This window comes from Sagittula sp. NFXS13, assembly GCF_040148795.1.
In the GTDB taxonomy this organism is placed as follows: domain Bacteria; phylum Pseudomonadota; class Alphaproteobacteria; order Rhodobacterales; family Rhodobacteraceae; genus Sagittula; species Sagittula marina.
In genome coordinates, this window is sequence record NZ_JAGEMH010000016.1 from 1 (window position 1) to 55,789 (window position 55,789).

The window sequence follows — 55,789 nt, forward strand, 5'->3', positions numbered from 1 at the left end:
CGGCAGTGCGGTGAGCCGAACACTTGGCAGGCTCCAGCGGTCGTCACTCCCGGCCCAGAGCCGACCTTGGCTGAGTACGGCCATGCCGCGAAGCAGCTTAACCGAACCGGCCATTCGTCCCTCGCGCGGCATTCTTAATGCTTGAGTGCCGCCGAACGGGAGGAATCTGCCTTTGTTTTCAAGATGCTATTCGCATTCGAATAAGCAGGGCTAGACTAGTCGGCAAGACCAAAAGGGCGGCAGCTAAATGAGGGTCTGGGACACCGAAGGCTGTATAGAATATCTCCGCACAGTCCAGAGAAGCCAGAAGCAAAGCACCTACTGCGACAATAGTGGAAACGCCGAGAACTCCAATCTCAAATTTAGATACACCTTTGGAGAAACGGAGCAGTCGGATCAACAGCGGTAGGCTGAAAAAAATAAAGGCAAATCCAATCACGGCCGTATCGTCACTACCCGAGCTTTGGAGCTCATTGCAGAAATAAGGTCCATCAAGGGTTCGAGCTGCAGCTCCATCTGTGTATCGCCCATACGTGAAGCCGACGAAACACATCAAAGTGAGGAAAAACAGATAGGCGGTTTGTAGCAACATCTCTGTCTTCCGGTTGGTTCACTGAAGGGGTAGCTCTTTCTGATCCATTGCGCCAGTATCTATGGGCTCTTACCGGACCTTCGCCGCGCGGCAGGGCCAAGCGCCTGGTCGCCCTTAGCGGGGCATCGCTCCCGGCCTAAACCTGCCGTTCAGTCCCTCGCCAATCGCCGCGGTGCAACTTCACCAAACCGGCCATTCGTCCCTCGCGCAGCATTTTCGGTGGATGAAGGTCGGCAGGGCGGACAAACCGCTCTTTCGCTACGGCTGCGCCAATGGCCGCTATCGACTTTTCAATGATCTCTTTCACAAAGCTCATGATCGGCCAAAGACGCCAGCACGTAACAGTCTTCGGATATGCCGTGCCCATCACAGCCCTTTGAAATTCGCGTAAGTTCCTTTTCCAATAGCTTGAGCCGTTTGATCTTCTCGCGCACGTCAACCAGCTGCGAAAAGGCGATGGCTGTCGCAGCCTCACAGGATCGGTCTGGGTGTTCTTGCAACTCGATCAGCGAAGAGATCGCCCCAATCGAAAAGCCAAGATCACGCGCGTGGCGAATGAAACTCAGCCGTTCCAGTCCTGTCTTGTCATAGCGCCGTTGGTTGCCGCTTGTGCGCTCGGCCTCTGCCAACAGCCCCATTTCCTCATAGTAGCGGATGGTTGGAACCTTGACCTTGGTGCGCTTTGAAAGCTCGCCGATAGAAAACATGAAGAAACCTCTTGTACCTCTAGTCACTAGAGATTGTAGATAGAGTGGGACACAGACTCAAGAGGCCACCATGACTGACCAATACCTGTCCCCGACACCCCTGCTGGACTTCGAAGCGTCCCCCATTCAGTGCCTAGTAACTGACCGTGGCTGGCTGTCCCTTTCGCAAACCGATCGGATCGGCGCAGCGTATGACTTTGTCCGCAACGAAATTCTGTTCGGCTACAATTCTGATGATGCGTTGCCAGCTTCTAGGGTGCTGGCTGATGGCTATGGGCAGTGCAACACGAAGGGCACTCTGCTTATGGCGCTCTTGCGCGCTCTTGGTGTGCCTTGCCGCTTTCATGGCTTCACCATCGACAAGCGATTGCAGCGGGGGGTCGTGCCAGAGCTGGTCTATCCGGTTGCCCCCCGAAACATTATCCACTCATGGATCGAAATCCATCATGACGGAAAGTGGTTGAACCTTGAGGGCTTCATTCTGGATGCAGCCGTGCTTGCAGCCCTGCAAGGTGCGTTTCCAGGGCGTCAATCATTGTGCGCCTATGGTGCAGGCACAGATTGTCTGCAAAGCCCAAACGTCGAATGGCGTGGGGCCAGCACCTACATCCAAAAGACCGGTATCAACCACGACTTCGGCACCTTCGACGATCCCGATACATTCTATGCATCGCACCGCCAGTTGACCGGCATCAAGGGTCTTCTCTATCGCCTGCTCATTCGGCACTGGATGAATCACCGCGTCAGGAAGATGCGGAGCGGTCATGTGCCGAGCATTCCCGGTGGCGAGGCAAGCCTCGTGTCAACTCAATCAGACCTTGAAACGCAGGAGGTAATCTAATGGCCGGTTGCTGCGGACACGACGCCAAGTTTGACGGCGTATCAGACGACTACAAACGACGACTCTGGATCGTCATTGCCCTCAACGCGACGATGTTCGCGGTTGAAATGACTGCGGGCCACTTGGCTAAGTCACAGGCTTTGCAAGCCGATGCTCTCGACTTTGCGGGCGATGCAATGACCTATGGTATCTCTCTGGCCGTCATCGGGGCATCACTTCGCGCCCGCACCAATGCCGCGCTGTTCAAGGGGTTCAGCCTTTTGTTAATGGGACTTTGGGTCTTCGGATCGACTGTTTACCGCGTCTTCTATGTCGGGGTTCCCACGGCTGAGATCATGGGCGCTGTTGGCTTTCTGGCTTTGCTCACGAACCTTGCCAGTGTGTTCTTACTGGTGCGCTACAAGGATGGTGACGCCAACGTGCGTTCAGTCTGGCTCTGTTCGCGTAATGACGCCATCGGCAACGTCGCCGTCATATTCGCGGCCTTGGGCGTCTGGGGTACAGCAACAGGCTGGCCTGATTTGATCGTCGCAACAATCATGGCTGGGCTGTTCCTGTCGTCCGCTTTTCAGATTGTGCGGCAAGCCCTCGCAGAGCGGCGGGACATAATCGACCACAAACACGCAGAGGCATGATGCAGGGCTTTCTGATTATTCTGGGTCTAGGCGTCGCCGCCATGACGCTAGCGGCAATCCTCTGGTCGATTGCCTTTCCTGATCGGCGCATATGGCCGCCAAAACGCTACACGACATTCACGCTTTTCTTTGTCTGGCTGCCAACATTCACGCTGTTCGGGGTTCTCATCCTGCTTGGTGTCTGGGGTTGGGCTGATTTGGACGTACCGGGTTGGTTGCGGTTTGGCGTCGGCCTGCCTCTCATCCTGATCGGCAACATCGTAGTTTGGATGGAAGTCTCACATTTCGGTGTCCCGCAAACGGGTGGAGCCAAAGGCACCCTGCGCACCAAGGGTATGTACCGCTATTCGCAGAACCCGCAGTATATGGCTGATATTGGCATCGTCGGTGGTTGGATGATCCTGTCAGCAGCGCCTTGGGCAATGGCAGTCGGATTGGCTGGAATAGCAGTGCTTATTGCCGCATCGTTTTCCGAGGAACCTTGGCTCAAAGACCAATACGGCACCGCATTCGAGAACTACTCGGCACGCGTGCGGCGGTCCTCTGAGGTGGGGCCAAAATCTGCAAAGCTGACGCTCGTGCATCGTGCAGCATCGGTGATTATGGGCTCTTTCCGGACCTTCGCCGCGCACTGTGTTAAGGTCTGATGAGCGGACGGAGTGAGCTTTCGCCGCGCGATGCATGAAGGTCCGCTTCAGCACGCCATGTATCAGTCAGATATCAGAGGCCGTTTGATCGATGCATAACTATCAATGCACCGTAGTCCGCTGAGCAGCGAGACCGCGAACGACGCGCCAAAAGAAATCGTGGCGAGCATGAGCGCGGTCTTTGGCCCGCCAATCCCCGCAACCATTCCACCCAATAGCGCGCCGAGAGGCCGGACACCGTAGATCGCGGTCTGTATCACAGCGTTGACGCGGCCGAGCATCACCGGAGGCGAAACGAGCTGGCGCACTGAATTCTGCGCAATTAGCCACATCGACGGTCCGAACCCGAGTATGAAGAAGCATACATAGAGCGCAACGGGCGGCGTGCCCGCGCCAATCAACAGCAGGCAGGCGGAGGCTACAGCCGAACTCCCGGGGCCGAACAATAGCACGACTTTGGGCGCGATTTTGTCGGCAACGCGCCGAGCCAGCGACGTACCAATAAAGGCTCCGGCTCCGAACGCGGCCAGGGCAATCCCGAAGGTTCCTGGGTCGAAGCGGTAAACGTCCTGGATCACGGGAACCAGCGCGACGAGCAGCGCGGCGAAAGCGAGGTTCCAGAAGATAGCACACAGAAAGATCGGCAGGAGCAAATCGTGCCCCACAACGTAGCGCCCGCCTTCGATGATGCGTGCCAAGATAGGCCCTGTGGGCTTGGGTGCCGTCTCGAACTCCGGCATAGTTGTCGTACAGATTAGGGACAACCCCGCCCCTAGACCAGCCGTCGCGAATATCACCCAAGCTGATACGTCGCTGATTGCGAGGCCCACGGTAAGCGGCACCGCGAAAGAGCAGAGCGCACGGGGAACCTCAATGGCTGCGTTCGCACCTGCAAGCGATGTGGAATCTGAAACGCGCGGCACGATGGACAGAGCCGTTAGGCTGAATAGGACAGTGCCGAAACCCGCCAACGTGATCGACACACCGAAGCCCGTAGCTGTGCCGAAAAGGATGCTGGTCGTCGCGCCTGTGGCCCCGGTAAAGAGGAGCAGCGCGGACGCAATCAGCAAAATGCGCAGCCGAGCCTGGTCTACCAGAATGCCGAAGGGTATGGACCCGAGAAGGTGGGCAGAGGACTGGCAGGCCACGAGCACGCCGATCAGCTGTGGCGAGGCATCAAACGCGAGTGCAGCCACGAGCGGCACGGCAACGAGCGCGACCTGATCGGCAAGGTGAGTACCGTAGGCGGCTCCGGTGAGGCGGGAGAGCGTATTCATTCGGTGAGCCTCGAAGGTGCCGTCAAGCACGGGTGACACGGGCGGCGAAGCAGCCCGGCTTGGCATTATGGAGATGGATGTAGGACGTGCGCGCGTTGGCAAATGCAGTATCGATCGCCGCGCTGAGGCTTTCCCCATCGACGACGTCAGCCCCGATCATCATCCCCTCTTCGTCAAACTGACGCGACGAGATGAGCCGAGAGCGCAACACCTCCGGCACTTCATCCACGGCAAGGCGGGCTTGCGCTACTCCCTCTCGGACGAAGATCGCGTGTCCCGCCCTGTAGGGCGATGCGGCCGGCTGATGTTCGTAGTGTACGAGGATCACCGTTTCGCCCACTTCGGCATCCGCAAGGCTGACCCGACAGGGCGAGCCGGGCTTGGCCCCTACCGTCATACGACGCGCATTAAGGGCTCGAAGTTTTTCGTCGCTCATTGCGAAGAGTTGGTGGAACGGCTCGGCGGGCAGTGCGTGGATTTGAAAGGACATGTCGATGGGTCTCCGTTGTCGTTGTCGGAGACATTGCAGATCACGGCCTTACAGCTCGACCCGAAACATGCGGAAAATCTAGATGTGCTTGGGCACCTGTCCGGAAGCGGACATCCGTTCGCGCCGCAGCATTCGTTACTAATGGGATGTACCGGCTGCTTCACCCAGCAGGTTAGGCTTGGCCTATACTGCACATAGGAGAAGTAGCATGGCGACGAATGATTTTGATGAACTGATGTCGATTGGCGTCGATATCGGCAAAGACGTCTTTCACTTGATTGGCTTCAACAAAGTGGGCCAGCTGGTGTTGCGCAGGAAGATCAAGCGCATGGCGTTGGTCGCGACGTTTGAGGAACTGCCGCGGTGCATCGTTGGCTTAGAAGCCTGCATGAGCGCGCATTTTGTCAGCCGAACGTTGCGTAAGCTGGGGTTCGAGCCCCGAATTATTCCAGCGGTCTACGTTCAACCATTCAACAAAGGCCAGAAGAACGACTACAACGATGCTGAGGCCATCGCAGAGGCCGCGTTGCGCCCCAATCTCAAGACGGTTGCCGAGAAGACGCAGGAACAGCTCGATCTGCAGGCATTGCATCGCGTGCGCTCCCGTCTCGTGTCGCGCCGAACGGCGACAATGAATCAGATCCGCGCATTCTTGATTGAACAAGGGATCACCGTTCGCAAAAGCGTGGCCGCACTTCGCACGTCGCTCCAGGCGATTTTGGACAACCGCGATGATGAGATGTCGTTGCGGATGCGCAAGTTGATCCTCGGCCTTCAGCAGGACTGGATCTGGATCGACAAGCGGATCGAGATGACCACGTCTGAGATCGAATCCGTTAGCAAAAGCGAGGCCAGCTGTCAGCGTCTGATGACTATTCCGGGCATTGGCCCCATCATCTCAACGGCGGTGGGGTCCGCTGTCGGGAACGGCGAGGCTTATGACCGTGGGCGCGACTTTGCGGCCTGGCTGGGGCTTGTGCCACGCCAACATAGCACGGGTGGACGGACGATTTTGGGGCGAATCACGAAGCGGGGCAGTCGGTATCTGCGCATGCTGTTTGTGCAGGCCGCACAGGTCATCTTGATGCGACCCAAGAACTGGTCAAAGTTCAGTTTTGGCCCTTGGCTGGAAGCGGCGGCGACGCGCATGCAGCACAATAAGCTGGGTGTTGCACTGGCCAACAAGCTGGCGCGCATTGCGTGGAGCGTTTTGAACTCAGGCAAAGACTTCGATTGGAAAGAAAAGGAATTGGCGACTGCGATCTGATCACAGCCGCAAACGATGTTCGTAAACCTCAACTGCATGGAACGGAATAAGGCGCACCCAAAGTCTGAGAGCCCAGATGGTCATAATAGATCAGGTTAGTAATGAGACAGCGGCGCGTGCGTACTCCCAACAGGGCCACGGCAAAATACTCAAGCCGATCCAAAGGCCGGATACATATCAGCGACCTCCTGAAGACATGCAATTGAACACTTGCGAACAGCAGCCGGTACATACATCTGGGCTCGTTCCCGACCTTCGCCGCGCAATGCACCGAGGTCGGCAGTGCGGGACCTTTCCGCCGTTCGCTGCGCCTGCGACATCTTCAAGAGTGGATGTCGGCGATGCGCAGATAGCGGATAGCGATATCAGCACGCCACTTCCCACATAGTCGTGAGCTTCCAGCAACTGGAGGGCTTCTTCAGACTTGACGACTGACCGCTGAGAAGTGTTTATCCTCGATGGACGAAAGGAAACTGTGTGCTCGGTAGGGTCTTCATCATTCTTGTTGCATTGCAGCTCGTTGTGACGAGTGCATTTGCGCATGTGATGCCGATGGCCGAACATTGTGCAGAGCCTGCTGCGGCTCAGCATGTGCATAGTGACGAAATATCCGTTCTTCAGGATCAGATGGTCGACACTGCCTTCGAGACTGAGCAGCAGCCCAAGCCAATGGGACTGCTTCATTGTGCCAGCGTTGCTTGCACAGATCAGTCTGGAAATACGTCTGCTATCGACCTGCACAAAGACTTCCGGATCGCGGACCTGAATCCAGCCGAACCGAGCATGGCTCTGCAGTCCGTTCTTCTCTCCTTCCTTCGGCCTCCTCTGGCCTGAGCGCGCCTGTACGGCGTTGATTGCGGCGTGCCCGAGCGGCGACGTCCGGCAATCCGATCATTTGCGGTCTTCTTCAGTTTCGAACCTCTGGCCCAGCTGATCCTTCTCCCTCCCTTCACTGCTCGGCAGTGATCTCCTCTTTGCGAGGCCATGTTTTTGGTCCGCGCTCACGGAAAACACATGAAACACACGAACTTCCTGCGGCCTCTCGCCGTAGTGCTGGGGCTTGCCCTCGGACTGCCCGCGCAGGCTGGCACCTATGACATCACCGTCGACAAGGTCCGGATCGACACCGGAACCTTCAAGAAGAACGGGATCGGCTACAATGGTAGCCAGACTCCTACCATCCTGCACTTCCAGGAAGGCGAAGACGTCGTCATCCGCGTGAAGAACAATCTGCGCGAAAGCACGTCCATCCACTGGCATGGCCTGATCCTGCCGTTCCAGCAGGACGGCGTGCCGGGCATCAGCTTTAACGGCATCAAGCCGGGCGAAACCTTCACCTACCGCTTTCCGATCGAACAGGCAGGCACCTACTGGTTCCACAGTCATTCGGGTTTCCAGGAGCCCGACGGCGCCTACGGCGCCATCGTGATCGCCCCAAAAGGCGGCGAGGCCGTGCCGACGGACCGCGACTACGTGGTGCAGTTCACGGACAAGCATCCGCACAGCGGATCGCGGATCTTCCGCAACCTAAAAGCATCGGCAGACTACTACAACCGGGCGCAACGTACGGCGCAGGACCTGATCGAGGACGCGGGCGCGGAGGGTCTGAAAGCCGCCCTTCAGGATCGGAAGATGTGGGGCGCCATGCGCATGATGCCCACGGATATCGAGGATGTTCAGGGCTTCACGGCGCTGATCAACGGGGCCAGCACCCAGCAGAACTGGACCGGCATCTTCAAGCCCGGCGAGAAGGTGCGCCTGCGCCTGATCAACTCCTCGGCGACGACCTATTTCGACGTGCGCGTGCCCGGTCTGAAAATGACGGTGGTGCAGGCCGACGGCAATGACGTGAAGCCGGTCGTGGTGGATGAGCTGCGCATCGCCGTGGCGGAAACCTATGACGTGATCGTCCAGCCGCGCGAGGCCAAGGCCTATTCGATCATTGGCGAAAGTGCGGGCCGCACCGCGATGGTGCGGGGCACGCTGGCACCGTCCGCAGGCATGGTCGGCCCCTACTACAAGATGCGGCCACAGCCTCTGCTTACGATGGCCGACATGGGGGGCATGATGTCCGGGATGGATCATTCTGGAATGGGCATGGGCGGAATGGACATGTCTGGGATGGACCACTCTGGCATGGACATGAGCGGGTTCGACATGTCCGGGATGGATCACTCCGGCCATGATATGAGCAGCATGGATATGTCTGGCATGGACATGTCCGCTGGCATGCCCGTCGTTCCTGCTGAAGGCGCACCGGGCGCTGCCTTCTATGCACCGGGTAGCGGGTTGATCCCGACGGCGGCAAATGGCGGCAAGTTCCTTGGCTACGAAGACCTCACGGCGCGCAAGCCGCTCTACCGTGATCGCCCCGCCACCCGCGAGATCGAGATCCGCCTCACCGGCAACATGGAACGCTACATCTGGTCCATCGACGGCGTGAAATACGAGGACGCCGACCCGATCCGCCTGAAGTACGGCGAACGCGTCCGGTTCAAGTTCGTCAACGAAACCATGATGGCGCACCCGATGCACCTGCACGGGATGTGGTCGATCCTCGACACCGGCAAAGGGGCCTATGACCCCGTGAAGCATACGGTCAGCGTGGCCCCTGGAACAACGCTTTACACCGAGACCGAAGTCGATGCCCCCGGCCAGTGGGCGTTCCATTGCCACCTCTCCTACCACATGGCGGGCGGCATGTTCCGCAAGGTTATCGTCGAAGGTGGGCCGTCCTGATGCGCGCGTATTCCAAGGAAAACAATCACATGAAAAAACGACTTCTTGGAACGGCCCTCGGGCTTCCACTTGCGTTGGCTTTTGCACCTGCTGCGATGGCTGACCCAGGAATGTCGCCAACCGTCTGGAGCGTCCGGACCGACAAGCTCGAATACCGGATGGGCGATGAAGAGAACTCCTTTGCCTGGGAATTCGACGCATGGGTCGGAAACGACGAACTGCGGCTCGTCTGGAAGAGCGAAGGCGCGAAGATCGAAGGCGGCGATTTCGAAGAGATGGACAACCAAATCCGCCTCCAGAAACCGATCACCGACTTCTTCGATGGCTTCATCGGGATCGCCGCCTCCACGCCGGACGGCGCGCCCGAGCGCTACTACGGCGCTTTCGGCGTGACAGGCCTCGCACCGCAATGGTTCGAGGTCGAAGCGGCGCTCTACGTTTCCGAATACCCCTACCTCGGGGCGGAGGTGGAGTATGAGGCTCTGCTGACCAATCGGCTGATCCTGACCCCCTCCATAGAGGCGACATTGCCGCTGGCGGATGATCCCGAGCGCGAAATCGCGGCAGGCGGCGGATCTGTCGAGGTGGGACTGCGACTGAGCTACGACCTGATCGGCCGCAGCGTGTCGCCCTATGTCGGCGTGAACTACGAACGCGCCTTCGGCGGAACAGCCGACATTCTGCGCGATCATGGCCATGAGGTCGACGAGCTGACCGGCGTCGTCGGCATTAACTTCATGTTCTGATTTTTCTGCGCCCTCTCAGCTACTTCGAAGCCGCGGAGAGGGCGCAGCCTTTTTCAACCTGAACCAACCAAGGGAGCATCCCAATGAAACTTCGTACTATCCTGACGTCCGCCGCACTGTCGGTCGGTCTGGCCCTGAGCGCAGGCGCTGCATTGGCCCACGGCAAGGGCATGATGACGATGCCGAGCAATGGCCAGACGGTCGGCGCGGACACCAAGGTCATCCACCTGATGTTCCAAGACCCCATGCAGATCACCACCGTCACGATGAAAGCGCCGGACGGTAAGACCTACAAGATCAACGGTCCGGCCGCGAACCAGGCCGTGAAGACCTGGGAAGGCAAGCTGCCCAAGCTCGCACCGGGCAATTATAAGGTCGATTGGCGTGGCATGTCGCCGGACGGTCACCCGATGAACGGTAGCTTTGCGTTCAAAGTCGGGAAGTAAATCATGGGCGGAGTTCTTGCCGCACTGGAACCGGTGCAGATCGCCTCGATCCTCGTCAAGGCGGGGATGTATGTCAGTGTCCTGCTTGCGGCGGGCTCCGTGATAAATCTCTGGCTCCTGACCGAGCTGGATGCCGCTGCAAGCCGTCGCCTCAGGCGGCTTGCAGCATGGTCGGCCATAGTTGGCATCGTGTTCAGCGCACTCAACATCCCGCTGCGGGCGGCCTTCTTCTACGGGGGCTTCGGTGGCGCGCTTGATCCGATGATGCTCCAGATTGCCCTATCCAGTCCACTTGGGCTGTCGGTAGAGGCCGACATTCTTGGTCTTCTCGCCATCGCGACCATCGCGCTCAATCGCAGTTGGACACGCCCTGTGGCGGTCCTTGGTGTTGTTCTTGTCGCCATCAGTTTCGCGCTGCGGGGTCACGCGACCGGAGATCCGAGGTTGGCGCTTTCGACACTTTTCGTCATCCACATCCTCGCCGCGAGCTTCTGGATCGGGGGCTTCTATCCGCTCTATGACATGGCAGAGCGTGGCAACGAGGCAGCCGTGCGCACTGTCGAACGGTTCGGTCAGGCGGCGCTTGTCATGGTCGGGCTACTTGTCGTGGCGGGCGTCGTCATCCTGGTGATCCTGGCGGGCGATCCCATCGCGGTCCTGACCCAACCCTGGGGGCAGTTCCTGATGCTGAAACTGGCAGTCGTGGCCCTGCTTCTCGGCCTCGCCGGGCTGAACAAGCTTCGGCTGACCCCTGCCCTGGCCGAGACCGGAAACGCCGGCCCGCTGAGGGCGTCGATCCGATGGGAGGTCGCGGCCTTCCTCGTGATCCTGCTGGTCACTGCCACCTTCACGTCCACGGTCGCGCCGGAGCACGTCGGCTAAGCCAGAAAGACACCGGGGGCGTCAAGACGCCGCCCCCGTTTCTCACCTCAGACCCCGAGGGCACGCAGGCCCATCCAGAGGCCCATCACGATCATCATCAAATTTTCGGTCAGAGAAATGAAGCCGAGCGGCACATTGGAGGCGCCGCCCACGCAGGCACATTTCAACTCGCGCTTGTCGATGTAGACTGCCTTGAACACGCTGATCGCCCCAATGGTCCCGATGAACAGCGCAACGGGTACGGAGATCCAGGTCAGGACGCCCGCAGTCATCAGGATGCCAGCCAGCGCCTCGCCGTAGGGGTAGATCTTGCCGTAGGGCACCCAACGTTTCGCCAGCAGGTCGTAGTTCAGGAACATTGTCGAGAACTGCTCAACGTCTTGAAGCTTCTGGATCGCAAGCACGGTCATGGACAACGAGATGAACCACTGGAAGCTCTGCCAAGTCAGGATCGTCCCGTATTGGTGCCACGCCAGCCCAAGCGCCAGCAGGGCACAGACTGAAAAGATCGCGATGACAGGTCGATATGTCGTGTCGCTCTGTTCTTCCTTGGGCGGGTCGATCCCGAGGAAAATGCGCAGGTCGTCATGACCCCCGATCCGTTTCCCGTCAATGAAGGTCTGCGGCGTCGTCTTGACGTCATGCTCGCGCTTGAAGGCCTCGGTCTCGTCCTTGGTCTTCAGGTGGTGATCTTCGACGGTGTAGCCTTTGCGCTCAAGCAGATCTTTGGATTTCAGACCAAAGGGGCATGTGTGCTCAGGCATGACCATGCGATAGAGAACGGCGGTTTTCGTGGTATCTTTTGGCATGATCATATTCCTCAATTCGTGCAGGTGTACTGACCGCGGAAACCGGCCTCGTAGTCAGGGCCCGCGCTGATGACGAAATCCTGAAGATTGGCATCGTCCGTATCGCGCACCTGAATCGTGATCGGGTCAGCGGCGAAGCTGTCTTCCCCGCCATCGAATTGCACAAGATCACCGCTGATCTTGACCAAGGCAGTGCCGTTTCCGGACACGAACACGGGCGGGCTCGTTTCAGTGTAGGTGAAGCTGCACGCGGCCCCATCCGGGAAGACCTGGGCGATATCTGCCTGCGTCAGGAACTCCGGATCGACCTTGGAAACAACCTCGCTGGACAGGGCGTCCTGAGCGGGTTTCAACTCGGCTGCCGGTTCATCCCCGGCGGGCGTCGCCTCTCCATTCGCCGAAGTGTCGGCGATCAGATAGCGCATTTCGGCGATTTCCTTGTCCTGGGCGTAAATGATGTCATCCGCCAAGGTGCGCACCCTTGGATCGGTGATTTCTGCGCGGGTGGACGTCATGATGGCGATCGAATGGTGTGGGATCATCGCCCGCATGTAGGCGCGGTCTTGCACCGTCACCTGGCTGCGAACCAGCCAGAGTGCTGCTGCGAAGACGATGATGGAGCCTGCAAAGATCGCGATGTTGAGCGCGCGGTTCTTGTACATGCCGAGCATGAAAGACAGCATGACGAAGGCCATGATCGCCCCCATGACGATTGCCATATAGGCGCGTGTTTCCGACCAGAAGATATGGCTGACCAGATACGTGTTCAGGTACATCAACCCGAACATCAGGACCGTAGATACGGCAATCATCAGGAAAAAGCGGGAATAGGCCATCGTCACCTCCGAGTGTGTTTAGGGGAATAACAACCTTCCAGTGGGTGAATGTTCCCTAAAAGTTGGCTTTTCTCGGCCTATTCCTGCCGGGTTCTATCACGTTGATAGGCGCGTTCGCGCTCGGGCCATATGGATTTAATGTAGTCGAGGATCGCGCGAATTTGCGCATCGCTCAGGCTGTCGCCGAAGCCCGGCATGTTGCCCTGATAGCCCCCGCCCACCACTGCGGCGGTCCCGTCCCGCGTGATGCGGAACAGGATGTCGTCGCTATGATGCCAGGTGTGGCCCGTTGCATCATGGGGTGGCGCAGGCAGGCGGCCGTCGGGGCCGGGGCTGCGCCAGTCCGGTTGTCCCTGAAGGTCCACGCCGTGACAGGAGGCGCAATTCTGCTGATAAAGCGCTGCGCCTTCCATGCCTTCCTCTGCTCCGGCTGAGTAGGCCACGCCCGAAAGAGCAACTGCGATCAGGGAAAGCAACTTCATGAGACCATGATCCAGTTTGTCATGCCCGAGGCCGCGTGCCCCAGCATGTGACAATGCAGCAACCACTTTCCCGGATTGTCCGCAACGAAGGCAATTTCCGTCGTCTCGTTCGGCATGACCAGCACCGTGTCGCGCAGCGGACCAAGTGCTCCGTCTTCCTTGCGCACCCGGAAATGCATCCCGTGCAGATGCATCGCGTGCGGGAAGATCGTGTCGTTTGTCATGCGGATGCGGGCTGTCTCCCCACGTGACAGGGTGGCAAAGGGCGTCTTTCCCATCCCGACCTGTCCGGCCAAGGCCCAGAACTGGCCATTCTGGACCAGCTCCTGCCAGCCCATCTTTTGTCCGTCGAAGGTCGCACCCTCCAGGCCGCGCATCGCACCGCCTTGCAACGGCATGTCGAGGACAGGCGCCTCATCGACGCCGACGATCTCCATACGCGGATTTCGCGGCAAGGGCTGAGGCGTGCCGCGAGTGACTGACGCGGCACGTCCTTTGACAGAGACTTCCGCCAGCGCGCGCCAAGTATCATCCGCCGCAGCAAAAAGAAGCCCTGCGGTTTCCCCTTCCTCGGCCGAGACATCGACGATCAGGTCCATGCGCTGCGCGGGGGCAAGCACAAGCGTGTCCGTCACCGGCTCTGGTGCCGCAAGCGGCATTCCGTCAAGAGCCACCGTCCAGCCGGTCAGGCCCTCCAGTTTCAAACCAAAGATCTGGGCATTGGCCGCGTTGATCAGCCGCAGCCTCAGCCGCTCGTTCTGCCGGGCCGACACGCTGTAGTCGTAGCGCCCGTTCACACCCACGAGGTTGCCGATCTGGCCTCCGTGGCTGCGCGTCATCGGCGCTGCGAAATCATCGACAAACAGGCCCGTATCGGGGTCCAGCAACCAGTCGTCGATCATCAGAACCTCGTCCCGATCCACATCCGGCGGCGTTGCCTCTTCGATAATCAGGGCTCCGGAAAGACCCCGCGCAACCTGTTCCATCGAATTGGTGTGGGCGTGATACCAGTAGGTTCCGGCATCAGGAAGATCGAAGGCATAGTCGAAACTCTCGTCGGGCGGCACCGCGTCCTGGGTCAGCCCCGCGACACCATCCATGGCGTTGTCGATACGGATGCCATGCCAATGGATCGAGGTCGGAACCTTTAGCGCATTCACCAGCCGCCGTTCCAACCGGCTGCCTTGCGCGGCGCGGATCACGGGGCCGGGGATTGTGCCATCATAGCTCCAGACCGGCGTGGCCGGATAGCTGGCAGGGGCAAGCTGGACCGTGGTGTCCATGGCTGTCAGGAGGGGTATTTCCTGAGCAAAGGCAGGTCGTGCGAATGGAGCAGAAGCAAGACCTGCGCAGAATAGCCGTCGTGTCATCTTCATGTCAGTTGATCCCATTGGCGCGCTGTACTTCGCGGATATAGGCGATGATCGAACTCACGTCCGCACGCGTCACCTCGGGCTGCGGCGGCATGTCTCCGAATTTCCAATGATGTGCGCGCACGCCATTCGCAGCCGCCATCTGGAAGGCCATGTCGCCATGGTGGGACGGCTCGTAGATCTTGTGGATCAGCGGCGGAGCAAACCCGATTTTCCCGGCGGCATTCTCGCCGTGGCAATCGGCGCAGACGACATCGAAGGCCCGCTTGCCCATGCTCGCCTCGGGCGACAGCGTATCGGGCAGCGTAACGGCAACCATGGGCGCGCCCTCCGCTGGTGCTGCTTCCTCTACAGAGGCAGTTTGAGGGGTAAAGCGGGTGAAAGCATAGACACCAAGCGCCACGGTAAGAACCGCGGCCCCGGCGAGGGTGATTTTGTTCATGGGAGTATCCTGACATGCACGGTTTTGCGGGCCGCGCGCTCTGATGATGGGTCGACCGAAATCGACCCAGATTCAACTGGAGCTGGCTCAGGCGCGCGGAGGCGGGAGGTCCAGAGACAGACTGATCGTCGTGCCACTAAGAGGCTCAGGCCACGCATGACGGAGGCGTGGCAGATCAGTGTCACGGAGAGGCAGGCTGGTATCGAGAAGAGCATAGGATGCGCAGGTCGCCATGACTGCGCAAGGCGCGTCAGCTTGGTGCTGGTTCGCCGGGGCCTGCCGATCTGCATGGATCGTCGTTTCTGGACAGGCCGCGCAGTCATGCATCGCAGACCCTGCCGCAGACATTTGCGGGAAGGCAGCCAGCATCATGAGGCTGGTCAGGAAGATGACGGCGATTAGGCGCATAAAGACCCTCGATTGCAGCATCAAAAATGGGTTCGGACGACGGCATGGTCAATCCCAAAACGGCGCCAATTCTGGTGCTCTCAGCCTCAATCGCTTGCGCAGCCGATAGCCACAGTCCCACCTTAGTGTCGGAATTCGGTGCCATGCAACGCGGGCAAGCATGTCGCGGAGCGGACGTATGCAGCCGCAGCGAAGCTTCGGCATGGTCACGGGTAGTTTGGGCTCTAAGCGGACATGCGGCGGTGCGGCAGCAAGGTCGCAGCGATTCCGCACCAGGTTCCAGCCGTCAGATGACGGCTGTAAGCCCGAAGCGGACACAACGGTCTTGGCTCGTACCTGCGATAGCTGACATTCGCTGCGCGTGTCTCGAACTGGTAGTCTGCGGGACAGAGCGCCAATTCGCTGCAGTTGCGCCAATGGCGGCTTTGTGTTTCCTAGCGGACTATGCTTTTTTGCACCGAAGAGAGGGGCATCGTCAAGTTATCGGCGTTCGTGGCGACGAAAGCCCGGCACCGGGTCTCAAACAGCCTTCAGCTCACGCGTGATATCGTCCCAGATCCAATGGGCGTCGGCTCGAGTCTGACGGTAGGCTGCGGCTGAAAGTGTATGGCGGCGCGGACGGAAGATGGTTTGGACCTGATCATGAACGGAAAGAAATCGCTGGGCTTGTCTCGGTGACTTAAACCTCCCCATAATCTTTTCTCGCCGTCGGGTGGGGCGATGTGACCCTTCGGATCGATTGTTAAGGCCTTTGTGGCTGCGGTGCTCTATTCCCGGAGCAAGCTCCTTCAGAGCGGCGCCATAGCTTCGGAGTTTATCGGTGACGATCACCCGTGGCGCGCCAAATGCCTTGAATAGCTTGCGGAAAAATCGACTTGCAGCCCGTTTATTGCGCCGGGATTGGACGAGGATGTCCAGCACGTCGCCTTTGCTGTCGACGGCGCGCCATAGCCAATATTTCTTGCCGTTTATCGGAAGGACGACTTCGTCCAAGTGCCATTTGTCCGCCACTCTGGGGCGATCTCGGCGGATCTGCTTGGCATAATGCGACCCGAATTTCGCAAGCCAAGCTCGGATGGTCTCATAGCTAACCACAATGCCACGCGCGGCCAACAAGTCCTCGACATCGCGCAAACTCATGGGAAATCGGTGATAGGCCCAGACGGCGTATCCGATGATTTCAGGAGGAAAACGATGGCCTGAAAAGGCACCAGATTGCTTAGGTTTGGTCATGCGCCCACGTACACGGCTTTTGAGATGTCTCGCAACTTGACGATGCCATTCGGCCTCGTAAAGCTCTGCTTGGCGCATCCCAAAATTTTCGATCGTCCATCTGGCGATTTCAGTGAGGCTGGCTTCCGCACGACTTGTCAGCCGGAGGGATCGGCTCATGTACGCGCGCGTGCAGTCGCAAAGGCCCGTTTGATCGCATCTTTGCCGGTGACCGACGCAAAATCACCCGCCTTGGCCTGCGCCAGACCTTCAAGTAGGCCTTTCCGTATTTCTGCCAGCTCTGCTTCTTCCTGCTCGAGCAGCCTCAGACCCGCGCGCATCGCTTCGCTCACATTCTGGTAGCGCCCGGACGCCACCAATGCCTGGACCAGATGGTCTTGGGTTTCGGTCAGGACAACGTTGCGTGTCACCATGGGTCAGATCTCCTTGATTGGCAGTATATGCCAATGGACGATTTTGGTCAATGTTACCTGTTGTTGGTCCACGAAGAGCCACTGATCGGTTGTGCCTGCGTATCTACCGAAGTTCAGCCCCCTGCCCTGCGGCATTTACTTTTGCGGCGGGCTGAGCAACCGTTCCAGTTCGCGCATCGCCGCCTCGACCAGCTCGCGGTCGACCTGCTTGCCGCTCATGCGAATGTACCAGCCCCGGCTATCCTCTTCCGCGAGGATCGAGATTCCAGTGGGTGTCTTTCGCGCGGCGGGGGCCTTCGCGGGACGGCCGCCCCTCTTTGGGTCATGTTTAGGCTCCACACCATCCAGAACGCGTCGAATCGCAAGGGTCTCGTCCTCCGCCGTTTCTGCCCGCACCTCAGCCAGTTCGCTGCGCAGCCGCGCCTCGGCCCCGTCCCGCAGCGCTGCCGCCATACGCAGCCCGTCCTTTTCCCGCAGCATGTCGGGGAATTCCAGCATATCGCCCAGCTCTTCAAAGATCAGCGCAAAGGAACGGATCTTCGACCGCTTCGCCTTCGAGGCCTGCGGGAACAGCGCGTTCACCGCCTCCTCGGTATTCACGAAAGCCCCCTGCTGCGCCGCCAGAACCGCAATCCGCCCGCGTTCGAAATGGCTCAGAGAGGCGCGGATTTCGTTCTCTTCAATCATCGCGGCAAAGGTGCCGCCCATGGTCTCCGGGTCTCGCACCACGGTCCGAATGGTGGTGTATTTCTCGCCCTGGAAATACTCGGCCAGTTCCTGCATCGCCATCATCCGGCGGTAGCCCGACAACAGCCCGTAAGCAAAATCGGGATCATCCGGCGTGGCAAACACCTCCACCGGCAGCCGAAGGCCGTTGCGCATGATCGAATGCTTCAGCTCGTCCAGGGCCTCCCGGTCGATCACGACCCGATCCCGCTGAATGGCATCGCGGCGGATCTGGTCCAGCGGCACCTCCCGCATGACCAGCCCCTCGGCCTCCGCCGCCCGCAGTCGCGTCACATCAGCCCGGTCCTTGGCAGCCGCCTCACGCTCCGCTTGCGACCGCACGTCGTGGGCGCTGGCCGTTTCCGCCGCCACCTGAGCGATCGGTGCGTTCATCATTCCTTTGGAGGTTTCGCGGCGAAACTCCTCCTCCAGCCTACTCAGATCCTCGGCCGACGGGGCCTCCAGCTTACGACGTTTGGCCATCACTCAGTCTCCTCTTGCGCGCCTGCCTCCGCGCTTTTTGCCAACTGCGCATCCCGCCACCAGGTGCCCAGAATGACCTCCTTCACCTCTGCCCATGTCCGGTCAAAGGTCTCCCGCCCGCGCACATAGGTATCGCGGTTGAACTCCCGGTAATCGGTCTCGTAGATGCCACTCACCTGTTCACCCGCCTGCCCCACCATGGCCGTCATCTCCTGGCGATAAGTCGTCATGAAATCTCCGAAATAAGCCTGGATCACGTTTGCCAGATCCGCCTGCTGGTTGGCATCGAACCGCGTCACCAGCGCCCGCACCGCGTCCCATTCAAACTTCATCTCGGGCAAGCCCCCTGCCCTGCGCGCGCGGTTCTCCCCCTCCTCGATGGAGGCAAAGGTCGAATAGATCATGTCGAAAAACCGCCCCGTGCTGTCGAATTCCAGAAACGACGCGCCCAAGGGCACCAGCAGGATATCCGCCGCCGACAGCGCGTTGATTGTCAGGTAGCCAAGCGCTGGCGGCGTATCGAGCAGAATGATGTCGTACTCATCCAGCATCCCGCCTTCTTCCAGCGCGTTCAGCAGCGCATCCCACAGCGCCCAACCCCGGAGTTGCATGCGCCAGACCGGCACCTGGAATTCGGACCAATAAAGGTTCAGCTGCGCCCCGATCAGATCGATATTCGGCCAATGGGTTTTCTGAACGAGGTTTCGTGGCGAAACCTCTAACGCAGCGGTCAGTGTCTCATCGAATGGGAAAGGTGTTTGGCCGGCGGCCTCCCGGACACGATTCTCTTCCTGCAATTTCAAAGCATAATCACGCGCCAGCATTGGAAAGACGGTCTGCCATTCATCCTCGACCTTGCCGCCCATGATCGAGGTCATGGACCCTTGGCTGTCGAGGTCGATCACCAACACTTTGTAGCCGTCGAGCGCCGCACTCATCGCCAGATGGGCGCAGGTGGATGTCTTGCCCACCCCGCCCTTGAAATTTGCCACGGCGACAACCTTCGCCGGCAACCCCTCCGGACGCCATGCGCGGTATTCCTTGTCCTTCGCCCCCTCCTCGGCAAAGAAATCCCGCAGCGTCAGGATCTCTTCGAGCGTGAACCATTTCGAGCCGCCCTCGCCTTCGCCTTGGGGCAGCTCCGGGTTCTGGCGCAGCACACGCCGCAGATGCGCGGGGTTCACCGGGATCAGGTAACGGCAGACCTCCCAGGTCGAAAACTTGCGCAGTCGTTTGGCCCCGTCCGGCGCATAGCCGCGCTTCGCCAGATCGTCGCGCCCCCGCATGGCAAAAGCCGCCGCCTTGGCAAAGCGCGCCGTATCGATCGGCTCCGCCAGTTTCTTCGCTGCCGTCTCCGGGTCGATGTTGAAATAAGGGGGAAGGTCAGGTTTCGCTGTCGGTTTCTGGCCGGGTTTCTGTGCCATCAGTGTGCTGCCTCGCCTCGTCATGTTCGCTGTTTGCCGCGATATCGTGGAAACTATGGCACATGCTGAGGTCAGAGTGAATCAGCTTCGTCACTGTTCTCCTATATTCTTCGATATACTTACAGAAAACGACAACGATGTTTGAGAGTCTTTTGGATATTTAAGAATCTTTACGGCGTGATTTCTGTAAATTAATCAGTATGGTAGCCAACAATAGGTGCCCACTTACGGGAACTCGGGCACCCGCTTGCGGGCGTTGGGGCACCCGTTTGCAGGATCAAAAGAACCGATTCGCGGTCTTCCTGTGGATAACCGCCTTCTCGCCCCCTGTTTTGGCCTGATTAGAGCCTGTGGAGCACGAATCGATTCGCAACCGGAGGGGCTCCAACCTGCGTAATCCTGTAAACGGGTCCCTTAAAGACGGGGGGGCTTTTCAAAGGGACCCGTTTACGGTGTCCGTCCAAGGTGCCCGATCTTCTCTTGCCTATGGATACCTTTTAACCGACACTCAACGCAACCGGAGCCGGGCTGTGCTCGTGATTCCGGACAGAGGCACATAGGTCGTGGCATCGCGCGGCCCCGTCTGGCAAGAGGCACGAGACCCATGGACGATATCCCCCGCGATCAGCTCAGCGGCTCCTTGCGCCGCGGTGCGGTCAAAAAGCACGTTGCGGCGATCCACGTTTCCGGCAAGTTGACGCTCTTGCAGCGCAAGCTTTCGAACGTGCTGCTGCTCAACGCCTATGACACGATCACTTCGCAAAGCCGCCACCAGATTGATGCGCGCACGCTGTGCCTGATGATCGGCTACAACTCCAACGATATGGACACGCTGAAAGCCTCCCTGCGCGGACTGGCAGAAACGGTTGCCGAATGGGACATGCTGGACGAAAAGGGCCAGCAGGAGTGGGGCGTGTCCTCGCTGCTGTCCTACGCCAAATTGTCTGGCGGGGTCTGCGAATACGCCTATTCCCCGGCGCTGGCGGAAAAGCTGCACGATCCAAAGGTCTTTGCGCTCATCAACCTCAATATCCAGAGGCGCTTCACGTCTGGCCATGCGCTCGCTCTGTACGAAAACTGTTATCGTTTCGTGCGCACGGGATCGACAGGCTGGTGGTCGCTGGAGCTGTTCCGCCGACTGATGGGCGTCGCGGACAGCCCGTATTACGAGGTCTACAAGCACCTCAACGCCAAGATCATCAAGCCTGCGGTGACAGAGGTGAACAAGACTTCCAACATCGTGGTCACGCCTGAAACCCGTAAAATGGGCCGTACCGTGACCGACATCCGGTTCAAGATTGCGGAGAACCCGCAGCTTGGGATCCTGGACATCGACGACGGCGAAGGGCTGCGCAAATCCGACGTCTATGCACGTCTGCGGGCCTTGGGCGTCTCAGACCGTCTGGCGCGCCAATGGATGTCCGAGCACGGCGAAAGCACGGTACGTACCAAGCTCGATTACGTGGCGGGGCAGGGTGGTGTGAAAAACCCGGTGGGCTATCTCACAGCGGCGTTGAAAGAAGATTACCGGCCCGAACGGGTGGAGGGTTTCGCCGCGAAACCTGCGAAACCGTCCAGCCCGCGCGCCCTGCGCCTCGCACGCGTTCAGGAGCTGGCCTCGGCCCGCAAACCCACACAGCGCGACGCGGATAAGCGGCTGTTTTCGGCACGGCTCAACGGTGACCTCCGAGAGGATTTCGAGCGCCACGGTTGGATGTCGGCGCTGAACGCCGAGGCAATCCGGGCTTTTTGGGAGGAGCTTTCTCCGGGCGCCTTCGACGACTTGGCCGATGATTGACGACAAGAGTCACACACGAAACAGAACGCGATCCATCTCAATGCTATAGGTTCATATGGCACTGCCAAGTTGATGCCACGCCTGACGGGTTATAGTTGGGACGAGGCCGTGATTTCCTCGGGTGGAGGGGCAGGGCGCGGATCGGTGCGCTCTCGACAGGCGAAGCGATCGGGCGAGGTGTGGTTCCGACGCTTGCCGCCGTGCGGAGAGTTGCGGCGACGGCAAGCGCGCAGGTGGTACGGATGGCCGAGAGGGCGAATAGGCAAGCCGGCCAAGAAGCGCAGCGACCGACCTAAAACAATAAGTTGGTAGCAATTGCCAGCGTGTCATTCAAACGGTTGCCCGAAAGCCCTTGATGGCGTGTGTAATCGAGTTCGAGCCGTACGGATGGCGATACCTGATACCCGCCGCCGACGGTGAATGTGGCGTAGGTATCCTCGTCCACAAGCGCGTCGAGATCGTTTGCGAACTCGTATTCCAACCCGATGGACGCATTCGGACTGAACGTACCAGGACGTGGATCAAAACTTGCCAGGCGCAGTCTCGCCCAGACCAGACCATATTCTTCGCGGTCGCCCGCAATGCCCGATACCGTGGCCCCTAGGGAATTCCGCACCGTTTCTATCGAATTGCGCTGATACGCGAAACCGACCGCAGGGTGTAGCAGCCAGTTGTCTGCCAAGCTTGGATAATCGGCCTTTCCGTAGGTTCCGACCAATTCCCCCTGGGCATAGAAACGGTCATCGCCCTGATCTTGTTCCAACAATACGCCGGGTGCAATCGGAACGTCCAGAGATAGATCGCCCCAAGAGTATTCCATCCGTCCAACAAAACCCCAGCGGTCCGACAACTTTGCCATCAGATCGCCACGAATCCCTGCACCGTGACGTTTGGCGGTGCTGTTGCCAAGCGTCTCCGAAAAGTCGGATTCCTCGTAGAACACACCGAAACCGAACATCAGGTCGGGGTTCGGCGCGCGCAAATACTGGATGTCCAACCGCCGTGAATCCCCTGGCACATTCTGGAGATTGTTGTTCGGATCGATATGCGCAAAGCTGGCCGAGAACCGAAGAAAAGCAGCACCGCTTGACGAAGGCAGCTCTTTGAGCACCAGAAACGGCAGCGCGTATGTCAGCGATCCGTCCTTAAACCCGGTTTGCGGGCCCCCAGGTGCCGCTGCCGCGGAAAGGGCAGAGCGCGATTCGCCGAACCGAGTCTGGATCGTACCGTAAATGTCGTTGCTGAACGCAGGGTACAGCAACCCGGCATTGTTCAGATTGCCCAGTGTCAGCATTCCTGGCGACAAGTCTGGCGGTGGGCCGTCCTGGGCCTGCGCGGATGTAGCAAAGCATCCCGTCATCAGGGCAGCCTTTATCGTTCTGCCAAAGCAGTTCATCATTATTCGTCCTCCGTTGGGTATTGAAACAGACGGTACCGGTCACCGGCCCGTTCTTGGTTTTATCCGGTCATGAAAGGCTCAGATTGACAAAGCTGTCCATCAGCCGGGATTCGAATATGCACATGAAGGTCATGGGACTAAGCTAAGGGCTTTGCTCCGGCCCAGCTTTCAACACCGGTACGTTTCGGTTCCTAAATGTCTGGCGGTCCTGCTCATGCATCAAAGCGACAGCGGTACGATGTCGGCGTCGGTCGCACCGAAATTCGGCTCCACTCCCCACAATGAACCGGCATAGCCGATCTTGATCTTTTTACGGGCAGCCGTGGCCAGCGCCGGAGCGCACGGCGTAGTCCCGGCAATGGCCACCGAACGTGTCAGAAATGTCCTTCGCGTGGCGTCACCGTATCCTGCAACCATGGTTCGTCTCCCGTTGTATTCAGCGGCCTTATGTGACCATTGGAAACAATGTGACCGCTGTTATTTTTTCTGTCAACAAATTTGTAAGTCACTCATAAAGTGGGCGGCAGCACGGTATGGCGGGACGGAAGAAGCAACGAAATCAGCGATGCCCACCGCACAGCGACTTGCGAAAAAGACTTGGAAAAGAGGGTCGTACCATAACGCTGTTGAATTCAGCGCAGACGTGAAGATACGTACTGCCACATCGAGTGGGCAATGATCTAATGCGGAAGCCAGTGGCGCTTAGCTGATTGGGGCTGTGTGCCACGGCTCGTGTTACTTGGTCTTTACCCGAATGGCGGGTTTGTCCGGATGCAATCTACACGCCATTGGCGGGCAGTTTCGGTGAAGTACTCATGTGTATTTCAACACGTATTTCGCGAACGCAAAACGGATCGCCCACGCTGACGATAAAGCCATGCGCGAGTCAGTCGATCATGAACAGCTCCAGCTCAACAAAAGCGTCGGCCATGCGTGACGTGAAAATGCAAAGGAAAGTGCCGGTGTTCAGCCAGTCATATTCGGGGCTGCCGGTTTCGAACGTTGGAATGCTACGTCCCGCGAAGGTGTCCGTCTGCCACGACACAGGCTCGCACTGGCCTCGGTTGACGACGGTCGCGTAAGCGCCGTCGCCCAAGTTAAGGACGTAGCGCGCCTCCACTTCTGCAATGCCGCCCTCGGACAGCCAGGCCCAGTCGTAGCCTCCGGGCAGGATGGTCGCGTTCAGGTCCGGACCGCGAAGGGTGCCGCCCGTGATCGGCACGCAGGCGCGTATCCGGCCATGAAGGGTGCCGACGATCAAGGGTTCTGCGATGGTGACGTGCAGCTTTCCCACAGATCGGTACATCGATGCAGCGGTCATGCTTCACCTTTGATCGAACGAAAAGCGGGGGCCAAGGGGGCGGTGCCCCAAAGGCGGTCGCAGAGTTCCGCGAAGGCAAGAGTTGTACGGTCGGCGTAAAGGTCGCCGATGATCTGGATCCCTGCGGGCAGTCCGTTGGGTGTCCGAGGCAGGGGGCGCACGGTCGCGGGAAGATGCGAAACGGTGGCGACGCCGGGCCATAACAGGTTCTCGATATACGGTAGCGCTGTATCGCCCACTTGCAATGTGCGGCGCATTTGAGGTGTTACGCCGTAGCCGTCGCCGGTCTGATGCGCAAATGCTTGTCCCATCGCGACAGGAGCAAGTAGCACATCGTAATCGGCAAAAAAGCTATGCCATTTGCAGATCTGGCGGGCTTGGCCTTCCAAAAGCGGGCCCATATCGGCAAAAGAGGTGCGCAGCGCGCGCCCGATTGTGGCAGCGTGGGGGTGGTCGGTCAGGTCGCGGGTCGCGTCACGAAATGCCGCGACGTCTTCGTCAGACATGCCGGAACCGATCACTGCGAAAAGCAGCCTGAAATAGAGGTCACTGTCTGGATCGACGGGTGCCGGCGGGCCGTCCAGCCGATCGACATTTGCCCCGGCGTGTTCCAGATCCTCAACGAATTCCGACAACGCGGCGCGGTACGCGGGGTCGAGCGGAAAGCCGTCCAGCCATACTGCGACACGCGTTGCGTCGATCCGGTCCGGGGCGGCGTGCGGAAGGTGCAGACGCCAGCCGCGCACAGTAGGGTCATCGGCTCCCGAAAGCACATCCATCGCCAGCGATAAATCAGCGGCACTGCGCGCCAATGGGCCACAGACCGACAGGGGCGGGGGCGTCAACGCACCGGGCCCGGGCGGCACGTGCCCGCGCGCCGACACGATGCCGTAACTGGGTTTGTGCCCGTAGACACCGCAATAATGTGCCGGCACGCGGATTGACCCGCCAATGTCGCTGCCGATTTCCAACGGGGTCAGGCCCGCCGCCAAGGCAGCGGCCGACCCACCCGAGGATCCCCCGGCAGAGCGATCGGTGTCCCAAGGATTGCGCGTCAGGCCGAAGATCGGATTGTCGGTCTGATGGTCCGAGGCCGCAAGTGGCACGTTCGTCTTGCCAAAGATCACGGCACCTGCCGCCTTTAGCCTTGCTATGGCGTCGGCGTCTCGGTCAGGGCGGTTATGCTCCAGATCGGGGATGCCTGCGGTCGTCGTAAAACCCGTTGCGTCAAAGCAGTCCTTGACGGTCATCGGCAGGCCTGTCAGCGGCCCGGTAATCTGGCCGTTATCCGCCGCGCGGGCGGTATCGCGCGCCGTCTGGGTGTCCAACTGTACGACTGCGTTGACCGTACCACCGACGTCGGCGATCCGTTTCAGTTGGGCGTCCAGCAACTCCTCGCTGCCGATGTCGCGCGCGCGCAACGCAGCGAGAGTCTGTGTCGCGGTCCAGCCGTGGATCGGTCCTTGGGGTGTTTTGGTCATGGTTTGGCCTTTCGTTTGAAAGCGGCGGTCAGGTCGAGCATCGCGGGCCACAGGCCTCGGGGGGCCACAAGCAGCACGACAACTGCCAGACTGCCGATTACGATCCAGTAGGTGCCTCCCGAAAGGCCCGCGTTTGTCATAGCCTCACGGATTGCGATGAACAGAATTGTTCCAAGAATAGGGCCGGTGAGCGTGCCTATTCCGCCGATCACGGTGACGAACATCATCGCAATCAGCCAGTTCATCTGAAATGCATCAGCAGGTGCGATATAGAGCGCATTGATATAATATGCGGCCCCGGCGGCTGCGCAGCCCATGGCGCTGAGGGCGAAGACGAACAGGTGCATCCGGCGCACGTTTACCCCTGAAGCCTCCGCTGCATCGGGGTTGTCGCGCATCCCCAGCAGGGCCAGGCCACGGTCGGAGGTGAGAAACATCCGCAGGCTCACAACAATCGCCACCAGTCCGAATGCCAGCAAAAAGAACACGATGCGTTCGGGATTGCTGGTCATGCTTTGCCCGCCGGGCCGCAGGATCACCCCAGCCGAGCCGCCGGTCCAGGACCATTTCAGCACGAGCGCCGCGACGATCTCTGCAGCAACCCACATTCCCACGGCGAAATAGGCGTGTTTGAGGTGGAAAACGACCATTCCAAGCGGGATCGCTGCGGCCCCGGCGACAAGGGGGACAACAGAGAGCCAGACCCAGATCGATACGTCGGAATTATTCGAGGCGAGGAACAGAGCGTATCCCCCCAGCCCGACGAACACTTGATGGCCAAGCGAAATCTGCCCGGCGTAGCCTGCCAGCAGGTTCCACATCTGCGCGAGGATCATGATCACGATCACTTCGCTCAGCAAATAAAGCATCCCTGCATCGAAGGTCAGAGCCGCAACAGCCGCCGCAGCAGCGCCTATGCTCATGAGCAAGAAAGACACCAAACGCGGGCTCATGAAAGCCGTCCTGACATTGCGCGCATCACTAGGATCGCAAAGAAAACCAGGTGTACGTAAAGCAGGCCCGCATTGCTGTCCCACCATGCGCTGGCGACTTGCGTGACGCCGAGCAGAACCCCAGCCGCGAAAGCCCCACGCGTCGAGCCAAGCCCACCCAGAACGACCACTTCGAACGCAATCAGCAGATAGGATACGCCCGAGTAGGGCGACACGCTGGCGCGCATGGCCAACAGGATCCCGGCAAGCGCTGCCAAACCGGCAGCAAGGGCTGCGACCTTGATATGTACGCGTGCGACGCGGATCCCCATCAATGCGGCAATGTCGGGGCGGTCCGACAGGGCGCGGACCTCCCTCCCGAACTGGGTGTGGCGGATCACCGAAGCCAAACCGCCAAAGACGATGACAGCGATGCCCAACGTCACCACAGGCAGCGCGCCGATCGTGACGGGACCGAGTTGCAGGCTGACCTGCGCCAAACCTCCGACGTTCAGCCCGCGCAGGTCCGCACCTGCGCTTTCGACCAGCAGGTTGCGTAGGATCACGGCGATGCCGAATGTTACCAGCATCGGTACCATTGGATCGCGAAATGCCATCGCGCGTTCGACGAAAGCGACCTGAAGCAACCCGCCTAGGGCCGCACAGGCCGTGCAGGCCAGCACGACAACCGCGACCAGCGGCAAGGACGGTGCAAGGGCAGTAGCGCCTACGGCGATGAAGGCACCGATCGTTATCAATTCTCCGTGGGACAGGTTTACGACGCGCAGCACCCCGAAGGTAAGCGCCAGGCCCGCGCCGATGACGCCGTAAAGGCCGCCCAGCGTAATGCCTTGCAGGATCAGTTCAAACATTGCGGTCATGCGGTCTCTCCGAAAAATGCGGCGCTGATGGAGGCGGCGTCGACCGCGGCGGCGGGGCGGTCCAGCGTCACACGGCCCTGGAACATACAGGCGACACGGTTCGAGATCGCCTGTGCGCGGGCCACATCCTGATCCACGACAACAAGCGCGATCCCTTCGGCCTGAACGAGCTTCAGGGCATTATAGACTTCCCCGGTGACCAGTGGTGACAATCCAAGGGAGATTTCATCGCACAAAAGAATGCGCGGGTTCGCGGCCAAGGCGCGCCCGATGGCCACCATTTGCTGCTGGCCGCCAGACAACGATCCGGGAGATTGCTGGCGTTTGTCGCGCAGGATCGGGAACAGATCGTAAAGCGCGGAGAGGGACCATCTGCCCTGTCGTGCGCCGGCTCCGATCATCAGGTTCTCCTCGACTGTCAGGCTGTCGAACAGCAGGCGACCCTCCGGGACCAGCGCCAGACCGGCGGCCGCCGCTGCGCGCGGATTGCCATGGGGCAGGGTGCGGCCGTCTATCCGCACCGCGCCACGTGACGGTATCATCAGCCCGCATAGCAAACGCATCAACGTGGTCTTGCCCGCGCCGTTCGCGCCGGCAAGCGCCAGAGTTTCGCCAGCGCTCAGGGTCAGATCGACGCCGTGAAGGGCGGCCATCTGGCCGTAGGATGCGTTGATGTCGGTCAGGTCAAGCAGCGGCATGGTCGTTGACACCCATGTAGATGGATTGCAGGCGTTCGTCCTTCCACACGGTCGCAAAGTCGCCATCGAGGATCTTTTCGCCCTTGTCGAGCACGACCAGACGGTCGCAGGTTTCACGCAACGCGAATGGAATGTGTTCCACCCACAGCACCGCGCGGTCGCGGCGCAACGATTTTACGAGTGTCACCATCGTCTCTATCTCTGGTTGGGTCAGGCCTGCCGCGATTTCATCCAGCAGCAACAGACGCGGACGCGCGGCCAGAGCTTTGGCCAGTTCCAACCGCTTGCGGCTTAGAAGGCCGAGTTGACCTGCCAGTGCGTCCGCTTGATCGTCAAGGCCGCAGAGGTTCAGGACTTCGTCTACCCAGACCGACGCGTGCTTGCGGCGCAGTCCGGCACCGAAGACGGCGGGAAGGCGCAAATTTTCGCGCACCGTCAGCCGCGCGAAGGTCTGCGGGATTTGCGCTGCCCGAGCGATGCCGCAGCGAACGCGGTCGGGTAGCGGCATCCGTGTGATGTCTCGACTCTCCAGATTCATCGCGCCCTCGGAGACGGGGAGGGAGCCTACGATCATCGCCAGCAGCGTGCTTTTGCCTGCGCCGTTGGGGCCGATGACGCCGACGCTTTCCCCAAGGTTCAGAGTCAGATCGACCCCAGACACGGCGGAGAAGGAACCGAACCGTTTGCTGACCCTGCGGGCCTGAAAGAGCGGCGCGTCCATCACAGGGACAAAGGCACAATGTCGGCGTCAGTGGGGATTTGCGGCATTGTCGCGTTGTTAACGACCTTCAGATCATAGGCGTACGGCCCGTCGCTCCGCCGCCACTGGCCGCCGACGAGACCGGTGATCGCGACACTTTTGACAGGGCTGGTCGCAAAGTCCACCGGGCCCACGATCGTATCGACCGACAGGCTGCCGATCGCCTGCGCCAGACTGTCTGGATCCAGCGGATCATCTGCGCGCGCCAGTGCCGCAAGACCCACTTCCCAAAGCGCATGACCATAGCCCAGCGGTTGCGTCCATTGCGCGCCTGTGTCGTCTTCCCATGCGGACGCCAGCGCACGCGCGTTTTGTGTGGTGATCGAGCTTTCGAACGGGAAGTCCGGCGTCCACCAGACCTCTGTCAGCAGGCCGTCGCCCCTGTCCCCCAGTGCCTCGACCGCGCTGGAGAACAGGAATGCCGCGGCCATGCCGCAGGCCTTGGGAGAGAGGCCGGCCTGGGCGACCTGGTTCCAGAAGGGGACAAAGTGGCTGTCGTACATGAAGCCTGACAGCACTTCGGCCTCTGCGGCGCGAAATTGCGCGACCTGGTTGGAGAAGTCGTTGGTGGTGATCTGGAAAGGGCCGGCTGGTACTTCTGCATAACCACGCGATTGCAACATGACAGGCAACCCCATTTCGGGATGCATCAGCCCCTGACCAGCGGGATTGTCCAGAAACAGCGTGCCTGCCGTCTTGTTGGTCTGCACCATGTCGAACATGTTGACAAAGTTCGTCAGCACCGCGTCAGACCCGGCAAAAAAGTGGAACGTGTAGGGAAAGCCCGTGTCGGGGCGTCCGCCGCGCGGGAAGAAGATGCCTTGCCACGGGACCATCGTCGAAATGGTCGGTACGCGGCGGGTGTCAGCCAGTTCCCCCACGGCCATCGCCGCGTCACCGTCCTGCACGAGGATCAGGTTGCAGCGTTCGCGCAGCACCAGATCGCTGGCCACACTGGCCGATACGGAGGCCTGGGACTGGTTGTCGCGGATCACCAGGTCGACGTCGTAGGTCGTACCGTTCAGGGTCAGCCCGTTCTCAAGATGCTTTTGCATCCGTTCGATTGTCCAGCTTTCGGTGGCCCCGAAATTTGCGCGCACGCCGGACAAGGATCCAGCATAGCCGATCTTGATCGTTTTGCTGGCTGCGCTTGCAAGGCGGGGCGCGCACAAAGCTGCGCTCGTGGCGGCGGTGCCAGCCAGAAACCGGCGGCGCGTGGGGGTGCTGAACGTATTCGTCATGATGTTTCTCCCTGATCCGGTTTATGTGACCGGTGGAAACAATGTGACCAATGTTATTTTTCTGTCAAGAATCTTTTCCAAACCCTCGTCAAACGTCTCGGGGAGCGATATGTCGAAAGATATGCAAAAGGGATTAGATCACGTGCCAGCCTCGCAGGGGTCATCGAAAAAGACCGAAAATAGAAAGACTTACCACTATGCGCAGCTAAAGGAGGCGCTGATCGAAACCGCGTTGCGCCTGACCTCAGAGCGTGATGGCCCGGTCTTTTCCTTGCGCGAACTTGCGACGGCGCTCGGCGTTAGCCATACTGCGGTGTATCGTCACTTCGCCGACAAGGACGCCCTTTTGGAGGAAATGACGCAGATGGGATTCGCGGAAATGGCCGCAGCACAGGTCACCGCCCAATCAAAGGCCGGTCCCGCGCCGTTGATGCAGTTGCGGGCACTTTGTGCGGCCTACATTCGGTTTGCCGTCGATTATCCCGGATATTTCACGCTGATGTTCAATTCGCGTTTGGGATCGCCCGTTGCTTCTTCGGCGCGGGATTCACACAACAGTGGCGCGCTTAAGGTGCTGATTGATGCGATCCGCGCCTGTCAGGTGTCGAAAGACATTGTCGATGGTGACCCCGAGCGTCTGGCCGCCTATCTCGTCCTCGCGCCGCACGGCATGTGCAGTTACATTGCATCGGGCCACATTCCGGGTTTTATTGCGCGCCAGCAAGAAGGGCTGAACGATGCCGCTGACTGGATGGCGCAAGTCGGGATCGAGCCGTTTTTGATTCAGCGGAGAAGCCCGGATGCCTTTGCGCGGCTGTTTTTTTCTAAGGACTGAGGTTTCAGTCGTTCAGATCGTCTAACAGGGCGTTAAGCTGATCCAGCATGGGGCTTTGGAAGACAACTTGAAGAAACTTGATGGATACCTTGCCCGCTTTCGCGAACATGCTATTCGAAATCGTACTGCGGGTCAGGACACAGACGGCGGCGGGGTACGGTTCCAGAAGATATCGCCGTTCTACAGGTCGATAATTTGCGATGTGGCGCGCGGCACAGAAGACGATATCGACGTCGCGCTTTTCGCGCGCAACATGCGTGGCGCGGCGCGATCAGCGTCCGAACGGCTCAGACGCTGATTTTCGATAGTCTTGTTTAATCTTGTACCCTTCGCTGTGGGTTGCGATCTGGTTAAATTCCAAGAAGGTCTGCCGCGCCATTGCAAAACCGGCATTGGGGGGCGGCCGCCTAGGTGGCGGCCAGACCAGCGTCGATGGCGGACAGTATCGTATCGATATGGGAATCCTCGACAATCAGCGAGGGTGATAAGATTACGTTATTTCCCGACACGCGCAGCATGACACCTTTGGCATAAGCCGTTTCGTAGATCACCTTGATCGCCTTTTTATCAAGCGGTGTCTTGGCGGCGCGGTCGGAAACCAGTTCCAGCGCGCACATCAGCCCGTACCCGCCGCGCACATCGCCGACGATTTCGTGGCGATCCATCAAGCCGAGCAGGCCGTCGTGCAGCTGTGTGCCGCGTGCGGAGGCATTTCCGATCACGTTCAGGCGTTCCGTTTCGGCCAGACAGGCGATGGACGCCGCAGCTCCGATCGGATGACCGGAATATGTATACCCCGATCCGATCGACGCCTTGCCGCTCTTGTCGGACTCGAACGTCTCGGCGATCTGGTCCGACAGCATCACCGCACCGATCGGAAAGAACCCGTTGCTCAGTGCCTTGGCGATACACATCATGTCGGGTTTCACACCCCACAGGCGCGATCCGGACCAGGCCCCGGTCCGTCCAAAGGCCGTCACCACCTCGTCGGCGATCAGCAAAATGCCATGCTTGTCGCAGATTTGGCGTACGCCTGGCATGAAGCTTGGGTGCGGCGGGATGACACCGCCCGCGCCCAATATCGGTTCCATGATAAAGGCGGCAATTGTATCGACCCCTTGGAACGCGATCTCGTCCTCGATGGCGGCTAGACATAGCTGTGCCAGCCGGGCAGGGTCGGTTTCATCGAAGGGGTTTCTGTAAGTGTACGGTGCCGGCGTGTGAAAACAACCTGGCATCAGTGGTTCATAGGCGGATCGGAAATTGGCGTTCCCGTTTACGGATGCTCCCAATGTATGGGTACCATGATATCCTTTCTTGAGGCTGAGAAACTTGGCGCGCCCCGCCTCTCCGCGCAGCTTGTGATACTGTCTTGCAAGCCGCAATGCGACTTCCACGCTGTCTGAGCCACCGGAAGTATAGAAGGCACGGGTAAGACCGTCGGGGGCGAAGAACTTCTGTAGCAGATAAGACAGCTCAATCGCCACGTCGGTCGTCGTGCCGCGAAAGATCGTGTAGTAGGGCAGGCTGTCAAGCTGATCTTTCATCGCTTGTTTTACAGGGTCACAGGAATATCCCAAGTTTACATTCCACAGCCCGCCCGCACTGTCGAGCATGCGGTGTCCGTCGACGTCGGTGATATGAACGCCCTCTGCCGAGGTGATGATTGCCGGCGCGTTGGCCTGCATGTCTCCGGGATGTGCCATGGGATGCCACAGGTGACGTGCGTTTTGTGCGTGCAGAAAATTTGAATCTTTCATCTCAGGCTTTCTTGGTCTCTTGGGTGGGGATCTCGTTGGCCCAAATGGCCGCAAGGTCGGGCGGCACAGTGCCGCCAAGTGATATCGTGACCCGCGTGGCTGCCGCGCACAGCCGGTCACGAAACGACCCGAGCTGCTTTTCGGTGCCGCGAACCCCGGGCACAGCGACGGACAGCGCCCCGATGACAGAGCCCGACGGGCCGAACAACGGGGCAGCCTGGCTTGCCACCTCTGTGTCAAAGCCACCCGCAGCGCGCGCAAAGCCCGCGGCGCGGATCAGGCTTAGTCTGTCGCGCAGGGCCTGCGGGTCAGTGATCGTAAGTGCGGTGTGCGCTTTCAATGGGCCGGACAGAATTCGCTTGCTGAATGCCTCGTCAGAATAGGCAAGTACGGCCAGACCCGACGCAGTTGCATGAAGCGGCTGCAATTCGGCCTCGTCAAAGGAAACCTGCGTGCCGTGTTTTGCGGGATCAGCGTGAAAGACAGGGGAAAGGATGTTGCCCTGCAGCATGGAGGCATGCACCAATTCACCCAGATCATCGGCCAGTTGTGTCACCAGCGGTCGTAGTACCGCGCGGGTCGGGAACGTCGTTTCGCGCACGCTTGTCAGGCGCAGGATTGCGGGGCCCAGACTGTAAGCGCGGGTCACCGGGTTCTGCTCAAGAAAACCGTTTTGCTCCAGCTCGACAAGATGGCGGTGAAGCGTGGCCTTGTCGCGCGCTGTCAGACGCACGAATTCACCTAATCCGATGGACGGGCGGCTACGTGAGAAAAAGCTCAGTAATTGCAACGCTTTTGTGATCGTTCCCATCGCGGTCTCTGCTGTTGGTGTCAGTTTATCGGCCGTGGCCATACCAAACTATTGACAGACTCCCTTGGGCAGTACAACATAATTTGCAACCAAAGGTTCGAATAATGAACCAGCCAGCAGTGGAGAGACCATGACCTACCTGACCCTACCGTTCGCGGCCTTGATGGCCGTTCTTCCAGTTGCGGCATTTGCCGAATACCCCGAACAGCCCGTCGAATTCGTCGTTCCGTTTCCTCCGGGTGACCTCGAGGACGTATTGACACGAATGATCGCGGACGAATTTCAATCCGAGTACGGTGTCGCTGCAGCAGTGGTGAACAAGCCCGGCGGCGGCGGCGGTCCGTTCCCCGGCGCGGCGCAAGTCGCATCTGCACCGGCAGACGGCTACACGATCGGGTCCTTCGTTATCGACATCCCGTTGGTCGGCCCAGACATCGGCATCCCAGCACTTTCCCCCAATCCGTTCGAACCCATTGGGGTCTTTCTGACCTACCCTTTCGTGATCGCCACTGCGGGCGATGCGCCCTATTCAACGATGGAGGAACTGGCCGCGTATGCCGCCGAGAACGATGTCTTCCTTGGTCATTTCGGCACTTTCGCCGTGCCGACACAGGTGACTTTTGCGCTGGCGGCAGAGATGGGATTTGAATTCGGCGCAGAGGCCGCGTTCGACGCGCTTGACTGTAATTCCCTGGCATCCGGGGACGTGGACGTGATGAACACGACCCTTCAACAGATCCGGCCCTGTCTTGACGACCTGAAAATCCTTGCCTCGGTCGGCAGTGAACGCACCGCGCTGACGCCCAACACCCCCACGGTGGCCGAGATCGCGCCGGATCTGGACATTGCCTTGTGGAACGGATTGTTCGTCCACACCGATACACCTCAGGACGTCCGCGACAAGATTGCCGTGGTGGCAGAAAGGGTGATGGCCTCCGGCGAGGCCAGGCAGCTGTCCGAGGAAACAGGTGCCTTGATTTATTGGCAGGATGCCGAAACCGCGACCAAACAGATCCAACGGGATAGTGAAACGCTGGTCCGTGTGCTGGAAGCCCTTCCCGCAGAATGATCGTATAACCCCCGGCCTGTTTGGTCGGGGGAATTTCGTGGGGAAACGCAAAGACCATGACCCAGACGCTTCAGGATCTTTTCAAGCGCTATCGGCGACCGGGCGATCTGCTCTTCGCGGTGGTATTCTTTTTATTCAGTCTTTTTCTGCTGGTGAACCTACCGTGGCAGACGACCTGGGTCACGCGGACCGGACTGGTGGCGCAACCTGCCTTTTGGCCTGCGACATCTATCGGTGTCATGGTTCTGTTCAGCGGCCTGCACCTATTGGGTGCGCTGGTATCAGTCCGGATTCCCGGCCGGCTAGCTGAGGTACTTTATTGGGTGAAGTCAACAGAATATGCGCTGTGGTTCATTGGGTATGTCCTGATCTTTCCGTTCGTAGGCTACCTGCCGACAACACTGATCCTGTGCGTCATCCTGACCCTACGGCTGGGCTACCGTGGCTGGCGGTGGGTCGGCGCGTCGGCGCTTTTCGGGGGGGCTGTTGTCTTCGTGTTCAAAGGATTGCTTGGCGTGCATATTCCTGGCGCGGCGCTTTACCGTCTGATCGAAAACGATAGCTTGCGCAGCTTCGCGCTGACCTACCTCTAAAGGACCAGACCGCGTGGATACCTATATTTCAGGGCTGCAAATGCTGGCCCATTTCGACATCATGATCGCGCTTCTGGTGGGGTCTGTCGGCGGGGTCATCATCGGCGCGATCCCCGGCGTCGGTCCGCCTGTTGCCATTGCGATCTTGTTGCCCGCAACCTTTGCCATGCCGCCGTTGGTCGGGCTGACGCTGCTGTTGGGGATCTACGGGTCTTCGATGTTTGGCGGCGCGTTGCCTGCGATCCTGATCAACACTCCGGGCACCGCGGTCAACGCGCTGACCACTTACGACGGCTATCCGATGGCGCGCGACGGCAATCCCCTGCGCGCATTGGGGCTGGCGTATGGTGCGTCGTTCGTGTCGGCGATCCTGTCGATTGTTGCGCTCATCCTCCTCTCACCGCTGCTGGCGCGCATTGCACCAATGTTCGGCAGCCGAGAAATCTTCCTCGCGGCATTGCTGGGCATCGTGCTTGTGGTGCTTGCCCATCGTGGACAAACCTTTTCCGCAGCGATGCTGGCGGGCCTTGGCGTTTTTCTGGGGACCGTAGGTTTGGAGCCGGTGAAGTACACCCAGCGGTTCACCTTCGGGACCGACATTCTGTCTTCCGGCTTCGATTTAATCGTTGTGGTGATGGGTCTTTTCGCGCTCAGCCAGGCGTTTACTCTGATGGCCGACCCTGAAACGGCGCCCGACACCAAACCGCTGAACGGCAGCATGTTCCGCGCCATGCTTGAAGTCTTTCGTTTCAAGCGCCTGGCGGCGGCTGGATCCGGCTTTGGCGTGTTGATGGGGATGATACCGGGTGTCGGGGAATTCACCGCACAGTTTCTATCTTACACCTATGCGCAAAAGACGTCGAAGGCGCCTGAAATGTTCGGCAATGGCAGCCCCGAAGGCCTGGTCGCATCCGAATCGGCCAACAACGCGGTACCCGCAGCCGCGATGATCCCACTACTGGCGCTTGGCATCCCCGGAGAAGCGCTTACAGCGATGATGCTGTCGGTATTCTATGTCCACAATGTCGTGCCGGGGCCGGGGCTGTTCCAGAACCAGCTTGATCTGGTGTATGCGCTTTATACCGCACTGATCATACTTAACGTCATCGTGGTGATCTTCATGATCTTCGCCTCGAACTGGCTGTTGCAGATCATCCGCGTGCCGACGCGGTTTCTGGGCCTTGCGATCCTGATCCTGTCTTTCGTGGGCGTCTACACCCTGCGCAATTCAGTTGGTGACTGCGTCATCGCGGCAGGGTTCGGGCTTTTGGGTGTGGTGCTTAAACGACAGAACCTGCCGGTGGTTCCGATCATCCTTGGTATGGTGCTGGGCGGAATCATGGAGACAAAACTGCGCTCGGCCATGGGGCGCGTACGCACGCCGCTTGATTTCGTGGACCGGCCGATCGCCGCGATCATCGCCATAGCCATCTTCTTGCTGGTCGTGACCCACATCTGGGGCGTCTTACGTGAACGCCGCAAGGGTCTGAGCGAAGACCAGCACGATCATGACATGCACGATACGCAACAAAGGTAATAACATGCTTGACCAGACAACTCTTGACCGTTTGCGGTCGGCCTCGGTAGCGGAAGGCCACCACTTGGTGGACGGTGCATGGATTGCGGCCTCCGACGGGGGCCGGATGGAGGTCATCTCTCCGCTTGACGGTACAATACTGACCACGATTGCAGCTGGCACGACACAAGACGCCAATTCCGCCTGCGCCGCCGCACGCCGCGCCTTTGACGACGGGCGCTGGTCGGGGTTGGCACCATCTGCCCGCAAGGCGGTCCTGCTCAAGTGGGCCGCCCTGATCGAGGCGCACGCCGAGGAGCTGTCCGTGTTGGGCGTGCGCGACAACGGCACAGAAATCGCCATGGCGCTCAAGGCCGAACCCGGATCGGCGGCTGCAACGATCCGTTACTATGCCGAGGCCATCGACAAACACTATGGCCAGATTGCCCCAACGGCCCACGGTACGCTGGGCCTGATCCATCCGGAACCGGTTGGCGTCGTCGCTGCCATCGTGCCATGGAACTTTCCCCTGATGATCGGTGCGTGGAAGCTGGGTCCGGCGCTCGCGGCGGGGTGCACTGTCGTTCTGAAACCGGCAGAGACCGCGTCCCTCTCGCTCATCCGTCTTGCCCAGTTGGGGCAGGAGGCGGGACTGCCTGATGGCGTATTGAACCTGGTAACCGGCGCGGGTGCGGTGGTGGGCGAGGCGCTTTCGCTGTCGCAGGACGTGGATGTGGTGACTTTCACCGGATCGGGATCTGTCGGACGTCGCTTGATGCACAACGCAGCGGCATCGAACCTGAAGCGGGTCTATCTTGAACTAGGGGGCAAGTCCCCGAATATCGTTTTTGCCGACGCGCCGGATTTGAACGAAGCGGCAACGGTGTCCGCCGCAGGCATTTTCCGCAACTCAGGCCAGGTCTGTGTTGCCGGCAGTCGTCTATTGGTGGAGCGGTCGATCCATGATTCATTTGTCGATAAACTTGAACGGCATGCACGCACGACAGTGGTCGGCGACCCGCTCGACCCCGCGACGCAAGCCGGTGCAATCAACAGCCTCAGACAGCTGGAACAAAACCTCTCTTTTGTCGAAGAGGCGCGCCTCGCGGGCCGGACCGTGCTTGGCGGAAGTCGTATCCTGACCGAGACGGGCGGCTACTTTATGGAGCCAACGATCGTGACCGGTGTCAATCCCGCCGACCGTCTGGCGCAAGAAGAAGTATTTGGTCCTGTTCTGGCCGTTATCGCCTTTGACACGGAAGAAGAAGCAATTGCCATCGCCAATGGAACAAAGTTTGGTTTGGCATCTGGCGTCTGGACCGCTGATCTATCGCGCGCGCACCGTATGGTGTCGCGCATCCGCGCGGGTGTGGTACATGTAAACACCTACGGTGGCGCCGATCTGACCGTGCCACTGGGCGGTGTTGGCCAATCCGGCAACGGTCACGACAAGTCGCTGCATGCGCTGGACAAGTTCCTGAACCTCAAAACCGCGTGGATAAAGCTATGACCGCCGTGGCCCCCACGATCCTGCTTGTCGGGACCTTCGACACCAAGAACGACGAATTGGACTACGTGGCAAAGGTGATCCGTGAGCAGGGCGGGCACGTGCTCAGCATGGATGTCAGCGTACTGGGTGATCCTGGCGGTCCGACCGACATCTCCAAACACGAAGTGGCAGAGGCGGCGGGAAGCGATATCGAAACCGTAATCGCAGGCGGCGGCGAGAACTGTGCGATGCAGATCATGGCGCGCGGGGCTGCGGCGCTGACCGTCAAGCTGCACCATGCCGGCCGCATCAACGGCGTGCTGGTGCTGGGTGGAACCATGGGAACGGACCTTGCGCTTGACGTGTGCAACGCGCTGCCGCTGGGGGTACCGAAATACATTGTCTCGACGGTGTCGTTCTCCTCGATGATTCCGGCAGAGCGATTGCCAGCGGACATCCAAATGATCCTGTGGGCTGGCGGGCTTTACGGGTTGAATTCCGTCTGCCGCGCATCCCTGAGTCAGGCATCAGGGGCCGTACTGGGGGCGGCGCGCGCCGTCGAACGCCCCGAACGGTCGCGGCCTTTGATCGGCATGACGTCCTTTGGCAAATCGGCGCTGCGGTATATGGTGCCGCTCAAGCCCGCGCTGGAGGAACGCGGCTTTGACGTTGCCGTCTTTCATGCAACAGGCATGGGGGGGCGTGCCTTCGAAAGCCTTGCGTCGCAAGGTGCGTTTGCCTGCGTTTTCGACTTCGCCACGCAAGAAGTCACCAACCACCTCTTTGGTTCCAGCGTGACGGCAGGGGACAGCCGCCTCACTGCCGCGGGCCGTGCGGGCACGCCGCAGATCGTCGCCCCCGGCTGCTACGATCTAGTCGATCTGGTAGGCTGGCAGCCCGTGCCTGAACCGCTTGCGGACCTGCCGTCGCACGCCCACAATCGTCTGCTGACTTCGGTCGTACTTGATACGGACCGCCGCCGTGCCACCGCCCGGTGCCACTGCGAGAAACTGGCGCAGGCGACCGGCCCGACAGCACTTATTCTACCTCTTGGCGGATGCGGCGAATGGGACCGGCCCGGCGGTGATTTGCATGATGCAGCAGGTCTTGCGGCCTTCATGAACCAGATGCGTGCCTGCGCGCCCGACTGCGCGAAGGTCCATCCGATCGACGCCCATATCAACGATCCTGCCTTTGCCGACGCCGCACTTGCGATTTTCGATGGCTGGCTGGCGGACGGGACAGTCGAAAGGCCCACGCCATGACAAAGGCTCTTGTTCTTGACTTTGGTGGCGTAATCTCTCGCACGCTGTTCGAAACCCATGATTTGACTGAAGAGGCGCTTGGGCTTGCTTGTGGCACGCTGACTTGGCGCGGTCCGTTCGATCCCGACGGCGATCCGCTGTGGCGACGGATGCAGGACCAGGAAATCACCGAACGGGACTACTGGCACCAGCGAATGACCCAGGTCGGCGCGCTGGTGGGCGAAAGCTGGACCGAGTTTCCACAGTTCGTCGGCCGCGTGCGTGGTGCGGACCCCGCCGCGGTCATACGGCCCGAAGCGCTGGCAGCCATTGCGCGCGCAAAAAGCGCAGGCTGCAAATTGGCGATCCTGTCCAACGAGCTGGACCTTTTCTATGGTGCGGGATTTCGCGACAAACTGCCGTTTCTAGTCGACTTCGATGTGATAATCGACGCGACCTACACCGGGGTTCTGAAGCCGGATCCGCGCGCCTATGCCTTTGTCACCGATGCGCTGGACCTGCCTGCGGCAGACTGTGTTTTTGTCGATGACCAGATGAAGAACATCAAAGGCGGTGCGGCCGCAGGCATGGATTGCGTGGCATTCGACGTAACCGAACCCAGCAGCAGCTATGTCGAAGCCTTGGCAAAGCTGGGGGTATAGCGACAGTTTTTCAGTTGCCTGAAGGTGCTTCGGTGAGCGGATACCTTGCGCGCCCTGTCCAAGGCAGGGCGCGCTTTTGCCACTGTCAGGTTGCGTTGGGCGTGAAGGACACGTTCAATTCGCGCGGCGCGCGGAATTCCCAACCGCTGAAAGGCACAGGGTCGGTGGAGGCGAGCCGGATATCGGGCAGTGCCGTCAGCAGAACCCTCAGCGCAATCTCGATCTGGGCGGCGGCAAACCATCGGCCAACGCAAAAGTGGTGACCGAAGCCGAAGGTCGCGGTCCCTACCGCCTTTCGATGGATGTCGAAACTGTCAGCATTCTCGAAACGGGTTTCGTCACGGTTGGCCGAGGCCAGCACAACGGTGACCGGCGCCCCTTTTGGTATCGTCACGCCGCCCAGTTCGGTGTCTTTGACAGGGATGCGGAACTGAGTGCCGATCGGTGCAACCCAGCGGATGCCTTCGGTCACCGCGCGGGGGATCAGTGCGTCAGGATCGGTCAGCACTTCCGTCATTTGGTCGGGGTTCTGAAGCAGGCCAACCAACGTGGTTCCCGCCCCGTGGCCGGGTTCCTGCATACCACCCAGCAAAGTGACCTTTAGCGTGGGCAGAACGAATTCATCTGATCTGCTCTCGCCCTCAGGCATGCCGAAGTGCAGCATCTGCGACAGCGGACTGGTGTTGGGTTCGTCGCGCAGACGCGCAAGGACCGGGGCGACGTGCGCCTCTATCTCGGATGCGACCGCATAATTCGCAGCAGTCTTGACGGGATCGTTCTCGAAGTTGGTGGCTCCGGCAGACAGGCCGTGAAACCAGCGACGCAACGTGTCGGCATCGATGTCTTCCAGGCCCAGCGACCGCGCAAGGGCAAGGGTCGAAACTGGCTCGAAGTACTCTGACATCAGTTCTGCGCTGCCTTTGCTTTGGATACGCGACAGATAGTCCTTGGCGATGGGCGCGACGAGCGCTTCGATGTAGTCGGCGACTTTCTTGGGTCTGAAGTGCGGCTCAAGCCCGCCGCGCAATGCCTTGTGGTCGTGTCCCTCAGCGCTCAGGATATTGGGCTGCCCGAACGCCTTGTCAGGCGGTGACGCCCCGGCTTCGGTTGTGAAGATGTCCGGAGACTTTGTAACGGTCTGGACGTCGTCCCAGCGGGTAACGAACCAGACGTTGACTGCTGGCACGTAGGTAACCGGAAACTCTTCTCGCAGGCGCGCGTAGATAGGGAACGGGTCACGGTCAAGTGCTTCGACAGTGATGGTCTCAGGAAAGGTCATGATGATACATCCTTTTGGTCGGGTCGGGCGGTGGCACGTTCGCCAAAGGTGTGGCCAGAAGGACCATCATGCTGCCGAAAGCCAATTCAGCACCAGATTGCGGGCCTGTTCGATATAGCGTTTGTTGCGGTCTTGGGCGGCGTCCTCTTCCATACGGGCGATGTTCCAACCCACATAGGTGACGGAGCGCAAAGCCAGAAACAGGTCCAGATGGGTCAGATCGATCCTGCGGGTACCGACATACCCGTCAAGCAGGGCGATGCGCAAAGCCGGAAAGTCGGGGGCAGGCATATGCTTGATCAGGGCCGTGGCGATGTCGAACAGCCTGTAGCCGTATCCGCCGTCATCAAAGTCGATCAGGCACAGGCGGCCATCTGAAACCATTACGTTGGCGGCGACCGGATCGGCATGGATGAGGCCGTAGTCAAGGTGGGTGCCGTGATTTCGTATGGCGTCGGTCGCCACCTGACGAAATTTCACGAACAGCTTCCGGTCGTCTTCGGAAAGGTCGGGATTGTCCCAGAACCTGCCCCAAAGCGGGGCATCACCCAAAAGGCCGTCACGGTGCCAATGGCAGCGCTGGAATTCAGGCGGGGGCACCCATCTGTCCGACGCGTCGTGCAGCCGCGCCAGTTCCGCCCCTAGCGCCCCTAAATAACGCGAACGCGTGTCGGTGGTTTCCTTGGCCAGTGCAACGTCTAGTGTTTCACCATTGAGCCAGGACAGGACATCGACCTGCGTGCCGTCAATGACTCGCAAAAACGTGCCGTCGGTCGAAAGAAAAGGTGCCGGAACGCCAAGTCCCAAAGCATCGACCCCCGCCATCCATGCCAGTTCGGATGCAAGTTCGGCGTCGGTGCGGTAGTCTTGGCGGTGCAACCGCAAGGCCAGGCTGAGGGTGCCCTGCGTGATCTTGTAGACCGCGTTCTCTCGCGCGGCGACCAGCCGGACATCAGCACCGGCAAGGCCCCAAAGGTCAAGAGCGCGGTCCACGGTGTCGCTCATAGGGTGACCTCCGTCAGGACGTCGTCTAGCGTGTCAATCAGAAGATCCGCATGTTTGATCGAGAATGTCATCGGCGGTCGAATCTTCAGTGAGTTTTTGTATCGCCCAAGCTTTGAATGGATGATCCCTCTTTGCCGCATGGCGTTGATGACACGATCTGTAAATTCAGTCGCGGGGGCCTTCCTTTCACGGTCCAGAACCATCTCGGCCCCGAAGATCAATCCGGATCCACGCACGTTTCCGATGACCTCGTGTCGGGTGGCCAATTCAGTCATCCGTCTACGGGCGTAGTCGCCTACGCGTCGCGCGTTGGCGACCAGATCACGGTCCTTGAGTTCGTCCAGAACAGCCATCGCAGCGGCACAAGAGACCGGATTTCCGCCAAAAGTATTGAAATACCGATAGCCTTTACGGAAAGTTCCCAAGATGTCGCGGCTTGCTACGACTCCACCGACGGGATGCCCGTTGGCCATAGGCTTGCCTAGCGTCAGGATGTCCGGCACGACGCCCATCTTTTCGTGCGCCCACATGTGCGTGCCGGTGCGGCCAAAGCCTGATTGCACCTCGTCGCAGATCAGCAGACCGCCGGCGTCAGCGACGACCTTGGCCACGGGTTTCAGCCAGCCATCTGGCAAATCCGGAAAGCCTTCGTTGACGAAGTAGGGACATATAACGAGGGCTGCGAAACCGGTGCCGTCTGCGTCCAGTTCCGCGATGCGGTCGGCCACTTGTGCGGCAAAGACAGTCCCGTCGGGGTCAGGCGCGCGGTAGCTGTCAGGCGCAGTGACGAAGCGGAAATACTGGTCCAGCCCGAAGCCCACCGTTGGCACGTTAGATTTACTCAACTGACTTACGAGGGCTGTGTTGCCATGGTACGTGGAATCGGTAGAAATAATGCCGCGTTTGCCGGTGACAGCCTCGGCCATGCGCAAGGCAATGTCGTTCGCTTCTGACCCCGTACAGGTCAGGATCGCGGTATCCAGCGATGCGTCCAAGGTCGCCGTGAGCGCCTCTATATAGTCTAGAATACCGTCGTGCAGATAGCGCGTATGGGTATTCAGCGTACTGGCCTGGCGGCAGATCGCGTCAACGACACGAGGATTGCAGTGACCAACGTGAGGAACATTGTTGTAGCAATCCAGATACCTGCGCCCGTCCGAATCCCACAGCCAGACGTCTTCACCTTTCACGAAATGAACGGGGTCATTGTAAAATGTCGAAACGTTCGGCCCCAACAGGCGGGAACGGTCTGCGACCAACGCTTCACGGGTTCGGGACGTCATGCAGAGATCCTCTCGCTTGTTCGCGTAACGATCCGTCGGCCCGATTAAACCTGGCCGCTGGACCATTTTAAATATCGCAGTTCGTAATCGAGCATGCTGGCAGATGCGCTAGTATGACCACTAAGCGATGGGCATACCGTGGCAGCATTTGATTAACATGGCAAACAAATATTTGAACCGCCGGTTTAATATTTGATCCGTTACCAGTTGAGCCGGAAGCTGTTCGCGATTTGCATCCTGCAAGCACAATAAATTATGGCTTCACCGAGAATGCTTCGCAGTTACCAACTTCTGGCATTTGAACTCGGGGGATAAGAAACAAATTTATGGTAATACTACATAATCCACATTATGGGATTGACCTGCGTAGACTGGGCGCATTCTAAACTGCGTCGCGACAGAAACTCTATCTTGCCGGAAATCAAGGAGAACGAGATTGGCTGCCGCCCCTAGCCTCGCAGGTCATGGGAGTCGCGCGTCAGGTCGCGCGCGCAGCCGATGATCGTAGTTCTGCAGAAATGCGCTCGACAATAGTGGCGTCGGGCGGCGTCTCTGTATCGACTTGAATGACGGGACCGAGATCGCCGAACGCCCTGGCCTTGGAGGCCAAGTCCTTGAGTTCGTCAGCATAACTGGCGGGCGGATGTCCGGGGTGCCGGTCGCGCTGAAGATATCTTCGTCTCGCCACTTCAGGCGATACCGAGCACCAGACCTCAATCACTTTTGAAACTCTTGCAGCTGTGAGGTGCGCTTCGAGTACGGAGCGAGGTTGAAACCCGTGCCAGGCATCGACGACCGGCACAAGCTCATCTGGAAACTCGGCAATGGTGTTGAAGATCGCTGCATAGCTTGCGCGCCCGAGCATGCGATTGTGCTCACGATCTCCTATGCCCAACTCGGGATAAAGAGCCTCCTTGATTGTATCGAGGCCGAGCGGCACCGCGCCTAGATCACGCGCAAGAAGACCGGAGACGATGTACCGACTGACGGTTGATTTTCCGCTGGCGGGGACGCCGTTCACAATAATCACCGAACGTGTCAACCATTCTCCTCCTGCAATGCGTGCAATCCTGCGCCGATCACGCCGGCATCATCGCCAAGTTTGGCGGGTCTTATAGGCGTGCTGAACCATGATCCGTTTTCCGGCAACAAGTGCAAAGCGCGGCACATTTCAGCGCCGAGTCCTCCCCCGATCACGATACGGTCAGGATCGACCACGGCAACAAGCGTCTGCAAGGCGCGCTGCATCGGTCCCGCCCATGTCTGCAAAACCGCGCGCGCTGTGCTATCTTCCTGTTCCGCCATACAAAAGAGCGTTTCGGCTCGTGTATCTTCTGGAAATCCGGCTTCTTTAATCAACCGCGCGAGGGCCGTGCCAGAACTGAAGGTCTCTACGCAGCCTGTACGACCGCAATTGCAAACTGGCCCGGTTTCCGAGACGATGATATGCCCAAACTGACCTGCGAAGTCACCGCCGTGCCAAGGCATGCCTGCGAGAGCTATCGCGCCGCCAATGCCTGTGCCGACCGTGACCATCAGGGCGAGATCGCCGTCATCTGCATCTGCGACATGCACTTCGGCAAGCAACGCCATCATCGCATCATTGTCGAGGCGTGCCGAGAGTCCTGTCTGCCGCTCAATCCCGGTGGCGAGATCTATACCGGCAATATCAAGGTATCCTGCAGAGATAATCTCGTTGCTACGTGCTCTTACGCGTCCGGGCAGACCGACGCCAACGCGCTGGTCCCCGGGTCTCTGGACAGTCGATATCATCCGCAGAATCTGTGAGACGAAGCCTTCTTGGTTTGAGACCACCGGCTCGATGATGCGGTCAAGAATGCGTCCCGATGCGTCTATGCGGCCCGCGCGAATGCGCGTGCCGCCGACATCTACTCCGATGGCCGCTTCAGTTTGCTGTCGCACTGGCATCGAGCACTTCCTGAATCTCGCGCAAGCGGGAGCTGGCGATTTCTTCGAGCTTTGTGCGCCGTTCTTCGGCATCAAGAGAGATGCAGTCCTTCCAGAGCGCACGCCCTGCAATCACGCCGGATGCACCACACTCCATCGCGGTCCGCACTTGTCCAATGAATGTCTCATGATCGACGCCAGCAGACAGCACTGCCCAAGGTACACCTGCGCAAAGCTCTGTAATCTTGCGGCAAGCATCGGCGTTGCCGGGATATGGCAGCTTCAGCACCTTTGCACCAAGCTCAAGCGAGATTCTGGCACTTTCTACGATGAGGTCGGGAAAGGCCTTTGCGTAGGCTTCGTCGCTTTCACCGTCCAATTGATAGGTCAGGATCTCCACGACCAGCAAAAGATCCTCGCTGGCGAAATCAGCAATGCACTGCTTGATGATCTCGATGTTGGCTCCGTTGGCTTCCACGGTATCCGGGCGCAGGTAGACCATCAGCTTGGCACCGGTGCCCCCCAGCTCACGCGTGCGCCGAGCGTCGATCCCTGGAACGAGTTTTGACAAGCGATAGCCCTTGTCATCCAGATCCCAGCCGGAATCGTCCAGACCGATCAAAAGCCCGGTGTCGCGCGCAAGAACCCCGTCGTCGACGACCGCCGGGACCGCACAGGTCGCGTCAAGAAGGATGCAGGACGCCTTGTTGGCAAGGTGCGTGACGATACCCGCCTTTACGACGCCCAAAGTCTTTGTGTCGATGGCTTTCTGCTCCGCCTCGGTTGCAGCAAGAACCTTGCGCATGCCCCCGCGCTGATCTGCGGCAACCACCATCATTAACCCGTTCTCCCCGCAAATCTGCTGGTATCCTCGCCGCTCTGCGGTCGTCATCTGCGCATTCATCTTGAAATCCCTGATCTTGTGCCGTCACGGGCAGTCCCCCGCCGGTCTTTCGATCCCGCGCCCATTCGGTATGGGCGTTCAACCATAGGCCGGACGGTATGAGGACCGCATCCGCGATTCAACAATTAAATTCAGAAATTACTTTCACTATTGTCCGTCCGGAGAGACGTTGAGGCTCGCGAGCAGGTCGGATGCGGTTGCACTGTCAGTCACCAGAGCGTTCACCATGCCACTTCGAACTGCGCCGAGAATGGCATCCGCTTTGTCGTGTCCGGCCGCCACGCCAATGCTGAGCGGGATACGCCTCATGTCGAGACGCGGGATCGCCATGAGGTCTTCTTCACCGTCCCAAAGCACTTCGATGCCCTCGATATCGTAATATCGACGCGCCACGTCACCTACGACCCGAGCCCGATTCGTCTCACCGAAGTGGAGGGTTTCGATGTAGGCGGCCTGCGCGATGGAGCCTATGCCGAAGATCGCCGCATCCACTTTGCTCCAGGATTCAAACACCCGACGGCTCTTTGGGTCGCGCTCCAGAACGCCGCGGAGCTCCTTGGACGCCAGGTAAGGCGCATGGAGGAACATCGCCTGTCCGCCGGTCGATTCGGCCGCCAATCGCACCAGTTCGTTGATCTGGAAATGCGGCTCGGTCTCCTCCATGCCACCAATGCAGGGCACGATGGAGCTGCCCGGCAGCTTCGGAAGCCCTTCCATCAGCACGGATTTGATGGTGCGCCCCCATCCGATCGCGATGACCGGACTGCCCGGCAAGTCTCCCTCCCGCAGAAGTTCGGAGACCCGATAGGCCATGTCGTGGGGCCGGATCGATTCGCAGACGCTTGCCGCCCGCAATCCGAGCGCGGCGGCCAATTTGGCTCCTAGTGCGTCGGTTTCGAAGATGTCAGCCACTTTGATCTGCACCACGCCCTCTTCGCGGGCGCGGGCCAGAACGCGGGATGCGCTTGCCGTCGAGATATCCAGCTTTTTCGCGACGTCCCTCTGCGATAGGCCGTCCACATAATGCAGCCGAGCAGCCATGTGCATCAGGCTTCGGTCCAGAATACGTCTCTTGCTCATTTTACCCTCCTTCCGTGTCGTGAAATTAATTTCATGTATTTTCTTCTTGAATTGGGCCGACAGGAAATGCAACCGTTGTGTGACACCTGACTGAACTGACCTGTCAACGTGTCAGAACGGCAAAAGCCGTAAAATGGGAGGAAATTATTATGAAACGCTTTTTAGCGGCCACCGCCGTTGCTGCCACGCTTGGTTTTTCCGGCGCTGCCAATGCACAGGAAGATCTGTCGATCACGCTGCTGCCGGGTCTGACCACCGATGCCTTCTACATCACGATGAATGTAGGCGCACAGGCCGCTGCCGAAGATCTGGGAATCGAAGTCAACTTCCAAGGCCCCGAGGAATGGGATCCGGTTCTGCAGACCCCTGTTCTTGACGCAGTCATCGGCCGCGCGCCAGACGCGTTGCTGATCGCTCCGACGGATGCGGTGCAGATGATTGAACCACTTCGCCGCGCGCATGAGGCCGGCATTCCGGTCATCACGGTGGACACATTCATCGATGACGGTCTCTACCAGACAGGTTCGGGAGATGGCGATTTCCCGATTTCGTATATCGCGTCGGACAACCTTCTTGGTGGTCGAATGGCCGCACGGGCTATGGCGGACAAGATCGGTGGTAGCGGAAAAGTCTACATCGCGAGCAACCGCCCCGGTATTTCCACGACCGACCAACGTGAAGAAGGCTTCAAGGCAGAGATGGCCGAGAACTTCCCTGACGTTGAGGTCCTTGAAACCCAGTTTAACGAAAACGATGCCTCTCTGGCGGCGTCCCAGTTTCAGGCCGTCTTTGCGCGGAATTCGGACGTGGCCGGCGTATTCGGTGCCAACCTGTTCTCTGCGCTTGGAGCAGCAAACGGTGTGGCTGGCGCAGGCGCTCAGGACGACATCGTCGTGGTGGCCTTCGATGCTCCCCCGAGCATCACCGAGAACATCTCGGATGGCGCCATCGACATCGCGATTGCTCAGCACCCCGCGGAAATTGGCTACTACGGCGTCATGACAGCCTATGCCCATCTGACCGGTCAGTCCGTACCGACAAAAATCGGCACCGGTTTCACGACGATCACGGCCGACAATGTCTCTGACGAAGACATCGCGAAATTCATCTACTCTGAGTGAACCGGATGTCTGATATAAACAACAACGGGTTTTCATTCGTGAAAACCCTACTCAACGCCTGGTCGTGGCTGTTTCTCGCCCTGATCCTGGCATTTTTCGAAATTTACGCTCAGGTCGAAACGGGATCGACCTTCATCTTCCGGGCTTACAATATCCAGTCCGTGGCCGTCGCGGCCTCGCAGATCCTCCTGCTTTCTCTCGGCCTGACGTTGGTGGTGGTCGCAGGACACATCGATCTTTCAATCGCGTTCACCACAGGGCTCGCCGCCGTCGCAATGGCGTTGACGGTCCGCTTGCTCGGGGACGCAAATGGCTGGGTCGTCTTCGCCGTGGCGATTAGCGTCGGCATGCTGGCGGCCGTGGTCGTTGGCTTGGTCAACGGGTGGTTGGTCGCCTATCTCGATGTTCCGAGTTTCATCGGGACGTTGGGGACCTACGGGATCGCCCGCGGTGTCGCGCTGATCGTTGCAGGCGGGGCAACCGTTTCGATCCGCTCCGAAGAGGTCCGCGCCTTCGGCAACGGAGATATCCTGGGGATTCCCGTTCCTGTTGTCATGGCCCTGGTCCTGGCGGGCGCCTGCCATTACCTGCTGACCTATACGAAATTTGGCATCTACACATACGCGCTCGGAGCAAACCGCGCATCCGTTGAACGCGCCGGGGTCGATGTGAAGCGTCACCTGATCAAGCTGTTCGTGCTGTCCGCGCTGACAGCCGGGATCGGGGGGCTGGTGTATACCGGTCGGTTCTCCGCTGGTGCGGCGAATGCTGGTGAGCCTATCCTGCTCTACGCGGTTGCTGCAGTCTTTATCGGCGGGGCCTCTCTGACCGGCGGTCAGGGAACCATTATCGGCACCGTCATCGGCGCGATCATTATTGCCGTCATCCAGTTCGGCTTGGTCTTCTCTGGGCTGCCCCCCTACTGGCAGTTCGTGGCAGTTGGTCTCGTCATCGTCGTCGCCGTGTTGGTTGATCAATCACGCGACAAGTTTCTCGGAGGGGCAAAATGAAACCCATTCTGCAGGTGCAGGGGCTGGCGAAACGCTTTGGCCCGATCACGGCTGTGAAAGATGTGAACTTCGACGTTTATCCAGGTGAATGCGTCGTGCTCGCCGGGGACAACGGCGCCGGAAAGTCCACGGTGATCAAGATGATCTCGGGGGTCCATCTGCCGAGCGAAGGCAAGATCATCTTCGACGGTCAGGATATCACGAACAGCCCGCCGGAAACCGTGCGAAATGTCGGCATTGAAACAATCTATCAGGATCTGTCTCTTGCTGACAATCTTGACCCAGGCCTGAACCTCTACCTTGGGCGAGAGAAGATGAAGCGTGTTTTCGGCTTGCCCGTGCTGGACCGCAAGGCCATGCAGGCGGACGCGGTCGAGGTCCTGAAGGGGCTTGGCATCAAGGTGCCTGATCCGGGCGCGAGGGTGCGAGAGATGTCAGGTGGCCAGCGCCAGTCGATCGCGATTGCCCGCGCGATCCACTGGGAGGCCAAGCTGGTCATCATGGACGAGCCGACAGCTGCTCTGGGCGTTCCGGAGCAGCGAGAGGTCATGGCCCTCATCGACCGCCTCAAGCAGCGCGGCGTCGGGATCATTCTTATCTCACACAACCTTCCCGACATTTTCGCGGCGGCTGACAGGATCTTTGTGCTCGCGCGCGGGGTCATTGGCGGTGAGCGTCGTCCGAGTGAGACGACGGACGAGGAAATCGTGCGGCTGATGATGGGCGCGACGATTGACACCTGAGCCGAGTAGGACGCCTCGCTCTGTGGCGCGGCGCAGCTCACGACCCAACATAGGGTATAGACATGGACGGTCTCGGTAAAAGGTGGACCTAGCGCGGTTTGTTGGCGCTCCTTGGATAGCATTTATTGCACCAAAGGCGACTGACTATGGGACTGAAACGAACGGACGAGATCCGGTGGGATTCGGTGCATATAGTGCTGACCAATGGGCTGGCGCGCAAACAGGTTGCTGATGATCTGGGCGTGGGCATGGCTCACGGCACAGAGCAAGGGCCTGTAGGTTAACGAGTTCCGGCCCGCCGGCCGTCTTTCTGTCGGCCAACCTGTGCAGGATATTCTGCACATAGGCTTTTGTGACGATCCCCTTGGCCCGCGCCATTTCCACGGCGACCAGCACAGCCTTTTCGTCGTGATGCAGGACCAGGGCGAGGATTTCGACCATTTCCTGATCAGCGCCGGGGCGGCTCAACATGAGGTCTTGCAGCTATAGAGGCAGCCAGATTGACGGCTTAACCTGAGCGACTTCAAATGGGTCGATACACTGCATCACTTGATGATATGAGTTCACCAAGACGGAAGACGTAGGGCGCTTACACTGCTCCTGCCCGCAAGTTAGGGCCCCGTCCTATACGCCGCAAGAGATAAACGTGCTTTATGCGTCAAAGCGCATAATGTGAAAATAAGCGCTACACCGAATATTGAACTTTATACCTTTTGGCGTATATTGAGGCCATGAATGAATTGGCGCGTACACCACGACAGATCGGCACCATCATCCAGCGCACGCGTAAGAAGCGCGACTGGACACAGATGAAGCTCGCTGAACAGGCGGGCCTGCGTCAGGCGACGATCTCAATGATCGAGAGTGGAGAAAGGCCCGCAAAACTGGAATCCATCCTCGCTGTGCTCGCGGCTCTTGATCTGGAATTCAGGATTGGAGAGCGCTCCAAGGGCCATGAAAGTGACATTGAGGATCTTTTCTGATGGGACGGCGTCCGGCCTATGTGCCGTTGCGCGTCTATCTGAACAACCGCCGCGTCGGCACATTACGCCGCGAGGCCAGCGGTGCCATCGGCTTTTCATACGAAGCGGACTGGCTGGACTGGGAACATGCCCTGCCGGTCTCTTTGTCACTTCCGCTCAGAGAAACCCCCTATCGCGGCGAACCTGTCTCTGCCGTCTTCGAGAACCTGCTACCTGACTCTGACAAGCTGCGGCGCCTGGTCGCCGAAAAAGTCGGCGCACGCGGGACCGACGCCTTTAGCATGCTGTCCAAGATCGGCCACGACTGTGTGGGGGCGCTGCAATTTATCGCAGGAGATAACGAAGCCCCTGACACGATCGGCAAGATCGAAGGTGAAACGGTAAATGACGCTGCCATCGAAAAGATCCTGAACGGATTGAGCCAGGCGCCGCTTGGCCTCGCCAGCGATGATGCCTTTCGAATTTCAGTCTCGGGCGCGCAGGAGAAGACCGCGTTACTTTGGCATGAGGGCCAGTGGGTCAAGCCCCACGGCGCGACGCCGACGACGCACCTGATCAAGACACAGATCGGCAAGCTGCCCGGTGGCATCGATCTCTCTGACAGCGTCGAGAACGAATATTATTGCCTCAAACTCACCGAAGCATTCGGCTTGCCGGTGAACACCGCCAGCATCGGAACCTTCGGTGAGACCACGGCCCTGGTCATCGAGCGCTTTGATCGCCACTGGACCAAGGACGGGCGATTGCTGCGTCTGCCGCAGGAAGATTGCTGTCAGGCACTCTCAATGCCGCCCTCATTGAAATACCAAAACGAGGGCGGCCCCGGCATGATCAACGTTCTCGGCTTGCTTGAGGGCAGCGACACCCCGATCAAGGATCAGAACATCTTTCTCAAAGCCCAGCTTGTCTTCTGGCTGATGGGCGCGACAGATGCCCATGCCAAGAACTTCAGCGTGTTCCTTGGCCCAGGCGGTAGTTATCGCATGACCCCGCTTTATGACACACTGACAGCACAAGGGGCACTGGATGCCGGCCAGATTGAACGCAAAGAGATGAAAATGGCCATGTCGGTCGGCAACAGCCGCCACTACCGCTTCGACCAGATCCACGGACGGCATTTTGTGCAAACGGCAATGCGCGCCGGGCTTTCAAAAAAGCGTGCAACAGACATCATTGAGGAGACTGCGGCCAGAGTGCCCGAAGCCCTCGAAGCTGCCGCCGCCGCTGTTCCGAAGTCCTTTCCGTCGGCCATTGTCGATACCGTTAACAACTCGATTATGGACCGCCTTGGGGGCCTGAAGCTGGCGAGCACCGTTTAGCGCCAAGTACCTCGCACCCTCAGCCCCAAGAAGGCGCGGCGCGAGTACCTCCCCTGGTATATTCGCCCTGACAGCCAATCATGTTTTGCTGAATTCTGAAACAACCCCAATATGCACAATTAGCGTGAACAGTAGTGCCCGCGGAAACTCCGACTCACCCCCGGAATTTGGGTCGAGGTAACCTTACAAAACCAATTCACTGCAAGGTGATCCCGGACCCGGAGCGCCGGGCGAAACTCATCAAGCCTCGATCACCTCAGACAACCTGAACCGACGTCCCTATCCGTTCCGACAGCGCCTGTTGGACGTGGTCTTGCTTCTGGCCGGGCAAGGACTGGCCTTGGCGAAACTTCTTTGGTTTTTCGCCTCGCCAGACCGGTCGTCCTCAGCCTTGATCTGTTATCCGCTGCACCCTTGCGTCGTACACAAGGCGACGGGGCACGGGCTGAGCGCGCTTGCCCCCTGCCCGCGTCGATTGCCATACACCTGCCCATCGGGCGGGCCTCTTCACCTTTTCAGATCAGGTTGCGCGGCACAGACTCCTCCCACTCGCGGGTCTTCACCGGCGCGCCGTTGTGGCTCACGGCCATGCGTCCCTTGAGGTAAAAGCTATCACGATCCGAGGTCATCTCGGTTTCGAGGCGAATGACCGTCTGCCAGCCATCACGGCCTATCTCGTAAACCTGGTCCAGCCGATAGGCCGCCGAGGTGGGATCATCGGGCTGGATTCTCAACTCGCGTCTCAGGCTGTGCGACAGCACCGTACCCACTTCGTCAAAGCGCAGCACGCCCTCGCCGAACAGGCCACCCTGACCATCGGTGACGTAGGTCACCTCGCCGGTGAGGAAGTCGGTGGTCACCGTGCGATCCAGCTGTGCGGGCCGGATCATGGTGACTGGCACGTCGATGCCATGCGCCGGAGGTTCGAATCCGGGATGCGTGTCGCCGCCCTTGCGCACCGGTAGGTGCAGGCACGAGCCCGCGGTGTCGATCGTGAGGGTTGCGGCTTCGGGCGATGGCCAGATGATCGGCCAGTAGGCAGTGCCCACCGACACCCGCATCCTGTGACCGGCCGCAAAGCGATGCCCGCAGGCCGAAAGCTTCACCTTCACAGTCTCGAACCGGCCCGGCTCGAGCGGCTTCGGATCGGCATGGCCGTCGCGATGGGTCAGGTTCAGCACCTGGTAGGTGACGCGGGTGATCTGACCGTCCGGTGCCACGTCGCCGATGCGCACAACGACCTGCGCCACGGGCTTGTCAGATGCGAGGTGCAGGTCCAGCTCCGGCACGCCGAGAATCTCCAGATCCTCTTCCAGGACCGGAGTGTCAAAGGTCAGCGCGCCACCGTCGTCGATCCGCTGATCGGCGGGCATCTCGCCCGGACAGCCGACGGCCATCCATTCGCCCGCGGCGATGCCATGGCTTTGCGGCGAGCGGATCGGCAACAGAGCGGGCGTTTGCGCCGCATCCCCCAGCGTGCCGTCACCGCCGAGATGCATCTGCCGCATCGGCTCGTCCAGCGGCCATGCGCTTCCGACCCAGCGACCGGGCTGGTGCGGGCGGGTGGGATTTGGCGCAATGGGATCGTTGATGTAGGCGCGCAGCTTCGGCTCGTCCATCACGCCGGTCTCGCGGCCCTTGAGCCACTGGTCCCACCAGCGCGTCGCCTCCTGCAGAAAGCCGATGGCGGGGCCCGGTGCGCCGTCATGGGGGTAGACATGCCCCCAGGGCCCGATGATGCCGCGCGTGGGCACCTGCAAGTTCTCGAGCAGGCGCGGGACCGAGTTGGTGTAGCTGTCCGACCAGGCCCCGACCACCAGCACCGGGCATTCGATGGCCGCGTAATCCTCCTGCACCGAGCCATGCTTCCAGTAGTCGTCATATGTCTGATGTCTGGCCCAAAGCGCGGGAAAGAACGGCAGGTCGTCGAGCCGCTTTTCCCAGGCGCCGCGCCAGTCCTCGCCGGTGATCTCCGGGTCCTGAGGGCGGGCCTGGTAGGCCATCATGATCGACCCCCACCAGAGGTTGTCGTTCAGCAGGCAGCCATTCATGAAGTGAATGTCGTCCTTGAACCGGTCGTCTGTGGAATAGCAGGTGATGATCGCCTTCAGCGCCGGAGGACGTCGCGCGGCCACCTGCAGGGAATTGAAGCCCGACCAGCTTTTGCCCATCATGCCGACATTGCCGTCGCACCAGTCCTGCGCGGCGATCCAGGCGATGACCTCGACCGCGTCGTCCTGTTCCAGCTCCAGGTATTCGTCGGCCATGTGGCCTTCGCTGTCACCGGAGCCGCGAATGTCGACGCGCACGGCGGCATAGCCATTTTGCACGAAAAAGCCGTGCATCGGGGCATCGCGACCGCGCGTGCCGTCGCGCTTTCGGTAGGGAATGTATTCCAGGATTGCGGGCACGGGCGCGCCGGTCAGCCCATCGGGCAGGAAGATGCGGGCGCTCAGCCGGGTGCCGTCGGACATGGGAATCCAGACGTGTTCGATGATTTCGGTGGCCATGTCGGGCTCCGTTTCTTGGTAGGTATTGATTGTGTCGTAAGGCTCAGGGCGCGGTCAGCACCTGGTCCAGCCAGCCGGGATCGAGCTGCGGCACAGAGGCCAGCAGCTTGCGGGTGTAGGCCTGCCCCGGTGCCTCGAAGAGCCTGTCCGTCTCGGCTTCTTCGACGATGCGGCCCTTCTGCATGACCACCGTTCGGTCGGCGAGGCGCTTTACCACCGACAAATCGTGGGTGATGAAAAGATAGGTGATCCCCAA

The 55,789-nt window shown here is 59.6% G+C and carries 56 protein-coding genes and 1 pseudogene (1 of these 57 cut by a window edge); 23 read left to right on the forward strand and 34 right to left on the reverse strand.

Annotation, left to right across the window (positions count from 1 at the left end; translation table 11 throughout):
• Positions 1-178: 178 nt before the first annotated feature.
• Both J4E08_RS20380 and J4E08_RS20385 read right to left on the reverse strand, forming a co-directional pair.
• Complete coding sequence (locus J4E08_RS20380) at positions 179-592, reverse strand: hypothetical protein (protein WP_349540045.1); 414 nt, start codon at positions 590-592, stop codon at positions 179-181.
• 290 nt (positions 593-882) lie between these two features.
• A complete protein-coding gene (locus tag J4E08_RS20385) occupies positions 883-1,299 on the reverse strand; it encodes a MerR family transcriptional regulator (RefSeq protein WP_349540047.1) in 417 nt (138 codons plus the stop codon).
• 70 nt (positions 1,300-1,369) lie between these two features.
• Here J4E08_RS20385 and J4E08_RS20390 point away from each other — a divergent pair, with 70 nt between their 5' ends.
• From J4E08_RS20390 to J4E08_RS20400, 3 genes are read left to right on the forward strand one after another with little or no spacing between them, the layout of a single operon-like run.
• Positions 1,370-2,140 carry a transglutaminase-like domain-containing protein gene (locus tag J4E08_RS20390; protein ID WP_349540048.1) on the forward strand — a complete coding sequence of 257 codons (771 nt, stop codon included), beginning with the start codon at positions 1,370-1,372 and terminating at the stop codon, positions 2,138-2,140.
• Entirely contained in the window at positions 2,140-2,775 is a 636-nt protein-coding gene (locus J4E08_RS20395; RefSeq protein ID WP_349540049.1) for a cation efflux transmembrane domain-containing protein, read from the forward strand. Before J4E08_RS20390 ends, J4E08_RS20395 begins: the two co-directional genes overlap by 1 nt.
• Entirely contained in the window at positions 2,772-3,422 is a 651-nt protein-coding gene (locus J4E08_RS20400; RefSeq protein WP_349540050.1) for a methyltransferase family protein, read from the forward strand. The genes J4E08_RS20395 and J4E08_RS20400 overlap by 4 nt, the downstream gene beginning before the upstream one ends.
• 62 nt (positions 3,423-3,484) lie before the next feature.
• On the opposite strand, the gene J4E08_RS20405 is transcribed toward J4E08_RS20400, so the two are convergent.
• Entirely contained in the window at positions 3,485-4,729 is a 1,245-nt protein-coding gene (locus tag J4E08_RS20405; RefSeq protein WP_349540051.1) for an MFS transporter, read from the reverse strand.
• Positions 4,722-5,189, reverse strand: coding sequence for a DUF1203 domain-containing protein (locus tag J4E08_RS20410; RefSeq protein WP_349540052.1), 468 nt, complete (start codon positions 5,187-5,189; stop codon positions 4,722-4,724). The genes J4E08_RS20405 and J4E08_RS20410 overlap by 8 nt, the downstream gene beginning before the upstream one ends.
• A 208-nt stretch (positions 5,190-5,397) precedes the next feature.
• Between J4E08_RS20410 and J4E08_RS20415 the strand changes: the two genes are divergently transcribed.
• The 6 genes from J4E08_RS20415 to J4E08_RS20440 all read left to right on the forward strand — a co-directional run bounded on the left by J4E08_RS20415 (position 5,398) and on the right by J4E08_RS20440 (position 11,269).
• Entirely contained in the window at positions 5,398-6,456 is a 1,059-nt protein-coding gene (locus J4E08_RS20415; RefSeq protein WP_349540115.1) for an IS110 family RNA-guided transposase, read from the forward strand.
• A gap of 477 nt (positions 6,457-6,933) precedes the next feature.
• Positions 6,934-7,290 carry a hypothetical protein gene (locus J4E08_RS20420; RefSeq protein WP_009807493.1) on the forward strand — a complete coding sequence of 119 codons (357 nt, stop codon included), beginning with the start codon at positions 6,934-6,936 and terminating at the stop codon, positions 7,288-7,290.
• A 180-nt stretch (positions 7,291-7,470) separates the two neighbouring features.
• Positions 7,471-9,195: a copper resistance system multicopper oxidase gene (locus J4E08_RS20425; RefSeq protein WP_349540053.1), complete on the forward strand. Its 1,725-nt coding sequence runs from the start codon at positions 7,471-7,473 to the stop codon at positions 9,193-9,195.
• 29 nt (positions 9,196-9,224) lie between these two features.
• Positions 9,225-9,941, forward strand: coding sequence for a copper resistance protein B (locus tag J4E08_RS20430; protein WP_349540054.1), 717 nt, complete (start codon positions 9,225-9,227; stop codon positions 9,939-9,941).
• Positions 9,942-10,024: 83 nt separating this feature from the next.
• On the forward strand, positions 10,025-10,387 hold the full coding sequence (locus J4E08_RS20435) for a copper resistance CopC family protein (RefSeq protein ID WP_349540055.1): 363 nt from the start codon (positions 10,025-10,027) through the stop codon (positions 10,385-10,387).
• 3 nt (positions 10,388-10,390) lie between these two features.
• Positions 10,391-11,269 carry a CopD family protein gene (locus tag J4E08_RS20440; protein ID WP_349540056.1) on the forward strand — a complete coding sequence of 293 codons (879 nt, stop codon included), beginning with the start codon at positions 10,391-10,393 and terminating at the stop codon, positions 11,267-11,269.
• Between the two features lie 47 nt (positions 11,270-11,316).
• Here J4E08_RS20440 and J4E08_RS20445 read toward each other — a convergent pair whose 3' ends face one another.
• The 9 genes from J4E08_RS20445 to J4E08_RS20485 all read right to left on the reverse strand — a co-directional run bounded on the left by J4E08_RS20445 (position 11,317) and on the right by J4E08_RS20485 (position 19,898).
• Positions 11,317-12,078, reverse strand: a complete 762-nt coding sequence (locus J4E08_RS20445; RefSeq protein WP_349540057.1) for a MauE/DoxX family redox-associated membrane protein — start codon at positions 12,076-12,078, stop codon at positions 11,317-11,319.
• Between the two features lie 11 nt (positions 12,079-12,089).
• Positions 12,090-12,914, reverse strand: a complete 825-nt coding sequence (locus J4E08_RS20450; protein ID WP_349540058.1) for a DUF6692 family protein — start codon at positions 12,912-12,914, stop codon at positions 12,090-12,092.
• Between the two features lie 77 nt (positions 12,915-12,991).
• The gene (locus J4E08_RS20455; protein ID WP_349540059.1) at positions 12,992-13,396 is read right to left on the reverse strand and encodes a c-type cytochrome; all 405 of its coding nucleotides are present in this window, start codon (positions 13,394-13,396) and stop codon (positions 12,992-12,994) included.
• Positions 13,393-14,772: a multicopper oxidase family protein gene (locus J4E08_RS20460; protein WP_349540060.1), complete on the reverse strand. Its 1,380-nt coding sequence runs from the start codon at positions 14,770-14,772 to the stop codon at positions 13,393-13,395. Before J4E08_RS20460 ends, J4E08_RS20455 begins: the two co-directional genes overlap by 4 nt.
• A gap of 1 nt (position 14,773) precedes the next feature.
• Positions 14,774-15,211 carry a c-type cytochrome gene (locus J4E08_RS20465; protein ID WP_349540061.1) on the reverse strand — a complete coding sequence of 146 codons (438 nt, stop codon included), beginning with the start codon at positions 15,209-15,211 and terminating at the stop codon, positions 14,774-14,776.
• Positions 15,212-16,138: 927 nt separating this feature from the next.
• Positions 16,139-16,852: an IS6 family transposase gene (locus J4E08_RS20470; protein WP_349540062.1), complete on the reverse strand. Its 714-nt coding sequence runs from the start codon at positions 16,850-16,852 to the stop codon at positions 16,139-16,141.
• 155 nt (positions 16,853-17,007) lie between these two features.
• Entirely contained in the window at positions 17,008-17,265 is a 258-nt protein-coding gene (locus J4E08_RS20475; RefSeq protein WP_349540063.1) for a type II toxin-antitoxin system ParD family antitoxin, read from the reverse strand.
• Positions 17,266-17,400: 135 nt separating this feature from the next.
• Positions 17,401-18,474: a ParB/RepB/Spo0J family partition protein gene (locus J4E08_RS20480; protein ID WP_349540064.1), complete on the reverse strand. Its 1,074-nt coding sequence runs from the start codon at positions 18,472-18,474 to the stop codon at positions 17,401-17,403.
• Positions 18,474-19,898 carry an AAA family ATPase gene (locus J4E08_RS20485; protein WP_349540065.1) on the reverse strand — a complete coding sequence of 475 codons (1,425 nt, stop codon included), beginning with the start codon at positions 19,896-19,898 and terminating at the stop codon, positions 18,474-18,476. Before J4E08_RS20485 ends, J4E08_RS20480 begins: the two co-directional genes overlap by 1 nt.
• Before the next feature lie 604 nt (positions 19,899-20,502).
• On the opposite strand from J4E08_RS20485, the gene J4E08_RS20490 reads away from it, so the two are divergent.
• On the forward strand, positions 20,503-21,696 hold the full coding sequence (locus J4E08_RS20490) for a replication initiation protein (protein ID WP_183970071.1): 1,194 nt from the start codon (positions 20,503-20,505) through the stop codon (positions 21,694-21,696).
• Between the two features lie 292 nt (positions 21,697-21,988).
• Here the strand turns inward: J4E08_RS20490 and J4E08_RS20495 are convergent, their stop codons facing one another.
• From J4E08_RS20495 to J4E08_RS20535, 9 genes are all read right to left on the reverse strand, one after another.
• Positions 21,989-23,095, reverse strand: a complete 1,107-nt coding sequence (locus J4E08_RS20495) for an autotransporter outer membrane beta-barrel domain-containing protein (protein ID WP_349540066.1) — start codon at positions 23,093-23,095, stop codon at positions 21,989-21,991.
• A gap of 219 nt (positions 23,096-23,314) precedes the next feature.
• Entirely contained in the window at positions 23,315-23,512 is a 198-nt protein-coding gene (locus J4E08_RS20500; RefSeq protein ID WP_349540067.1) for a hypothetical protein, read from the reverse strand.
• Positions 23,513-23,981: 469 nt separating this feature from the next.
• Positions 23,982-24,416 (reverse strand): DUF3237 domain-containing protein, encoded by a 435-nt coding sequence (locus tag J4E08_RS20505; protein ID WP_349540068.1) that lies wholly within the window; start codon positions 24,414-24,416, stop codon positions 23,982-23,984.
• The gene (locus J4E08_RS20510; protein ID WP_349540069.1) at positions 24,413-25,897 is read right to left on the reverse strand and encodes an amidase family protein; all 1,485 of its coding nucleotides are present in this window, start codon (positions 25,895-25,897) and stop codon (positions 24,413-24,415) included. Before J4E08_RS20510 ends, J4E08_RS20505 begins: the two co-directional genes overlap by 4 nt.
• Positions 25,894-26,850: a branched-chain amino acid ABC transporter permease gene (locus J4E08_RS20515; protein ID WP_349540070.1), complete on the reverse strand. Its 957-nt coding sequence runs from the start codon at positions 26,848-26,850 to the stop codon at positions 25,894-25,896. Before J4E08_RS20515 ends, J4E08_RS20510 begins: the two co-directional genes overlap by 4 nt.
• Positions 26,847-27,710, reverse strand: coding sequence for a branched-chain amino acid ABC transporter permease (locus J4E08_RS20520; protein WP_349540071.1), 864 nt, complete (start codon positions 27,708-27,710; stop codon positions 26,847-26,849). The genes J4E08_RS20515 and J4E08_RS20520 overlap by 4 nt, the downstream gene beginning before the upstream one ends.
• The gene (locus J4E08_RS20525) at positions 27,707-28,408 is read right to left on the reverse strand and encodes an ABC transporter ATP-binding protein (RefSeq protein ID WP_349540072.1); all 702 of its coding nucleotides are present in this window, start codon (positions 28,406-28,408) and stop codon (positions 27,707-27,709) included. Before J4E08_RS20525 ends, J4E08_RS20520 begins: the two co-directional genes overlap by 4 nt.
• Positions 28,395-29,129 carry an ABC transporter ATP-binding protein gene (locus J4E08_RS20530; RefSeq protein ID WP_349540073.1) on the reverse strand — a complete coding sequence of 245 codons (735 nt, stop codon included), beginning with the start codon at positions 29,127-29,129 and terminating at the stop codon, positions 28,395-28,397. Before J4E08_RS20530 ends, J4E08_RS20525 begins: the two co-directional genes overlap by 14 nt.
• A complete protein-coding gene (locus J4E08_RS20535) occupies positions 29,129-30,409 on the reverse strand; it encodes an ABC transporter substrate-binding protein (protein ID WP_349540074.1) in 1,281 nt (426 codons plus the stop codon). The genes J4E08_RS20530 and J4E08_RS20535 overlap by 1 nt, the downstream gene beginning before the upstream one ends.
• On the opposite strand from J4E08_RS20535, the gene J4E08_RS20540 reads away from it, so the two are divergent.
• Positions 30,408-31,244 carry a TetR/AcrR family transcriptional regulator gene (locus J4E08_RS20540; protein ID WP_349540075.1) on the forward strand — a complete coding sequence of 279 codons (837 nt, stop codon included), beginning with the start codon at positions 30,408-30,410 and terminating at the stop codon, positions 31,242-31,244. The genes J4E08_RS20535 and J4E08_RS20540 overlap by 2 nt on opposite strands.
• 407 nt (positions 31,245-31,651) lie before the next feature.
• Here J4E08_RS20540 and J4E08_RS20545 read toward each other — a convergent pair whose 3' ends face one another.
• A complete protein-coding gene (locus J4E08_RS20545; RefSeq protein ID WP_349540076.1) occupies positions 31,652-33,004 on the reverse strand; it encodes an aminotransferase class III-fold pyridoxal phosphate-dependent enzyme in 1,353 nt (450 codons plus the stop codon).
• Between the two features lies 1 nt (position 33,005).
• The gene (locus J4E08_RS20550) at positions 33,006-33,815 is read right to left on the reverse strand and encodes an IclR family transcriptional regulator (RefSeq protein WP_349540077.1); all 810 of its coding nucleotides are present in this window, start codon (positions 33,813-33,815) and stop codon (positions 33,006-33,008) included.
• Between the two features lie 130 nt (positions 33,816-33,945).
• Here J4E08_RS20550 and J4E08_RS20555 point away from each other — a divergent pair, with 130 nt between their 5' ends.
• The 6 genes from J4E08_RS20555 to J4E08_RS20580 are packed head-to-tail and all read left to right on the forward strand — an operon-like array spanning position 33,946 to position 40,388.
• The gene (locus tag J4E08_RS20555) at positions 33,946-34,884 is read left to right on the forward strand and encodes a tripartite tricarboxylate transporter substrate binding protein (RefSeq protein WP_349540078.1); all 939 of its coding nucleotides are present in this window, start codon (positions 33,946-33,948) and stop codon (positions 34,882-34,884) included.
• Positions 34,885-34,940: 56 nt separating this feature from the next.
• Positions 34,941-35,477: a tripartite tricarboxylate transporter TctB family protein gene (locus tag J4E08_RS20560; protein ID WP_349540079.1), complete on the forward strand. Its 537-nt coding sequence runs from the start codon at positions 34,941-34,943 to the stop codon at positions 35,475-35,477.
• A 40-nt stretch (positions 35,478-35,517) separates the two neighbouring features.
• Entirely contained in the window at positions 35,518-37,014 is a 1,497-nt protein-coding gene (locus J4E08_RS20565; RefSeq protein WP_502949306.1) for a tripartite tricarboxylate transporter permease, read from the forward strand.
• A gap of 4 nt (positions 37,015-37,018) precedes the next feature.
• Complete coding sequence (locus tag J4E08_RS20570; RefSeq protein WP_349540081.1) at positions 37,019-38,503, forward strand: aldehyde dehydrogenase; 1,485 nt, start codon at positions 37,019-37,021, stop codon at positions 38,501-38,503.
• The gene (locus J4E08_RS20575; protein WP_349540082.1) at positions 38,500-39,747 is read left to right on the forward strand and encodes a Tm-1-like ATP-binding domain-containing protein; all 1,248 of its coding nucleotides are present in this window, start codon (positions 38,500-38,502) and stop codon (positions 39,745-39,747) included. The genes J4E08_RS20570 and J4E08_RS20575 overlap by 4 nt, the downstream gene beginning before the upstream one ends.
• On the forward strand, positions 39,744-40,388 hold the full coding sequence (locus J4E08_RS20580) for an HAD family hydrolase (protein ID WP_349540083.1): 645 nt from the start codon (positions 39,744-39,746) through the stop codon (positions 40,386-40,388). Before J4E08_RS20575 ends, J4E08_RS20580 begins: the two co-directional genes overlap by 4 nt.
• 85 nt (positions 40,389-40,473) lie before the next feature.
• Here J4E08_RS20580 and J4E08_RS20585 read toward each other — a convergent pair whose 3' ends face one another.
• The 7 genes from J4E08_RS20585 to J4E08_RS20615 form a co-directional block, all read right to left on the reverse strand.
• Positions 40,474-41,667 (reverse strand): cytochrome P450, encoded by a 1,194-nt coding sequence (locus J4E08_RS20585; protein ID WP_349540084.1) that lies wholly within the window; start codon positions 41,665-41,667, stop codon positions 40,474-40,476.
• A 66-nt stretch (positions 41,668-41,733) separates the two neighbouring features.
• The gene (locus J4E08_RS20590) at positions 41,734-42,672 is read right to left on the reverse strand and encodes a phosphotransferase enzyme family protein (protein ID WP_349540085.1); all 939 of its coding nucleotides are present in this window, start codon (positions 42,670-42,672) and stop codon (positions 41,734-41,736) included.
• The gene (locus tag J4E08_RS20595; protein WP_349540086.1) at positions 42,669-43,955 is read right to left on the reverse strand and encodes an aspartate aminotransferase family protein; all 1,287 of its coding nucleotides are present in this window, start codon (positions 43,953-43,955) and stop codon (positions 42,669-42,671) included. Before J4E08_RS20595 ends, J4E08_RS20590 begins: the two co-directional genes overlap by 4 nt.
• Positions 43,956-44,433: 478 nt before the next feature.
• A complete protein-coding gene (locus J4E08_RS20600; protein ID WP_349540087.1) occupies positions 44,434-44,997 on the reverse strand; it encodes a P-loop nucleotide/nucleoside kinase family protein in 564 nt (187 codons plus the stop codon).
• Entirely contained in the window at positions 44,994-45,956 is a 963-nt protein-coding gene (locus tag J4E08_RS20605; RefSeq protein WP_349540088.1) for an ROK family protein, read from the reverse strand. The genes J4E08_RS20600 and J4E08_RS20605 overlap by 4 nt, the downstream gene beginning before the upstream one ends.
• A complete protein-coding gene (locus J4E08_RS20610) occupies positions 45,862-46,767 on the reverse strand; it encodes a tagatose-bisphosphate aldolase (RefSeq protein WP_349540089.1) in 906 nt (301 codons plus the stop codon). The genes J4E08_RS20605 and J4E08_RS20610 overlap by 95 nt, the downstream gene beginning before the upstream one ends.
• 147 nt (positions 46,768-46,914) lie before the next feature.
• Positions 46,915-47,847, reverse strand: a complete 933-nt coding sequence (locus tag J4E08_RS20615; protein WP_349540090.1) for a sugar-binding transcriptional regulator — start codon at positions 47,845-47,847, stop codon at positions 46,915-46,917.
• A gap of 149 nt (positions 47,848-47,996) precedes the next feature.
• On the opposite strand from J4E08_RS20615, the gene J4E08_RS20620 reads away from it, so the two are divergent.
• The 4 genes from J4E08_RS20620 (at position 47,997) to J4E08_RS20635 (ending at position 51,005) form a co-directional block, all read left to right on the forward strand.
• On the forward strand, positions 47,997-48,968 hold the full coding sequence (locus J4E08_RS20620; RefSeq protein ID WP_349540091.1) for an ABC transporter substrate-binding protein: 972 nt from the start codon (positions 47,997-47,999) through the stop codon (positions 48,966-48,968).
• Positions 48,969-49,006: 38 nt separating this feature from the next.
• A complete protein-coding gene (locus tag J4E08_RS20625) occupies positions 49,007-49,978 on the forward strand; it encodes an ABC transporter permease (RefSeq protein ID WP_344716820.1) in 972 nt (323 codons plus the stop codon).
• Positions 49,975-50,721 (forward strand): ATP-binding cassette domain-containing protein, encoded by a 747-nt coding sequence (locus J4E08_RS20630; protein ID WP_349540092.1) that lies wholly within the window; start codon positions 49,975-49,977, stop codon positions 50,719-50,721. Before J4E08_RS20625 ends, J4E08_RS20630 begins: the two co-directional genes overlap by 4 nt.
• Before the next feature lie 146 nt (positions 50,722-50,867).
• Complete coding sequence (locus J4E08_RS20635) at positions 50,868-51,005, forward strand: hypothetical protein (protein ID WP_349540116.1); 138 nt, start codon at positions 50,868-50,870, stop codon at positions 51,003-51,005.
• Here the strand turns inward: J4E08_RS20635 and J4E08_RS20640 are convergent.
• Positions 50,971-51,204: pseudogene (locus J4E08_RS20640) on the reverse strand (IS21 family transposase); the annotation flags it as partial. The gene J4E08_RS20635 and the pseudogene J4E08_RS20640 sit on opposite strands and share 35 nt — an antisense overlap.
• A gap of 230 nt (positions 51,205-51,434) precedes the next feature.
• Between J4E08_RS20640 and J4E08_RS20645 the strand changes: the two are divergent.
• Both J4E08_RS20645 and J4E08_RS20650 read left to right on the forward strand, forming a co-directional pair.
• Positions 51,435-51,704: a helix-turn-helix domain-containing protein gene (locus J4E08_RS20645; protein ID WP_349540093.1), complete on the forward strand. Its 270-nt coding sequence runs from the start codon at positions 51,435-51,437 to the stop codon at positions 51,702-51,704.
• Complete coding sequence (locus J4E08_RS20650; RefSeq protein WP_349540094.1) at positions 51,704-53,023, forward strand: type II toxin-antitoxin system HipA family toxin; 1,320 nt, start codon at positions 51,704-51,706, stop codon at positions 53,021-53,023. Before J4E08_RS20645 ends, J4E08_RS20650 begins: the two co-directional genes overlap by 1 nt.
• Positions 53,024-53,538: 515 nt before the next feature.
• On the opposite strand, the gene J4E08_RS20655 is transcribed toward J4E08_RS20650, so the two are convergent.
• Together J4E08_RS20655 and J4E08_RS20660 are read right to left on the reverse strand one after the other, a co-directional pair.
• On the reverse strand, positions 53,539-55,533 hold the full coding sequence (locus J4E08_RS20655; protein ID WP_349540095.1) for a CocE/NonD family hydrolase: 1,995 nt from the start codon (positions 55,531-55,533) through the stop codon (positions 53,539-53,541).
• A gap of 43 nt (positions 55,534-55,576) precedes the next feature.
• A protein-coding gene (locus J4E08_RS20660; protein ID WP_349540096.1) for an ABC transporter ATP-binding protein crosses the window boundary here: on the reverse strand, positions 55,577-55,789 show its 3' end. It continues 1,386 nt past the right edge of the window; 213 of the gene's 1,599 nt are visible here — the last part of the coding sequence; its start codon lies off the right edge, out of view; the stop codon is at positions 55,577-55,579.

What these genes read in the sequence shown, in the direction of transcription:
- J4E08_RS20630 (WP_349540092.1), top strand. Translation starts at nt 49,975, where the DNA reads ATGAAACCCATTCTGCAGGTGCAGGGGCTGGCGAAACGCTTTGGCCCG.
- J4E08_RS20605 (WP_349540088.1), bottom strand. Translation starts at nt 45,956, where the DNA reads ATGCCGAAGAACGGCGCACAAAGCTCGAAGAAATCGCCAGCTCCCGCT.
- J4E08_RS20620 (WP_349540091.1), top strand. Translation starts at nt 47,997, where the DNA reads ATGAAACGCTTTTTAGCGGCCACCGCCGTTGCTGCCACGCTTGGTTTT.
- J4E08_RS20460 (WP_349540060.1), bottom strand. Translation starts at nt 14,772, where the DNA reads ATGAAGATGACACGACGGCTATTCTGCGCAGGTCTTGCTTCTGCTCCA.
- J4E08_RS20540 (WP_349540075.1), top strand. Translation starts at nt 30,408, where the DNA reads ATGATGTTTCTCCCTGATCCGGTTTATGTGACCGGTGGAAACAATGTG.
- J4E08_RS20575 (WP_349540082.1), top strand. Translation starts at nt 38,500, where the DNA reads ATGACCGCCGTGGCCCCCACGATCCTGCTTGTCGGGACCTTCGACACC.
- J4E08_RS20425 (WP_349540053.1), top strand. Translation starts at nt 7,471, where the DNA reads ATGAAACACACGAACTTCCTGCGGCCTCTCGCCGTAGTGCTGGGGCTT.
- J4E08_RS20435 (WP_349540055.1), top strand. Translation starts at nt 10,025, where the DNA reads ATGAAACTTCGTACTATCCTGACGTCCGCCGCACTGTCGGTCGGTCTG.
- J4E08_RS20525 (WP_349540072.1), bottom strand. Translation starts at nt 28,408, where the DNA reads ATGCCGCTGCTTGACCTGACCGACATCAACGCATCCTACGGCCAGATG.
- J4E08_RS20400 (WP_349540050.1), top strand. Translation starts at nt 2,772, where the DNA reads ATGATGCAGGGCTTTCTGATTATTCTGGGTCTAGGCGTCGCCGCCATG.
- J4E08_RS20490 (WP_183970071.1), top strand. Translation starts at nt 20,503, where the DNA reads ATGGACGATATCCCCCGCGATCAGCTCAGCGGCTCCTTGCGCCGCGGT.
- J4E08_RS20505 (WP_349540068.1), bottom strand. Translation starts at nt 24,416, where the DNA reads ATGACCGCTGCATCGATGTACCGATCTGTGGGAAAGCTGCACGTCACC.
- J4E08_RS20570 (WP_349540081.1), top strand. Translation starts at nt 37,019, where the DNA reads ATGCTTGACCAGACAACTCTTGACCGTTTGCGGTCGGCCTCGGTAGCG.
- J4E08_RS20475 (WP_349540063.1), bottom strand. Translation starts at nt 17,265, where the DNA reads ATGGTGACACGCAACGTTGTCCTGACCGAAACCCAAGACCATCTGGTC.
- J4E08_RS20385 (WP_349540047.1), bottom strand. Translation starts at nt 1,299, where the DNA reads ATGTTTTCTATCGGCGAGCTTTCAAAGCGCACCAAGGTCAAGGTTCCA.
- J4E08_RS20530 (WP_349540073.1), bottom strand. Translation starts at nt 29,129, where the DNA reads ATGGACGCGCCGCTCTTTCAGGCCCGCAGGGTCAGCAAACGGTTCGGT.
- J4E08_RS20450 (WP_349540058.1), bottom strand. Translation starts at nt 12,914, where the DNA reads ATGGCCTATTCCCGCTTTTTCCTGATGATTGCCGTATCTACGGTCCTG.
- J4E08_RS20560 (WP_349540079.1), top strand. Translation starts at nt 34,941, where the DNA reads ATGACCCAGACGCTTCAGGATCTTTTCAAGCGCTATCGGCGACCGGGC.
- J4E08_RS20500 (WP_349540067.1), bottom strand. Translation starts at nt 23,512, where the DNA reads ATGGTTGCAGGATACGGTGACGCCACGCGAAGGACATTTCTGACACGT.
- J4E08_RS20635 (WP_349540116.1), top strand. Translation starts at nt 50,868, where the DNA reads ATGGGACTGAAACGAACGGACGAGATCCGGTGGGATTCGGTGCATATA.
- J4E08_RS20480 (WP_349540064.1), bottom strand. Translation starts at nt 18,474, where the DNA reads ATGGCCAAACGTCGTAAGCTGGAGGCCCCGTCGGCCGAGGATCTGAGT.
- J4E08_RS20415 (WP_349540115.1), top strand. Translation starts at nt 5,398, where the DNA reads ATGGCGACGAATGATTTTGATGAACTGATGTCGATTGGCGTCGATATC.
- J4E08_RS20445 (WP_349540057.1), bottom strand. Translation starts at nt 12,078, where the DNA reads ATGCCAAAAGATACCACGAAAACCGCCGTTCTCTATCGCATGGTCATG.
- J4E08_RS20390 (WP_349540048.1), top strand. Translation starts at nt 1,370, where the DNA reads ATGACTGACCAATACCTGTCCCCGACACCCCTGCTGGACTTCGAAGCG.
- J4E08_RS20430 (WP_349540054.1), top strand. Translation starts at nt 9,225, where the DNA reads ATGAAAAAACGACTTCTTGGAACGGCCCTCGGGCTTCCACTTGCGTTG.
- J4E08_RS20585 (WP_349540084.1), bottom strand. Translation starts at nt 41,667, where the DNA reads ATGACCTTTCCTGAGACCATCACTGTCGAAGCACTTGACCGTGACCCG.
- J4E08_RS20510 (WP_349540069.1), bottom strand. Translation starts at nt 25,897, where the DNA reads ATGACCAAAACACCCCAAGGACCGATCCACGGCTGGACCGCGACACAG.
- J4E08_RS20470 (WP_349540062.1), bottom strand. Translation starts at nt 16,852, where the DNA reads ATGACCAAACCTAAGCAATCTGGTGCCTTTTCAGGCCATCGTTTTCCT.
- J4E08_RS20555 (WP_349540078.1), top strand. Translation starts at nt 33,946, where the DNA reads ATGACCTACCTGACCCTACCGTTCGCGGCCTTGATGGCCGTTCTTCCA.
- J4E08_RS20495 (WP_349540066.1), bottom strand. Translation starts at nt 23,095, where the DNA reads ATGATGAACTGCTTTGGCAGAACGATAAAGGCTGCCCTGATGACGGGA.
- J4E08_RS20410 (WP_349540052.1), bottom strand. Translation starts at nt 5,189, where the DNA reads ATGTCCTTTCAAATCCACGCACTGCCCGCCGAGCCGTTCCACCAACTC.
- J4E08_RS20655 (WP_349540095.1), bottom strand. Translation starts at nt 55,533, where the DNA reads ATGGCCACCGAAATCATCGAACACGTCTGGATTCCCATGTCCGACGGC.
- J4E08_RS20610 (WP_349540089.1), bottom strand. Translation starts at nt 46,767, where the DNA reads ATGAATGCGCAGATGACGACCGCAGAGCGGCGAGGATACCAGCAGATT.
- J4E08_RS20650 (WP_349540094.1), top strand. Translation starts at nt 51,704, where the DNA reads ATGGGACGGCGTCCGGCCTATGTGCCGTTGCGCGTCTATCTGAACAAC.
- J4E08_RS20455 (WP_349540059.1), bottom strand. Translation starts at nt 13,396, where the DNA reads ATGAAGTTGCTTTCCCTGATCGCAGTTGCTCTTTCGGGCGTGGCCTAC.
- J4E08_RS20520 (WP_349540071.1), bottom strand. Translation starts at nt 27,710, where the DNA reads ATGACCGCAATGTTTGAACTGATCCTGCAAGGCATTACGCTGGGCGGC.
- J4E08_RS20515 (WP_349540070.1), bottom strand. Translation starts at nt 26,850, where the DNA reads ATGAGCCCGCGTTTGGTGTCTTTCTTGCTCATGAGCATAGGCGCTGCT.
- J4E08_RS20440 (WP_349540056.1), top strand. Translation starts at nt 10,391, where the DNA reads ATGGGCGGAGTTCTTGCCGCACTGGAACCGGTGCAGATCGCCTCGATC.
- J4E08_RS20565 (WP_502949306.1), top strand. Translation starts at nt 35,518, where the DNA reads ATGCTGGCCCATTTCGACATCATGATCGCGCTTCTGGTGGGGTCTGTC.
- J4E08_RS20395 (WP_349540049.1), top strand. Translation starts at nt 2,140, where the DNA reads ATGGCCGGTTGCTGCGGACACGACGCCAAGTTTGACGGCGTATCAGAC.
- J4E08_RS20550 (WP_349540077.1), bottom strand. Translation starts at nt 33,815, where the DNA reads ATGGGAACGATCACAAAAGCGTTGCAATTACTGAGCTTTTTCTCACGT.
- J4E08_RS20535 (WP_349540074.1), bottom strand. Translation starts at nt 30,409, where the DNA reads ATGACGAATACGTTCAGCACCCCCACGCGCCGCCGGTTTCTGGCTGGC.
- J4E08_RS20595 (WP_349540086.1), bottom strand. Translation starts at nt 43,955, where the DNA reads ATGACGTCCCGAACCCGTGAAGCGTTGGTCGCAGACCGTTCCCGCCTG.
- J4E08_RS20465 (WP_349540061.1), bottom strand. Translation starts at nt 15,211, where the DNA reads ATGAACAAAATCACCCTCGCCGGGGCCGCGGTTCTTACCGTGGCGCTT.
- J4E08_RS20590 (WP_349540085.1), bottom strand. Translation starts at nt 42,672, where the DNA reads ATGAGCGACACCGTGGACCGCGCTCTTGACCTTTGGGGCCTTGCCGGT.
- J4E08_RS20615 (WP_349540090.1), bottom strand. Translation starts at nt 47,847, where the DNA reads ATGAGCAAGAGACGTATTCTGGACCGAAGCCTGATGCACATGGCTGCT.
- J4E08_RS20380 (WP_349540045.1), bottom strand. Translation starts at nt 592, where the DNA reads ATGTTGCTACAAACCGCCTATCTGTTTTTCCTCACTTTGATGTGTTTC.
- J4E08_RS20580 (WP_349540083.1), top strand. Translation starts at nt 39,744, where the DNA reads ATGACAAAGGCTCTTGTTCTTGACTTTGGTGGCGTAATCTCTCGCACG.
- J4E08_RS20485 (WP_349540065.1), bottom strand. Translation starts at nt 19,898, where the DNA reads ATGGCACAGAAACCCGGCCAGAAACCGACAGCGAAACCTGACCTTCCC.
- J4E08_RS20545 (WP_349540076.1), bottom strand. Translation starts at nt 33,004, where the DNA reads ATGAAAGATTCAAATTTTCTGCACGCACAAAACGCACGTCACCTGTGG.